We start from the raw sequence: 57,671 nt of genomic DNA, 5'->3' as shown, positions 1-57,671 counted from the left end.
AGAAAATTAGTGGTTTTTTTACTTATTTTAAGGGTTTTAAATACTTTCTTTCGAAACGATGTCGTTGAGTATTCCGCTACCATCAATAAAGCGTTTAAGAAACCCCAAGCAACAAAGGTCCAACTGGCACCATGCCAAAGTCCAACAATGATAAACAGGATAAAGAGATTTCGTATGGTTTTAGCTTTGGTGCCCTTGGATGCCCCGAGCGGCTTGTAGAGATAGTCTCGAAGCCATTGCATAAGGGATATATGCCAACGTCTCCAAAATTCAGAAATATTTACGGAAAATATAGGTCGATTAAAATTTTGCATCAGTTTGACACCTATAGTTTGGGCTGTGCCAATGGCTATAGATGTGTAAGCTGAGAAGTCGAAATAAATTTGAAAAACAAAAAAAAAGGCTCCGAGAATTAAAGCAAGGCTATGTGGTGAATCTGGGTTGGCAAAGGCTTTATCAACATAAACGCCCAATCGATCGGCAACAACTACTTTTAAAAGTAAGCCCCAAGCTATTAAAATCAATCCTTTTTGAATATTTAACAAATTTACTTTTACGTTTTCTTTTAATTGCGGAATTAACCTTGAGGCCCGTTCAATGGGACCGGCTACCAATTGGGGGAAAAACGCAACATACAAAGCAAAGATGCCGAAATGTTTTTCAGGCTTTATATTGCCTCTGTAAATATCTATCGTGTAGCTAAGTGTTTGAAATGTGTAAAAACTAATACCGACAGGAAGCATGATATTGCTGAAGGTGTAAGATCCTAAATTTTCCGAGGGAGTTATTTCTACCCCAAAAAAGGCGAGCAGCTCATAAACCGAATTGCTGAAAAAAGCAAGGTATTTAAATATGAACAACATGCCTATATTGATAACAAGGCTAATTGCTAAACATATTTTTTTGAGTTTTTGGCTTGCGCCTACCATTTTTAACCCACATAAATAATCCGTTACTGTTGATATCAATAGCAGAATAAGTAATTCTGGTTCGTGAAAAGAGTAGAAAAAGTAACTGCCGGCAAGAAGCCACATCCAACGGAATTTATGGTTTATAAGATAGAATCCTATAACGATAATGGGTAAAAATACAAGGAACCCAAAAGAGTTAAACAGCATAGTAGGGCGCTTTTAGTTTGCTTCAGTCAATTTTAGGGATAACCACCGTGTAAATATAGTGTGCTTACATGCTATAAAAATATTTTATCGATAAAAAGCGTAAGTTTTTGTGTTCAAATGTGTTTTTTGTCGACTAAACACTCTTTTTAACGGTGATTTTTGTGTTTGAAAGAATTGAAAGGCCTTTTGTTATTGATGTGAAATATGGCTTTTGGGATGGAGTTTGTTTTTTCTAACTTCGCTTCAGTAACTCATCTAAAACAGTTTCAACGCCTTCTTCCGCATTGCTTTTGGTTTTAAATCGAGCCGTTTTTTTTACGTCGTCGTGGGCATTTTCCATGGCGTAGCTAAAATAGGCCAAATCCATCATTTGCAAATCGTTGTTGTAGTCGCCAAAAACCATGGTTTCTTCCTTGGTAACGCCCAGTTGTTTTTGTAGAAGCGATAGTGCGTAGCTTTTATTGGCTTCGGCATGCGAAATATCCAGCCAGTTTTCACCAGACACGATAACTTGCAGGTCTTTTTTTAGGGCTTCGGCCGTAGGGAGAATGTATGATTCGGAAGATATATGGTGGAATACTGCGATTTTTAAGAAATCGTCGTTTTCAACTTGGGTTAAATCCTCAACAATAGTGTATTCTTTGTAATAATCTCTAAATTTTGAAATAAATGCTTCATCGGTAGTTTCAATATACGCACGCTGCCTCCCGCACAAAACAATGTAGGTACCTTCAATATTTCTGAGTAGTGTAACGGCATTTTTAACGTTTTCACTGGTAAGTTGTAACAAGATTTGCTCTTGGTTGTTGTGCTTCATGATGCCTCCGTTTTCAGCAATAATGGAAATCTCATCTTTTATGGGATGGAGTTTGTCTAAAATGCTTTGATATTGGCGGCCGCTTGCAGCGGTAAAGTGAATGTTTTGTTGCTTAAGTGCTTTAAACTGATTAAAAAATCGGGGACTAACCTCGCTTTTTGGGTTTAGCAAGGTGCCGTCCATATCTGAAACTACAAGTTTTACTTTCGAAAAATCCATAAATTAAATTAAAGGACAAAAATAACATTATTGGGTTAAAGTTCTTTTAGTTAAAGGTTAATATAATTTGGGGTATGCTTTTTTTTTGTAAGTTTTTCGAGGGTGTGGAGAGCTGTAATAAATAGTGCGAAATGACTAAAACTAATTTTGTACATTGCAAATGCAAATTTATCAGGTGGCACATGGTTACTTTAAAACAGCTGGCAAAAGAATTGGGAGTTTCAATTTCAACGGTTTCCAAAGCACTTAATAATAGTGAGGAAATTGGGGAAGAAACTGTAAAGCGTGTTAAGCAACTCGCTGAACAATATAATTATACCCCAAACAAAGTGGCTTTGAGTTTAAAACAGAGTAAAACCAAGACTATTGGGGTGATTATTCCGAATATACTCAACCGGTTTTTGGCCAAGGTGCTTTTTGGTATTGAGCGCGAGGCCAATAAGCATGGTTATAATATTATAACCTGTATATCCAACGAGTCGTTGGAAAAGGAAAAGGAAGCACTTAAGCTTTTGGCTAACGGTAGTGTGGATGGGTTTGTATTATCGGTTGCTGAAGAAACCCAAGTAAATAATGAAATAGCTCATTTTAAAAATACCATCAACCAAGGTTTGCCTATTGTGATGTTCGATAGGGTGGCGCATGATGTAATGTGCGATAAAGTGATAGTTGATGATTTTGATGCTACTTATAATGCCACTAAAAGTTTATTGAATGAAAATAGAATACGAATCGCTTTTATCAGTGATATAAATGGATTAAGTGTTGGAAAACTAAGGGAGCGTGGTTACAACAAGGCTATGCTTGAAAGCAGATGTGAGCCTTTGGTGTTGGCTGTTAAAAAGAAAGACGATCATCAAAAGAAAATAAAGGCATTTTTTAAAAAAAATAGAAATATTGATGGTGTTATTGCCGCCGATAGTTCTTCTGGAATTATTGCGTTAAACACCGCAATCAATATGGGGTTAAAAGTGCCTAAGGATGTTTCTGTTATTGCTTTTGCCAGTAAATCTGATTCCTATCATACACTTCCAAAATTGACCACCATCCGTCAACATGCCAAAATTATTGGAGCGCAGGCTGCGCAAATGTTAATCCGTAGATTACAGAACCCTTCCGTTATTGAAGATGTTAAAACTAAAATCGTTAAAACTTCCTTAGTGAAAAACAAGTCTACTTTGTAGGTTATTACCTTAAAAAATAAGTGTTTTTGCATTTCATCGATGAAATATGTTGTATTTCGTCGAATATATCGCTGTCTCTTGCAAAAAATAAAAGTTATTAAAATTTATTAACATACATTAGCAATGTAAAACTGTGCGCCAAATTTTCCCTAAGTTCAGTTATTACAAGTTAGTCCATTTATAGGCTTGTTTAAGCCAAAAATCCCTCTAAGTAAAGGCTGGGTGTACTGTTGTGTATCGGTTTTTAAAATTATCCGTTGTTCACTAGCAACCCTTTGGGTGTTGTAATCATGTTGTGTTTTTAAGTACGATATAAAATTGTATTAACCTTAAAACCTAATTAATATGAAATCCCTAAAAATTACTTTAGTAGCAGTAGCAATTTTTGCATCATTAGTATCTTGTACAAAGCAAGACTTAACCGAAGACGACGTTTTAGAAAGACCAGATGTAGAAGCTCCAATAACTGGAGGTCAATTTGATGACTAATAATAGAAATTATAATATTTTTAAAAGTCCTTTATGCTTTCATAAAGGGCTTTTTTGATGTAAAAAAGTGAAAAATTATAAATACATTTGAAGAAATAGAGAACAAACCTTTAAGCATTGAAATATTTCTTGATATACTTGGCTAGCATTTTTTGTGTTAGCTTTTCGTTTTCACAAGGGGAAGATATTAAGAAGAAAGTGGACTCCTTAAAGCGTACCGTTATTAGTTCTATAACGGTTGATACTCTAAATCTTGCAGCAGCACACTATTACGTTGGCGAATGGTATAGAAAGGCCACGACAAAAACCGATAGCGCAAACTACCATTATTACAAAGCGGGCAAACTTTACAGTCTTATTGGTGACAAGTTTGGTCACGCATCGGCCCTATACGGTATAGCCAACATCCAAAGGAACGAAAAGGATTTTATGGCAAGTGAGGTTAACTCTATAGAGGCTATTTCAATGTTGGAGCAACTGGATCAAACCTACCCTGTTAAGGAGTTAAAATCGTTTTTGTACAATAATTTGGGTATTCTTTTTAATGAGCTCGAACAATATGAACAATCTATAAAATACCATAAAAATGCACTATCGATTAAACAGGATTTAAAAGGTATTGATAAATTCAAAATCTATAATTCCTTAAACAATATTGGTTATGTATATAAAAATATAGGCAAGTACAAATTAGCCCTCGAGTATTTTAATGAAATTTTGAAAGATGAGCAGATTATTGAAGAAAATCCAGAGTACTATGCCACAACGCTTGCAAATTATGCGCATACGCTTTATCTCTCAGAACAAAATGACGAATTACCAAGATTGTATTTTAGGGCCCTTGAACTTGCTGAGCGAGAAGCTCCCAATGGCTATGTGTCTATTATTATAAACCATTATATTGCAGAGTATTATAACGACAGCAATCAAAAAACTTTAGCAAAAAAATACGCCTATAGGGCAAAAAATATTTCAGAACAATACCATAATGATGATTTGTTGAAATCGTTGTTGTTGCTCTCGGAAATTGAGGAAGGCGAGAATGCAACGAGTCATTTAAAAGCGTATATAAAACTAAGCGACAGTTTGAAGAAAAACGAAAGGGCTATTCGCAACAAGTCGGCACGAATCCGTTTTGAAACCGATCAAATTGAAAAAGAAAACATCCAAATAGCCAAAGAGCGTGCTTGGTTGTTGGTTATTTCAATAGTAATAATCATTGCCTCATTCCTTCTTTATGTAGTGGTTGCCCAAAGAAATAAAAATAAAGAGCTTCAGTTCATTCAAAAACAACAGGAAACCAACGAGGAAATCTACAATTTAATGTTGTCGCAAAATGAAAGTATCGAAGAGGCAAGAACATTGGAAAAAAAGCGGATTTCTGAAGAATTGCACGATGGGGTGCTAGGGAGATTATTTGGGGCACGATTGAGCTTAGACAGCTTAAATATGAACAACACTGTCGAGGCCATAAAAACAAGAGGGCAGTACATTAGCGAACTAAAAAATATTGAGGACGATATTAGAAAAGTATCGCACGAATTGAACACCGATTTCGTTTCGGGCTCTGGGTTTATTGATATCATAAAAACTTTGGTGGAAACCCAAACAGCTGTGTACGGACTAAACTATAATCTTGAACACGACGATGATATTAATTGGGATTCGGCGGGTAATAAGATGAAAATTCACATTTACAGGATAATCCAAGAAACGCTTCATAACATCTACAAACACGCCAATGCCACACATGTAAATATTAGTTTTAGACAAAAAAATAATGTAATTTGCCTGAGCATAATTGATGATGGCGACGGGTTTGACGTGAACAAAGCCAAATCAGGAATTGGCCTAAAAAACATCAATTCAAGGATAAAAGAAATTAATGGAACAATAAATATAACTTCTGAAAAAAATACAGGAACAACAGTAATAATAGAGGCACCCATACCCTAACGCCAAAATCATGACTGAAAAAATAAAAATATTAATGATTGATGACCACCCAATAATAATTGAGGGGTATCAAAACACCTTGCTTTTTACTAAAAAAGACAATCAAGAATTAGAAATAGACATTGCCAATAATTGCGATGAGGCCATTAAATTGATGAACCGCTCGGTGCAGAATGAACGCCCGTATAATGTCCTTTTTGTTGATATAAGTTTACCACCTTCGGCCGATGGCACAATGAATTCGGGTGAAGATTTGGCTGAGTACGCACGAAAAGCCCTTCCCAATGCCAAAATCATCATTTTAACCATGTTTAATGAATCCTTCAGAATCCATAATATTATAAAAACGATTGGTCCCGAAGGGTTTTTAATAAAAAGTGATTTAACTTCCAGTGAGCTGGCCAGTGCTTTCCAAGCGGTACTCAATAATCCGCCATTTTATAGCGGAACGGTAAACAGTTACATACGAAAAACTATAACCAGCGATGTGGTTATTGATGACAAAAACCGAAAGATACTCTACCTATTATCGCAAGGCGTAAAGACCAAAAATTTGGCTTCGCATTTAGATATTTCGTTAAGTGCCATTGAAAAACGAAAAAAACAATTACGCGATATTTTTGAGGTGTACGATGGCCAAGATGAAACCCTACTTAATGAAGCTCGAAAAAAGGGATTTGTTTAGTTTTACTACAAAAAAATGTTAATTTTAGAGATTTAACATATTTTTTATGCTCTGAAAATTAGCGGAATATCTGGGTTTTGCTGAATACCTGTAGGTTAACTACGGGTTTTCCGCAGTTCAATAACATTTGTTATCACTATATTTGTGCTATCAACACTTCAAAATTAATTAATCCCTCAATTTTTTTGTTGATAATAGCAATTTACAAAGCCCTGTGGAGGTGAGAGACCCACAGGGCTATTCTTTTATATACTGAAAAGAGAATTTCTGTGTTCCCAAATCAAACTAATGTAAAGACCCAGGTACACAATCGCAACCACAAATTTTATAAAGGTTGAAGCCAAAAAGCCAATAAACGAACCAAATGCTGCCCTAATGGCCGTTTTGGAGTCCGCTTTATTAAGTAGCTCGCCGATTAATGCACCAACAAAAGGGCCAATAATTATTCCACCGGGAATTGGGGCCAAAATACCAACTATTAGCCCAATGGTAGTGCCGATCATACCGTATCGAGTACCGCCAAAGCGTTTGGTGCCCACTGCCGGAATAATATAATCCGACACCCAAATAAATCCCGCTACCAAAAGCGTGATGATTATAAATGGTTTGTCCATGGGGATGGCTTTAGTAAAGTGGACCACCAAAAGCCCAAGCCAACTGGTAAGTGGCCCGGGCAGTACGGGCAAAAAACTCCCTAAAATGCCCAAAAGCATTATAAATGCTGAAATGATTATTAGAATAATGTCCATTAAATAAATTTATATTACTTGGTTTTTAGACGGAAAATAGCGCTGTTTGTTACAAATACTGCAGGTTGTATGTTTTGTTTTAATTTAAAATTGTACTTTTCGGTTTCAGTTGTAAACTATGAAGTTTTTTATTGTTTCCATATTGGTTTTGATGCTCTCGTCGTGCGAGAATTTCAAAGTAAAAAAAACATCTTCCGAAGCTATTTTAAAAGAAGAACTGCAAACTTTCAATTGGAACGATGTGGACGAATACCCCAGTTTTGAAAACTGCGAGTCGTCCATTTCAAAAGCCGAAAAAAAAGTGTGCTTCCAGCATACGCTAACCAATCACATTACCGGTTTTTTAATGAACGAAAGAATTGTAGTAAGCCAAGATATTTACGATACAGTGCTGTTGCAAATGCAGGTGTCCAAACGAGGAATGCTTAAACTAATAGGTGCGAAAATAGATAGTTTAACAATACAGGAAATCCCAGAATTGGATAGTATTATAAAAAACAGCTTGGATTCCCTGCCTAAAATATTCCCTGCCATAAAACGCGGGCAACAGGTAACGACCGAGTTCAGTTTGCCTTTAGTAATTAGTGTGGAGTAAATTATTTTTTAAACGTCCGCCCTTTCCATTGGTAGCCAGAAACCAAGGAAGTCAATGCCACAAAAACACTAAAAAACGGATACACTAAAAACGCAAATACAAAGCTTTTAAGTGCTGATTTCTGATTGAAAAATATTGCCGATTTGTAAATTAAACCGAAATCAATACAAAATTTTGCTGCGAAAATATAAATCCAAAATTTAGGGTTTAACACAGCAAAAAAGGAAAGGCATAAACCTAAAAGAACCAGGGCGTTCATGAGTAAAACCACAAGTCCTGTAAATTTTCCGAAACCGTTATTGTAATTGCTCGTTTTCGCTGCCCAACGTTTGCGTTGTTCAAATAAAAGGTTCCAATTTGGCTGCGCAGGGGTTTCAACAATGGCCTGTTTACACTTTAAATAGTGAAGTTGTTCGGGGTGTGTTTTAACTACTTTTTCCAAAAAGAAAATATCGTCGCCGCTGGCTATATTGCTATTTCCTTCAAAACCGTTGAGTTTTAAAAAAAGTTCTTTTTTGTAAGCTAAATTGGCCCCGTTGCACAAAAACGGTTTTTTAAGTCCGAAACCACCAATTGTAGCGCCTTGCAAACTGAGTAAATCCAGTATTTGGAAGCGGTTTAAAAACGAGTGTTTTTCGTTGTATGCGACAGGACCGGCAATAAAACAGGCATCATTTTTTTGAATAAATTTATCAAAACTATTCAGCCAATATTCAGGTAAAATACAATCGGCATCGGTGGTGATAATCCAATCGTGTTTTGCCTGTTTTATGGCCGTTTCAATGGCGTCCTTTTTTGGAGAAGCCGTGCTTCTTTCGTTCTTAACGATCTTGAAATTAATATTGCTTTTTGAAAGCGATTGTTTTATGATTTCGGCTGAATTGTCTTCTGAGGCATCATCAATAAAAAGAGTTTCAAATTGGTTTTTTGGGTAGTTCAGTCGTTCAATCGATGCCAACAAACCCGGCAGGTTTTCAGCTTCATTCCGAAAAGGAATCACGATTGAAAAATTAGTTTTTGATGCGAGATTTTCTAAATTAAATAAAGCAATACGCTCAAGCCCGAAAATGAAAGCGCCAATTAAAAGCAAATAAGCAATGGTTATAAAGGCGGAAACGATAATCATGCCGAAACCGTATTTCTTTTTGGTTGAAAAGTAAGCACAAAATAACAACCCAAAAGGCTAGGGAGCATAAAATTGAATACCCACATTATGGTTACAACGCTTAATACAATCACTTCGTTTACGCCTGCCAATAAAAACAAAAATACAGCCACGCTGCCTTTTATAAGCACATCAAAAACAAAAATTGATGGGATTACAGAAGCCAATAGATACATGGATAAAATGATGGTCATGGCTTCAAAATAATTCAAATTGACACCGAAAAGTTGCAATAAAACGAAAAATTGAAATGAAAAAATGAAGTATCGAATCACCGATAATAAAGCGCAAAATCCGAGTTGCTTTTTTGAGATTTTAAATTTTTTTAAAGTTAGTTTCTTGCGGAAGAAAAATAGAAAACCAAGTAAAACTATAACCAAAAAACCAAAAAAGGGATAACCTTCAGGTTTTAAAAAGAACATTTTCAGTTGGTAGCTGTTAATGAAAAAATAGAGTCCAATCACCCCAAAAACGGTGGTTGCCATCATTTGAAGTACATTGCCCGTTAGGTTGGCAATCATCACTTGTTTTCGTTTTCCAAAAGGGAAATACAGCGCTTTCGCCCCGTATTCACCGATACGGTTTGGAGTAAAAAGTGAAGCCGTTAGCGACCCTAAAGTTTGTTCGGCGGCTTGTTTTAAGGTTATCTTTTCAACCGAACTCCCCAAAACCTTCCATTTTAAAATTTCGAAAAACCAGTTGAATCCACTTAAAAACGTCAACAAAATGATGGTTTTGGTAGAAAAAACACCATTTTTTAAAATATAATTCCAAAAATCAGAAAATTTTAATGCGCCGTTGTTCGTTAACTTGTCATAAATAAAGTAAAAGGCAGCCATCACAATGCTTAATTTAATAAGCACAAAAAAGAATTGTTTAGTTTTGTGTGGTAGCCTTCGCATCATAGAGGTTACAAATTAAACCAATATTATGTTATGATTTCAAATTTTAATTTGAAACCCCAAGTTTTGCTTACTGTAATGGCGTTGTTTTGTGCTGTTTTCGGATGGGCGCAAAGCGATACCAGCACTGTAAAAGCGCAGTTTGCTTTGGGTGTTAATAGCCCATCGCAAGCTGGTTTTGTGAGTGATTTTGAATCGGAAGCCATTAACTTTCCAAGCATCAATTTAGGGTTGCAGTATATGTTCAAACCAAAATTTGGGGCAAAGCTCGATTTTGGTTACAACCGTTTTTCCAATGTGGAGAACACACCCGAATTTAAAGTAAACTATTCACGCATTAATGCCCAATTGGTTTTTGATGCTTCCGAAATGTTGAGTTTTTCAAAACACACGGGCTTGTTTTTACATGTTGGGCCGGGCTATTCCATGGTCAAACCTTTGGGCAATTACGGCGAAAACAAAACCTCGTTTTTAAACGCTTTGGGCGGATTGGAATTACATTATGGTGTTTCGGATGCACTCTCGGTGTATTTGGACGGTTCGTATATTTTTGGATTTACTGATGATTTCAATCCCGTTTCCAACGGTTTTGGCTCGTTTAACGGCAATGTATTAACCATAACCTTTGGCGCATCGATTTCGTTGAGTGGTTGTTATTATTGTGGAGGCCGATGAAAGAGCGCATTATTTTAGGGATTGACCCCGGAACGACCATTATGGGCTTCGGTCTCATAAAAGTAGTGGGGAAAACCATGCAGTTTATGCAATTGAACGAACTCGATTTAAAAAAATACGACGACCATTATTTAAAACTGAAACTCATTTTTGAACGCACCATCGAATTAATCGATACTCACAACCCAGACGAAATAGCCATTGAAGCGCCTTTCTACGGGAAAAATGTACAGAGTATGTTGAAGTTGGGTAGGGCGCAAGGAGTGGCTATGGCAGCAGGATTAAGTCGCGAAATACCCATAACCGAATATCTGCCGAAAAAAATAAAAATGGCCATAACCGGAAACGGAAATGCGAGCAAAGAACAGGTCGCAAAAATGCTGCAAGGCTTGTTGGGGCTAAAAACACTACCCAAAAACCTCGATGCGACCGATGGTTTGGCAGCGGCCGTTTGCCATTTTTATAACTCGGGCCGGGTTGAGCTTGGTAAAAGTTATTCTGGGTGGGCCGCTTTTGTAAAACATAACGAAGACAGGGTTAAAAAATAATGGCCGGCATCTACATCCATATTCCATTTTGCAAACAGGCCTGCCATTACTGTGATTTTCATTTTTCAACATCGATAAAGAAAAAGGATGAACTGCTTGCTTGTTTGACAAAAGAACTGGAACTTCGGAAAAACGAATTGAACAGTGTAACCGTTGAAACCATTTACTTTGGAGGTGGCACACCTTCATTGTTGTCGGTAGATGAATTACAATTTTTAATTGAAACGGTTTATAAAAACTACCCGGTAACCGAGCATCCAGAAATTACTTTAGAGGCCAATCCCGACGATTTGATACTGCCAAAATCGGAACCGAGTGGCCAAACCAACGAAACGATTTTCGAGGTCTATCGCAACATTGGCATTAACCGTTTGAGTATTGGTATTCAGTCGTTTTTTGAACGTGACTTAAAACTTATGAATCGGGCACACAATGCTGAAGAGGCTAAACAGTGTTTGGCAGAAGTTACCAAATATTTCGATAACATTTCCATCGATTTGATTTATGGTATCCCAGGGCTTACAAATGAACAATGGCAGGAAAATATTGAAACAGCGTTAGCGTTTAACGTGCCACATATTTCGTGCTATGCCCTAACCGTGGAGCCTAAAACCGCTTTGGAAACACTAATAAAAAAAGGCAAAATAGAAAATGTGGATGACGAAATGGCTCAACAGCATTTCAATATATTGTTGGAAAAATTAGAGGCTTCGGGGTTTGTGCATTATGAGCTTTCAAACTTTGGAAAGCGGAATTATTTCAGTAAAAACAATTCGGCCTATTGGCAGGGCAAACCTTATTTGGGCATTGGGCCTTCTGCGCATTCCTTCAACGGCACCAACAGAAGTTGGAATGTGGGCAACAATTCCAAATACATCAAAAGCATCCAGCAAAACCAATTGCCTAATGAAACGGAAACCCTTTCGGTTGCCGATAAATACAATGAATATGTAATGACGGGGCTGCGTACCATTTGGGGCGTTTCATTAAAGCATGTTGAAAATCAATTTGGTGAAAACTTTAAAAATTATCTTTTAAAACAATCTGGAATTTATATAAACCAATATTTGTTGTATATTGAAGATGATAGAGTTTTAACTACAAAAAAAGGCAAGTTTTTATGCGACGGCATAGCCTCCCATCTTTTTAAAATTAATTGATTTTGATTGCAACCATACAGTACAATTCCAGAAAACTTAAAATAGATTTAACCCAGCCTTTAGATATCTCCATGCCGATAAGGGCCTCGAATGACAACGTTACCGCTTGGTACGTTGACGCCCCGAAAATTGAACCGGTAAAAGACGGTGAGTGGGTGGCCAGCGTTAAAGATGGTGCCTGCATTAATTTTAACAATATTGAGTTTAATCCGCATGGACACGGCACGCACACCGAATGTGTGGGGCACATTACCGAAAAGCGACATTCCATAAACGAGAATTTAAAACAGTTTTTCTTTTTGGCCGAAGTGGTTACCGTAGCGCCCGAACAGTTAAATGGCGATGCGGTGATTTCGAAAAAGCAGATCCAGTTTGCTTTGGGTAATAAAAAACGCGATGCGGTAGTGATACGTACCATTCCCAATACAGCATCAAAATTATCAATGCAATATTCTAATACCAACCCCACATATTTATTGGAAGATGCCGCCGTTTATTTGCGAGAAAAAGGCATAAATCATTTGTTGATAGATTTGCCCAGCGTTGATAAAGAAAAAGACGATTGCCAATTGTTAAGCCATAATGCTTTTTGGAATACCAAAGGAAAAATACGCAAAGATGCTACCATTACCGAACTTATTTATGTGCCAAACCGTGTGCAGGATGGCGAATATTTTTTAAATTTACAAATAGCGCCCTTTGAGAATGATGCCACACCAAGCAAACCCATTTTGTATAAAATATTAGAGCCTGTTTAAATTTTTATGATTGACTTTTTGAACAGCTCATTTTTGTGCAGAATGAGGCAAAATTGAAGATAATAGCTGGGCTACTTGATGAAATTTCAACAAAATTATGTGCAAAAAGGGGCATAGAAAAACAATTGATAAAAACTTAAACAGGCTCTTAGAATAAATGGAAATATTTTTAGGTATAATTATCGGTGCTTTGGTATGTTTGGGCGTGGTTACGTTTTTAAAATCTGTCAAGAAAAAGCAGTTGGCGCATGCGCAATCCACCATTCTTTTAGATAAAATAAAACGGGTTTGTAAATTCATTACCGTTGAGGGCGACTTTGCTGAAATTTACCATTACGAAGATGTAAAACAACGTTTTTTAAAACTGGTGTCGAGCCGAAAAAAAGCTTTGGTGGTCATCAATGCCAAGGCTCATGTGGGTTACGATTTATCTAAAATTGAATTGAAAGCCGATACCGAAAAGAAGAAAATTTTATTGGAGCATTTTCCACAGCCCGAAGTGCTTTCCATTGAAACCAATTTGAATTATTACGATAAATCGGAAGGGTATTTCAATAGGTTTGAAGCTACCGATTTAACTGGGCTGCACAACGATGCCAAAATCCACATCGAAGAAAAAATTCCAGAAAGCGGATTGCTTCAAGTGGCACAACAAGAAGTGTTGGAAACCATTTCGCTTATTGAAACCATTGTGGAGACCATTGGTTGGAAATTGGATTATTCGGCTTTGGAAATTCCTGAAATGCAACAAAAACAACTGCCATGAATATCGAGCAAATACGAACTTATTGTTTAAATAAAAAAGGCACTACCGAAGACTTTCCTTTTGATGAAGATACGTTGGTGTTTAAAGTGGCCGGCAAAATGTTTGCGCTGGCCTCCCTAAAATGGTGGGAAAGAGGAGAAGCGGCAATCAACCTAAAAGGCGACCCCGAGTACTCCGAAACACTTCGTGCCGATTACAATAGCATCCGCCCCGGTTACCACATGAGCAAAAAACATTGGAACACACTCTATTTGCATGAGGGCGAACTGCCTGCACAATTTGTGAAAGATTTAATAGACCATTCTTACGAGATGGTGGTAAAAGGACTTCCAAAAAAGATAAGAGAGACACTAGTTTGAATAATAATTGGCTAAACCTTTCATTTCAAATGGTTTTTGTTGTATATTTAACATCTCTCAATCCTTAATTTTTTATAGCATAATCAAGTCCTTAAATCTTAAAGTAGAATTTAAATTCATTATTAACTTTAATATTTAACAGATTATGAAAACAACCAACCCATTATTTTCAGCATTAACCGCTGTGCTATTGCTATTCAATTTCTCAATTATTTCAGCTCAGGAAGATGCGCCAAAAAGACCAGAGTACGTCGCTATTACCACCATGCATTGGAACATGGACAAGGAGGATTTTAAAATGGACGAATGGAAAGCCATTGAAAAAGAGTACTTGGAAAAAGTCACCAAAAAAAATGAATTCATTATGGGGGCTTCCACTTATCTCCACGAATTTACACCCGATAATACCGAGTTGGTGTACGTGCAAACCTTTGCCACTTGGGACGATATGGGGAAATTTGCCGAAAGGAATTCAGAATTGGCAAAAGAAGCCTGGCCCGATGAAGAAGCCAGAAAAACTTTTTTTGATAAGCGGTTCTCGTATTATTCCGATGAGCATTCCGATGAGATTTACGCGCCGTTGCCCGGTGCCAAACTCATGAAGGAAGCACCCACCAAAGATTTGTTGTGCTACGTTAGAAAAACACACTTTGCCTTTCCAGAAGATGGTACGCAAGAAGAATTTATGGAAATGAGAAAAGAGTTTATCGAAAAAATAATCAATAAAAATGAATATATAAAGGGATATTACCCTAATGTACACGCTTGGGGGTCGGACAGGACAGAGCACATGGAAGCCTTTTTTATTGAATCTTGGGCCGATTTGGATAAAATGTACGACCGAACAGATGAATTAATGAAGGAAGCTTGGCCAGATGAAGAGCAGCGAAAAAAAGACGGTAAGGCATGGGGAAAGTATTTTACTGGAGTGCATGGCGATTATATGTACAAGCATGTACACGAACTTTCAAAATAACATCATAGCATAAATATTTTAAAGCGGCTGGCCAAAAGAAACATTTTTGCCAGCCGCTTTTGTTATTTAGGGTGATTAAATGAGTTCTAGTTTGCTAAAACGTTAATTAAACGTATAATTGTACCATCAAAAAATAAATCATGAGTATTTTACAAACCTTAAAAGATAGAAGCAACAATACTTGCGAGCTTTGTGGTTCAGCAGAACATTTAAGTCAATATACCATTCCGCCATCATTAAATGAAAATGTGGACAATGATGTTTTGGTTTGTAAAACCTGCTTAGATCAAATAAATGGAGGTTCAGAAATGGATCCCAACCATTGGCGCTGCCTTAACGACAGCATGTGGAGCGAGCACGTGGCGGTACAAATTATGGCTTGGCGCATGCTGCAGCGGTTACGTAACGAAGGTTGGCCAAAAGATTTGTTGGACATGATGTATCTTAGCGATGACGCTCTGGCACTGGCACGGGCAACAGGCGAAGATCAAGATGAAAGTGAAAAAATAGTGCATCGCGATGTTAACGGCACCATTTTAGAAAACGGCGACAATGTCGTTTTGATAAAGGACCTAAAGGTAAAAGGTTCCAGTATGGTGGCCAAACAAGGTTCGGCTGTAAGGAATATTCGTTTGGATTATGAAAACGCTACTTATATTGAAGGCAAAGTTGATGGGCAGCAAATAGTAATCCTTACCCAATACGTAAAGAAAACCTAGTTTTTGTCTTTTTTATTGAACCACCCCAAGCCCAACGGGAACATGAAAACCAAAAAAAGGTACCTGCCGGTTATAAGTCCGAAAATGGTTATGGCAGCCAAAACAGTCATAAGGGCGATTTTGTAATGGTATTTCATTTATAAAATGATGAGCGGGTAAGTCTTGAATTTAAGTAGTGGTGTGCGCAATAATTTTCCAATCGCCATTGATGCTTTTAACTACCAGCATAAAAATACCATCGGCATTGCCCATGTCGCGCTTAATGTGGTATTCTCCTAAAATATAATAAGAATTATTGGTAATGGGAGTAATGGCGTTGATTTTATAGCTGAGTTTGCCAGTGTGTTTTTCTGTGGGGTAGGCTTTTTCGTAACGATCGAACGTGTCGTACCAGCCCTCAATCACACCATGGCTACTGTAAAATTTTAACGAATCGCTTTTCCAATAGGCATCCATGTATTCCTCTAAATTGTAGTTGGACCAAGCGATGCGTTGTTTCTTTAAAACTTTATTGATAGCCTTAATATCGTCTTCAATATTGGCCTGAGAAAAACCAAAAAAGCCACAAAACAAGAAGGTTAATAAGAATAGTTTTTTCATTCCGGTCTATTTTAAAGTCTTCAAAAGTAGCAAAATCTGTTTATTAAAACAGGTCGCTCATCGATCAAATTGACAGACGTTTTGTTTTTATCTGAAGTTAAAATCGATTTGTCGAAAAAATAGTGCAAATACCTTGCCTCTTTTCTATTTTTATCTCACAATCAAACGATTGGTTTCCCTCAAGTTTAAAATGTTTAACCGTTAACACTCGTGTATTATGGATTTAAAAATCACCAATTGCAACAACTTCTTTAAAATTAAAGGCACCCTTAACAAAACCAACATTGGTTTGTTTCACCAAGAATTCAACAATATTTTTGACAAGGCAAAAGATGTTACCATCAGTGTTCAAGACATTGAAAGTATGGATAAATTTGGTGTTGAAGCTATTGCCAAATTGCACAACGAAGCTTTAGTGAAAAATAAACGGTTCTCTATTGTTGGGTTTGGTTGCAAGGAGCTTTACGACCATTTTCAAACCAATACTGCGGCTTAAAATTACAACACATTTTTTTGCTTATTGAAAAAGGCATCGGCCTGCAATTGCATCAATTGCCTAGCTTTTTTGCGCTTGTATTGGTAGAGTTCGTCCTCTTGTTCAATATCGGTATAAATCCTATTGTTTATGGCGATATCGGTTTTGAGCATTGTTTCTCGTTGGTTTTTGTTTTGAAGTGCGTGGGCTTTTATGGCTTCTTCTTGGTCTTCCAATTTAAAGTCGTAAGCCCCTTGCGGAGCAAGTAACTTTACGAATATGGGTGCCGTTTCAATGGCTAAAAACAGCAAGAAAATAAACAATGAAGGCAATAAAGGCAATTTGCCCAAGGCATTGACGCGCGCCATCAAACCATCAAAATTATTGATAATGGGTTGGGTGTTGGTTAACTCGTTATTGTAATTGCTTTGAAGCTGAACTATTTGTTTTTCAATCGAAACCATTTTGGCTTTGTTTTCGGTTTTTAGTTGTTGGAGTTCGGCCAAAGCGGCATCGTGCTTTTCTCGTTTTTCATTGTAAACCGGGCCTTTTCCCAAAAGTTTTGTGCCGGCTGTGCCCTCAGCTTCCAAAATGTATGTGTCGTAAAGCGCATTCACTTTGGTTTCTTTGGTAACGATCTGATTTTGTAATTGGGTTATTTCATTTTGAAGATTTTTAATTTCAGGTGTAAATTGTTCGGCTATTTGACTCTTATTCGCTAAGGTCAATTCATTTTTTTGTTCCAAAAGCACTTGGTTAATTTCCTTTTCAAAAACTTTCAGCTCCAAAGGTTGCGAAATCACCACTGCAATTATAATTGCCAAAATAATTCGTGGTATAGCCTGAGTAAATTCATTTAATGGTTGTCCTGTTTTTTTTATTGTAGAAACAATGTAGCGGTCCAAATTGAATATGAGCAAACCCCAAATGAGCCCGAAAAATATTGCCGAGTATAAGTTTTCAAAAATAACGAACAGCGCGTAGCTAGAAGCGATAAAAGCCATGATGGCTGTAAAGAATACAGTGGCTCCGATGCCGACATATTTATTCTGTTCGCCTACAGAACAATCATTTAAAATATGGGTGTCTGCGCCCGAGCAGATGATGAAAAATTGCTTTAACATGATGAGTGATTTTTTTGATTGATGTTCAGACTGTGCAGAACACAGTCTGACTATTAGAACGTTAAAGCGGTTGGTTTGTTACATAAATCGGCTTAAAATACTCTATTTTTTTCGAGACCGAACGCTTTCAATCAAAACTGTAGCTAAAATTAGCGAACCACCAAGCATCGTATTTTTAGTCGGTATTTCGTTTAAAAAAATAAAAGCAATGATAATTCCGAAGATTGGTTGAATACTATTGATAATACTGGCCGTACTTACCGAAAAGTGTTTCAAACTATATATTAACAAGGTGTGCCCAATAGCGGTAACCACAACAGCTAACAGTATAATGTAGGGATACTGCGTAATAATATTTGAAGTGTCCATAAAAAACAAAGCGGGCAAAAACACAGCCGTTAAAATACTAGTTTGATAAAACATAATACTCGTGGGGTTGTAACTGCTGGTAAGTTTTTTTGAAATAATATTACGCAAGGCATAGCACAAAGCCGAAAGTAAGCCAAATAGAATGCCTTTAAAGTACGTGTTTTCTAGATTAAATTCTGGCGCCATAATGTACATGCCCACTAAAACCATAATCCCTAAAAGGATATAAATAGGGTCGAACTTTATTTTTATAAAAAATGGTTCTAAAAACGCGGTAAAAATAGGGAACACGAATAGGGAAAGCATCCCAATGGCTACGTTCGATAATTTTAATGCAAAGAAATAGAACAACCAATGTCCGCCCATTAAAAGGGCACTAATGCCAATGGAAACCGCATCTTGTTGGGATTGTATTTTTAAATTGAATTTTTTATACACACAGAACCCCAGTAAAAATAGAGCACCTAAAATACTGCGCCACCAAACTACTACGGGCGTGGGCATATCGATATAACGGCCTAAAGCACCCGAAGCACTAATAAAAAGTGTAGCTAATGCGAGCTGAAGGAGATAATTACTGTGTTGGTTTTTCAAAGGTTTAATAACTTTAAAAGTTTGGTTTGCGTTGAGTTTTGCGCTAGGGATAGAAGAGGAAAGCCCACAGCGACGAAGGAGCGAGGACTTGTAACGTATAGCCCGACCCTTGAGGTAGCGCCCAAATTATTTTGATAATTCTGTAAAGTATTTGTAAAAATAGGGGATGGTTTCTATGCCTTTTAGGTAGTTCCAGATACCGAAATGCTCGTTGGGGGAATGTATGGCATCGCTATCCAGCCCAAACCCCATAAGTATAATTTTACTTTCCAGTTCCTGTTCGAAAAGCGATACAATGGGAATGCTGCCACCACTGCGCTGCGGAATGGGCTTTTTGCCAAAGGTTTGCTCGTAGGCTTTACTTGCGGCTTGGTAACCAATACTGCTAATAGGGGTAACGTAACCTTGTCCGCCGTGATGCGGAGTCACTTTAACCTTAACGCCTTTTGGGGCAAGACTTTCAAAATGTGCGGTAAAAAGCTTCGTGATTTCCTGCCAATCTTGGTTAGGTACTAAGCGCATGGATATTTTTGCATAGGCTTTGCTCGGAATAACGGTTTTAGCACCTTCACCAATGTAGCCGCCCCAAATACCATTAACGTCGAGTGTTGGGCGGATGGAATTCCGCTCGTTGGTGGTGAATCCGTCTTCTCCATAAACCGCATCGATGTCCAAAGCTTTTTTATAGTTTTCCAAACTGAAAGGCGCTTTGGCCATTTCGGTACGTTCTTCGGTTGAAAGTTCTTCAACTTTATCGTAAAACTCGGGGATGGTTATATGGTTGTTTTCGTTATGCAATGAGGCAATCATTTTGGTTAAAATATTGATGGGGTTGGCCACAGCGCCACCGTACAAACCGGAATGCAAATCGCGGTTGGGGCCTGTAACTTCCACTTCTACGTAGCTTAAGCCCCTGAGCCCAGTAGTTATTGACGGGGTGTCGTTAGCTATCATCCCTGTATCGGAAATAAGGATCACATCATTTTTTAGTTTATCGCGATTGCTTTTAACAAAATCACCAAGATTGGCGCTGCCAACTTCCTCTTCGCCTTCAATCATAAATTTTACATTGCAGGGCAGTTGGTTAGTTTTTACCATAATCTCAAAAGCTTTTACGTGCATGTACATTTGGCCTTTGTCGTCGCAAGCACCACGTGCAAAAATGGCACCGTCGGGATGTTTTTCCGTAGTTTTAATTACCGGTTCAAAAGGCGGTGAATTCCATAAATTTAATGGGTCTGGTGGTTGTACGTCGTAATGCCCGTAAACTAAAACAGTAGGAAGGTTTTTATCTATTGTTTTTTTGCCATACACAATGGGGTAGCCTGCAGTTGGGCATATTTCAACCGTATCGCATCCTGCTTTTTCTAAACAGGATTTAATGGCTTCGGCTGTTTTTAAAACATCGGATTTGTATGCGGAGTCGGCACTTATTGATGGAATTTTTAGAAGTTCAATAAGTTCGTTTAAAAATCGCTCTTTGTGCTCTTTTATATATGATGGAATGTTTTTCATAAAATAGGGAATGTTTCTTTTCAAAAGTATAAAAAAAGAATGTTTTTAGGGCTTTGGTGTTTGCAATTTAAAAATCTTGTTTATATTTGCATCCCGATTCCCGATAGTAATTGGGATAGGACATATTGCGGGCGTGGTGGAATTGGTAGACACGCTAGACTTAGGATCTAGTGCCGCGAGGTGTGAGAGTTCGAGTCTCTCCGCCCGCACCTCGAAAAAGCTTCTCAGATTTGAGAGGCTTTTTTTGTTTTAATGCAATATCTTCGTTAGTTGCCCACTTTAGTTACTACATATTTATTAAACAGTTTGTTTTTGAGGAATGTTTTAAGTTATGAAGCAAAGCTTGAAATTTTGTTTTAAGCTGGGACTGCCTTTTAAAAATAATATTAATTTAATTTTTTTATAACAGTCAGCCATTGTAGAAGCAATAGTTTTATCGGCAAAAATCTTAGCTATTTTAGTTCGATGAAGGAAGACAGAATACTTTTTGAATGTGTTAAAAAGGATAACCAGCGTGCTTTGGAACAGCTATTTCAAAAGTATTATTTTAACTTGTGTCTGTATGCTAAAAAATATGTGGTGAGTGCAGATTTGGCCGAAGAAGTAGTGGCCGATGTGTTCTTTAAAATTTGGCAAAACAGAAAGACGCTCCAAATCAATACGTCGCTAAAATCATATTTGTTTGTGGCGACTAAAAACCTGTCCATCAATGTTGTCAATAAAGCAAAAAGCGATTATTTAAAGCAGGAAATTCCAGAAATTAGTATCAGTTTTTCTCATCTTAATTCTGATGAATCTTTACACTATAATGAGGTTAAAATACAAATAGACCAGATTATAGAAGAACTACCGCCGCAGCGAAAAATCATTTTTAAGCTCAATAGAATAGACGGACTTAAATACAAAGAAATAGCCGAAAAGTTGGGTATTTCGGTTAGTACTGTGCAAAAGCAAATGGTTGAAGCCATAAAACATGTTTCCCAATACGAATCGCAATTTATAACGTTTGTTATTTCTTTTTGTTTGAGTTTTATTGACGTTTAGATAACGATTTGTTAATAAGTTTCAATGGTAGATTAAACGCCTCATACTGGTCTTAATAGTAAAAGATCAGATAATATGAACGATGAAGTTTTTTACGAAATCGCTATAAAGAATTTAACAAACGAATCTTCTGAAGAAGAGAGGGCGCAGTTAAAACGATACCTTTTACTTCCCGAATATCAAGCCAAGTATGATGAACTTGCCGACGTGCTTAAAAACCACCCTGACGAAGTTTTTCAAGAATTCAACCTTAATCGCGGGCTTAAAAAACTACGCTATAAAATAAAGCAGGCCGAGAGTGATAATTTCTTTTCAAATAGAAAAATAATGGCCATTGCTGCGTCTTTGGTAGTGCTGTTAGGATTGGGGATGCTTTTTAACAATGATTCTTTTGTGCCAAAACCTATTAACTATGTTTCTGTCGCCAGTATGGCGGGCCAACGTACAGAAATCTTTCTGCCCGATAGCTCGATAGTGTATTTAAATTCTGGAGCTACCATCCGTTATCCTGAAAAATTTGTAAACAACCATAGAGATGTAGAATTGAGGGGCGAAGCCTTTTTTAAAGTAAAACGAAACGTTGATAAACCTTTTACGGTTATTTCGGGGAATTTTAAAACTACCGTTTTGGGAACTTCATTCAGTGTGAGCAATAATGACGAGAACGACTTTCAAGTGGCCGTAAAAACCGGAAAGGTTAAGGTTGAAAACAATATCACCAAAAAACAATTCATACTTATAAAAAACACCCAAGTCGCTTTTAATGCTGAGGATGGGGAACTGGAAAAATCTACTGTAAATGCCGAATACGTAACCGATTGGCATAAAAATCTGCTACGTTTCGATGCGATTACCGCCAAAGTAGCTTTTAGCAAAATTGAAAAGTGGTACAATGTTAAAATTCATTGTGAAGCTGATTCCATTTTAAATAGAAAAATACGGGCAGCCTACAGTGATGAACCTCTTGAAAAAGTATTTAAAAGTTTGGAATTCATGATAGGCTTAAAGTACGAAATTGAAAACGATACGATACTAATAAAATAAGTTATAAGAATAAAAACGCAATCGAAAACAATAAAAAAAACTGGAACTGTGTCACCAGCTCCAGCTTCTCAGAATTTTTTAAAATCCTATTTACTAAAAAAGTAACACTAAATTATGAAATTAAATTTATACCAAAAAAGGAAATTTTTTTCCGACAAGGTTTTGATGGTATTTATCGCGACCATCACTCTTTTTGGGCTATCTACCCAATGTGTTTCAGCACAAAACAATCTTGAAAAAACTACAACACTTAAAGTAAAAAATGTAACTCTAAATCAGTTATTCAATCAATTAGAGAAAAACACACCGTACCGGTTTAGTTATTCAGACGATATACTAAATAATAAAAAGGTATTCACCTATAATTTCACCAACGAGAAATTACAAACCATTTTAGACCAAATTAGTAAAGACGCTGAATTAAACTACTTGGTAAGCGGTTCTACCATTACGCTAAGCGGTTTAAAAAAAGTAAAGGTTTACGGCCAAGTTAAAGACGAGCAAGGCATGCCTTTAGTTGGGGTAAATGTTATTTTGAAAGGCACAAAAGTTGGAGTGCTTACCGATTTTGACGGGAATTATGACCTGCAGGCACCTGAAAATAGTACTCTTCTGTTTTCTTTTATGGGAATGAATAGTGTTGAAACTTCAATCAGAAATGGGGGGCTGTTCAATATCACCATGCAAGAGGATGTGGTCGCCATGGATGAAGTTGTGGTAACGGCATTGAATATTACCCGTGAGGAAAAATCTTTGGGATATTCTGTGGCCAAAATTGAAAGCGACGAAATCACCAAAACCGTTTCGGGAAACTGGCTGAACAGTTTAGGCGGTAAAGTTGCGGGGTTGACGTTTACTTCGGCAAATTCAGGGCCCAGTAGCTCTATTCGGGTTACCTTAAGAGGAGACCAATCGTTAAATTATGGTAATAACGAAGCGCTATTTGTTATTGATGGTGTGCCTGTAAATTCTGGGACAACGGCTACCCGAAGTGTTAGTAATTATGCACAGGCCGATGCACCTGTAGATTATGGCGATGGCATGAGTGATATTAATCCAGATGATATCGAATCGGTTTCAGTTTTAAAAGGGCCAGCGGCTGCGGCATTGTACGGTTCGCGTGCGGCCAATGGCGCCATTATGATTACCACCAAATCGGGCAAAAAAAATAAAGGTTTGGGTATTACGGTAAACTCTTCGGTAACTTTCGAGCAGGCTGGTTTTTTTCCGGATTTTCAAACGCAATTTGGTAATGGTTCCGACATGGGTGCTAGTGAATATTCACTTTGGAACCTTACGTCAGAAATGGCTCCAGATGGCGTAGAGCAACCAAGGCACTATTCGCGCTATACATTTGGGGAGGCATTCGATGCCAACAAAATGCGTTATTTGTACGCCTCTAAAAATTGGGATGATGATACCTACACCAAATTACCATGGGTATATCAAGACGATTGGTACACGGGCTTATTCCAAACCGGTGTAACAACAAACAATACGGTTAGCATCAACGGAAATAACGGCAAAGGAACATCAACACGTTTTTCGGTAACCGATTTTAAAAACGAATGGATTTTACCTAACACGGGTTTTAATAGAAACACCGTTTCACTTGCTATAAATACGCCTGTTTCAGATAAGATAAAGTTGAACGCAAAGGTTAATTATTACAAAAAGAAAAGTGATAACATGCCGGTTAGTGGTTACGATGAAACCAACCCAATGTATAATTTAGTTTGGGGCTTTAATGTAAACAGTATTCAAGATTGGAAAGATGAGTATTTTGAAGGACGTTACAACTATGCGAACTGGAATTCCGGTGGCGAAAATGGTATGGGACTTGTGTTTCCTTCGGCGAATTCTTTTAATCCATACCGTACTTTATACGAAGCCTTAAACTCACAAGATAAAGATCGGGTTTTTGGTAGTATAGGTTTGAATTTCGATTTGTTAAAAGGCCTTACTTTAGATTTGCGTTCTGGTGTAGATTGGTCTGATGAATTTAGAACACAGCGTAAACCACATTATACGGGAGGGGTGCCAAACGGTTTTTATCGAGAGCAAACCGTTAGGGTTTTGGAAAACAACAACGATTTTATGCTGCGTTACAACAATACGTTTAGCGATGGCCGTTTTGGGCTTTCTGCTATGGTTGGTGGTAACAATCGTGTTAACGAATATTACAACAGTAAGATTACATTAAGCGAGTTAGGTGAAGAGGGCATTTACCACACGACAAACTTGCCTACAGGGGTCAACCCAGACCCGTATAACTACCGTAGCGAAAAAGTAGTAAATAGTTTGTATGGTTTGTTGTCTTTAAGTTGGGACGATGCCTATTTTTTAGATGTTACGGCCCGTAACGATTGGTCCAGTACGTTATCCAGGGGGAATTGGTCGTATTTTTACCCATCGGTTTCGGCAAGTGTTCTGTTGGACAAAACATTCAATTTTCAAGAGAATGCGCCATGGGTAGATATGTTAAAGGCTCGTGTATCTTGGGCAAACGTAGGTAACGATACTTCGGCATATTCTCTTGATCAAGTTTATGGCACAACTTCATATCCGGGAGGTTACAAGCTACCAGGAAATATTCCAGATCCGTTAATTCAACCAGAAAATGTAGAAAGCTGGGAGGCTGGAATTGAAGCCAAGCTGTTTAAAAACAGACTGTCTTTTGATGTTACGGCTTATCATTCTTCAACCACAAATCAAATTGTTTCTGTTGATGTGGACCAGATTACCGGTGCAACGGGAATGACTATTAATGCCGGTGAAATTTCCAATAAGGGATTAGAGGTTTCTGCGAATTTTGTACCTGTAAGAACCAAAGATTTTAAATGGGATTTTGATGTCACATGGTCTAAAAACATTAATAAGTTAGTGAGCTTACAGGATGGTTGGGATCCTACGGTACCACTACAAACCGATATGGGAACTACCATTGGAAGCAGAACTTATGTGTATTCTTATGTAGGTGAAGAGATGCACGTTATTTACGGTCGTGGGTTTCAAAGAGCACCGGAAGGCGCTACTTACATTGATGAAAATGGTGAAGAGCAAGATGCTTCGGGCATGCATATTGTAAATTCTGAAGGCTATCCGGTTTTGGATAATTCTCCCGAAACAAGAATTGGTAGTGTAAACCCAGACTGGCGAGCAGGTATGGTACAGCGTTTTAAGTATAAAAACTTAATGCTTTCGGCAACTTTTGCAGGGCAATTGGGCGGAAATGCTTTTTCGGTAACAAACTTTGCTTTGTCTTACCAAGGTAAACTTAATAACTCAGTTGAAGGGCGTTACGATGGCATAGTGCACCCTGGTGTTAATGCCGTTGAAAATACAGATGGTTCTATCAACTACACCAAAAATAATACGGTAACAAACAGTATTCAAACCTATTACAATACTTACGTTTGGAATCGTAACAATACCGAAATGAACACCTTCGATACTTCTTATTTAAAACTAAGGGAATTGCGTTTAGATTATCAATTGCCTGCAAAATTAATAAGCAAAATCGGGGCATTTAAAGATGTAAGTTTTGGGGCCTACGCTACCAATGTATTCAGTATTACAGATTTTCCGCAGTACGATCCGGATACGGGTATGTTAAATGGCTCTAACATTTATAAAGGTATTGAATCGATGACTTTCCCGATGACAAGAACTTACGGATTAAACGTTAAACTTTCATTCTAAAAACACTGTTATGACTTATTTAAGAAAACTATTAACCATCGGGTTGGTAAGCTTATTGTTTGCTTGTACTTCCGATTTTGAAGATATAAATACAAACCCAAACCGAACCAATGTTGGCGATATTAAGGCCAGCGGTTTGTTCGAACCATTGTTGTACAACGGTATTAACGCCTGGCAAAACTATACTTGGTTTTGGAACAACGAATTAATTCAGTTTACAGCATTTACAGGTGGGGGCACACGTCAAGAGCACCGCTATTTTATTGGTGACCAAAACTGGCAAAGCGTATGGAATACCTATGCTCGCTACACAAACAATGCGCTGCACATGTACGATTTAAGTGTAGCACAAAACGACCAATCATTGCAAGCGGTAGCCTTAACTTTAAAGGTGCTTTACATGTCTAACTTAACCGATATGTTTGGTGATGTACCATATTCTGAGGCCTTTCAAGCACGCGAAGGTGGTACAACAGAGCCAAAGTTCGATTCTCAAAAGGAAGTTTACGAGCAAATGTTTGCCGATTTAGAAACGGCAAACAGTCTATATGCGGAAAACCCCGTGTTCATAAAACCTGCTTTAGATGGTATGTATGGCGGCAACATCCAGCAGTGGAGAAAATTCAATAATGCTTTGTACCTACGTTTGTTGTGCCGTGTTAGTGGTCGTGACGAAATGGGCTCAGCCACAAAAATGACAGAGATTTTAAACAACCCAAGTAAATATCCATTATTCGAATCGAATGAAGATAATGCAACGGTTCGTTTTTCTGGTGCGGATCCATATCGTAGTCAGTTTGCAAATACTAACGAAAACGGCTTTACAAGTTCTGGTCGTAAACTCACCGAGCAGCTAATTAAAATGACGGTCATTGCCGATGATTTTGGAAATCAAACCTATGAAGACCCTCGTTTGGCTATCTACGGAAAGAAAAATCCAAACTATTTGGTAAATGGTGTAAACGCTTGGAAAGGAACCATTGCAGGTTGCACCGAAACTGAGCAAAGCGCTGCAGATGCTGGAACATCGTGGTTAAACGCCGCTGTTTTTTGTAGAGCCGAAATGCCAGCAAGTTATATGGATTATGCCGAGGTTCAATTCATTTTAGCCGAAGCTGCTTTAAAAGGTAGTATTGCTGGTGGCGAATTAGCAGCAAAACAATACTACGAAAATGCTGTAACCGCTTCCATTGAAAAATGGGCAGAATTGGGGCAGTTTAGTGAAACCCCAGTGGAAATTTCAGTAGAAAATATTGAAGCATTTTTAGCTTCAGATTTGGCATCTTGGGATAACGCTACAAATAAGGCCGAACTTATTGCAAATCAAAAATTCTTAAGTCTATTCTGGATTGGTATGGAAGCTTATCACGAATACCGCCGTACGGGATATCCAGAGTTAACCATTGGTCGTGGTACGGTATTCAACGATTATGTATTGCCAACGCGTTTTGCTTACCCCAATACAACAATGGCAACAAACAACGCCAATGCACAAGAGGCATTAACGCGTATGGGGGGTGAAAATAATATGAAAACTCCTGTTTGGTGGAGTAAACAAGCTATTGAAAGCGGAAACTAAAAATCAAAAAAAAACATTTAAAATAATGAATACACTAAATAAAATTCATACAAACAAAATATCGAGGTTGTTTGCATTAATAGCGCTGTTATTGGTGTCGGTTTCATGTAATGATGATGAGGAAACTATGGGTGATCCATATTTTACAATTGAAGAAAACCCAACCGGATTGTCGGTGGATATCAACGGAATTACCCAAAGCTATGTGGTACGTTCCAATCAGTCATGGGAAGTGGTAGCACAAAGCGAAGGTGAGTGGGTAAAGGCATTTCCAAATAAAGGTGATGATGATGGCATCTTTAAATTTATTGTTGAAGAAAACAACACTTTTGATGCTCGAGTTATGAACTTTGCATTCTTGGTAAATGGTCAAGAGCAGCCCGCTTTATTTCGCATTGAGCAAGAAGCCAACGTACCATTTATAACGGTTCAAAATGCTGAAGAAGGTATAAGTGTTGCTTCTGCTGGTGGTAACTTTCAAATTAATTTAAGTACCAATGTTGAGTGGACGTACCAAATTATAAATGGAGATTGGATTCAGGAATTAGAAACCACCGAAACATCAATAAAACTTTCCGCAGAAAAAAATAAAGGTACAGAGCGTTCAGCGACTTTAACCGTGAGTTCCGCAAATTATCCTGCTTTAAGCAAAAGTGTTAACATCACGCAATTGGATGGAAGCATTGTTTTAGAAGAGCATTTCGATTGGTTAACCTACGGAAGCACCATTTTTTATACTACATCTGGCGAAAAACGTATGGATTCTTGGACGCAAGACGAAATGGATAGAGGCTGGACAAGCACCCCAAATACAAGTTCTAGCAATCAGCAAGTGGTGTATGCCAGAACAGGTTTTGTAAAACTTGGAAAAACAGGTTACGGTGGCGATTTAATTTCTCCAAAATTTTTAATTCTAGACGAAGAAACCAATGTTAAGGTTACGTTTAAGGCGGTGCCTTACCAAACCAAAAGAGGTACACAAGACGATAATATTTTAAATGTCGGTGTTATTGGCCCAGGAACTACAAGTGTAGATGCATTTACCATCAGTAATTGGCCAGATTATGATGCCGATCCTAATTGTACAGCAGTTTGGGAAGATGCTTCGGCAACTTACAGCTTTACAATTACTGGTGCTACTGCCGAAACCCAATTGCAATTACTTGGTGGCGATTTTGCACTTAAAGGTGTGGGTAAAGGTAAAAACCGCATTTTTTTAGATGATATTAAAGTTGAAATTATAGAATAATGAGTCAATCACGAAGAAAATTTATTAAGCTAAGTGGTTTAACAACACTTGCAAGTGTTAGTGGTTTAGGCTTTACCTTGCTTAATTGTGAAAGTAATGATGAGGTTGAAATTGATGAAAATAACGACTTAAATATTTCTAGTGTTTCAATTCCTTCGTCGTTAGATGTTAGCAGAGATGGACAAACCACATTAACAGGAAAAGGATTTAAAGTTGGAGATACCATTGAGTTTGTATCTTCAACTACTTCACAGAGCTTTTCAGGAACAGTTGTTGAAGTTTCAGATAGCACATTCACCTTTGCGATTCCGGCTAATTTTGAATCAGGAAATTACGCTGTAAGTGTTTTGCGTAATACCAATAAACTATTGTTGGGTAATATTTTGTGTAATGTAATTGCGAATACCAATATTCCTGATGTTGCAGGCAAAAACATAAAAGGTGTGGTGTATTGCAATGGCGAAGGTATAGCTAATGTAACGGTTTCCGATGGTTACGAAGTAACTGTTACCGATGCTCAAGGGCGTTATTATTTAGCGTCACTTAAAAAAACAGGATTTGTTTTTATTTCCGTTCCTGGAAATTACGAAGTTACCAATGTTGGTAGCGCACCTCAGTTTTTTAAGCGTGTTAGTAACAGCACAGAAACGGTAGAACAAAAAGATTTTTCGCTTATTCAAGTGAATAACGATAATCATGTGGTGTTGTCTTTGGCCGATTGGCATTTGGCAAATAGAAATAACGATTTAGAGCAATTTACATCTAAAGTGTTGCCGGACATTAACAATACCATAGATAAATATTCCGCAAACGGAACAAAAGTTTATGCGTTAACCTTGGGCGATTTAACTTGGGATGCGTATTGGTACAACAATAATTTCGGACTTAACGATTACGTGCCTTACATGAATAAAATAAATGCTCCGGTATTCAACTTAATCGGGAATCACGATAACGATCCTTATTATGCTAACGACTGGGAAGCCGAAAATAAATACCGCGATATTATTGGGCCAACGTACTATTCCTTCAACTTAGGAAAAGTGCATTATGTGGTATTGGATAGCGTGGAGTATATCAATTCTGGAGGTTCCCAAGGAACCGTAGGCAGCAGAAATTACAACGAGCGTTTAACCAACGATCAAATAGAATGGTTAAAAAAGGATTTGGCAACCATTACAGATAAAAGTACGCCAATTGTACTGGCAATGCATACACCATTGCACAAACATCCGTCCTTAGATGCTAACGGAAGTCAGGTGAATACAACCGATTTGTTAAACGCAAGCACCTTAAAAAATGCATTGAGCGAATTTGCAACCGTTCATGTTTTATCTGGGCATACACATGTTAATTTTTCGGTTGAAGAGCATAACATTATGGAGCATAACACAGCTGCATTGTGTGCAACGTGGTGGTGGACCGGTAGAAACGGTTATGCCGGTAATCATATTTGTAAAGATGGAAGCCCAGGCGGATATGGTATTTGGGAGATGAATAACCGCGATATAAAATGGCGTTTTAAAGGGATTGGTTATGATGAAGATTACCAGTTTAGAACTTACGATCTAAATAGTATTCATATTACAGCGGCCAATTACGCCCCAAATTCAAATGATACCGATTTAGCCGATTATGCCGATGTCTACGCCAGTCCAAGTGCAAACAACGATGTTTTAATAAACGTTTGGGGTTACGATTCGCAATGGCAAATTGAAGTTTTAGAAGGCAATACGCCCTTAGAAATTTCACGAGTAAGTGCTAAAGATCCGTTACATATTATTTCTTATGATGCTTTGCGTTTAAATGCAGGAGCAACCCCGACCAGTGCGTTTGTAACGAATAAAACGGCTCACTTTTTTAAAGTAACGGCAGCTATGCCAGATGCCACTTTAAGTATAAAAGTAACTGATAGATTTGGCAATGTTTACACCGAAAATATGGTGCGCCCCAAAGCGCTAACCTTAGATATGAAATAAAAAATATTAATAAAAATGAAATCATTATACATAAAACAATCGTTAACGCTAGTACTTTTTGCAACTATAAGTTTTCAAGCTTTAGCACAAGAAAAAGTAGCTGGTTATGTGTTTAGCGATGCCAATAAAAATGGCAAAAAAGAGTCGAGAGAAAAAGGAATTGCTAATGTTGCCGTAACAAACGGCGTTGATGTTGTGCTTACAGATAAAAAAGGAAAATACGAATTGCCTTTGGGAGATGATAACATCATTTCTGTGATAAAACCAAGTGACTATGCAATTGCAACAAACGCCGATAATTTACCACAGTTTTTTTATAATCATAAACCAAAAGGATCACCAAAATTAAAATTCAAAGGTGTTGAAGCAACGGGTAAATTACCGCGATTGCTTAATTTTCCTTTAATACCTTCCGAAGAAAAAGACGTTTTTACGGCTTTGATTTTTGGAGATCCGCAACCGTATACACAAAAGGAAGTGGATTATTTTGCAAAAGGCGTTGTGGAAGAAGTGGCCAATATTGAAAATGTGCCGTTTGGTTTAAGCCTTGGCGATTTGGTTGGGAATGATTTGGACTTATTTAATCCGTACATTCAAGCGACAAAAAAAGCGGGAATACCTTGGTATAACGTGTTGGGCAACCACGATATTAATTTTGATGCTGAAACCGATAAGCTTTCCGATGAAACATACGAAGCCCATTTCGGGCCTGCAAATTATGCTTTCAATTACGGTAAAGTACATTTTATTGTTTTGGATGATGTACTGTATCCCGATCCACGAAACCAAACAAAATATTGGGGTGGTCTTAGGGAAGTTCAACTTCGGTTTATTGAAAACGATTTAAAACACGTTGCCAAAGATTATTTAATTGTGTTGGCCATGCACATTCCATTGAGCGAACCCGTAAACGAAGATACGTTTAGAGATGAAGACCGCAAACGATTGTTCGATTTACTGAAACCGTTCCCTAATACGTTGTCGTTATCGGCGCACACACATATACAACGTCAAGATTTTTTCACAAAAAGCGACGGTTGGCACCAAGAAAAACCCCATCATCATTACAATGTAGGCACAACAAGTGGCGATTGGTATTCGGGCAGATTGGATGAAAATAAAATCCCCGTTTCAACTATGCGAGACGGCACGCCAAAAGGTTATGCCTTTATTAACTTTAACGGTAATTCGTATAGTATAGATTATAAAGTGGCGGGGAAACCAAAAACCTATCAAATGGAAATTTTCGCTCCAAAAGTAGTCGCAAAAGCCAAACGAACCAAGTCGGGTATTTATGTGAATTTTTTCATGGGAAGCCAAAACGATGAGGTGCTATACCGTATTGATAATGGCGATTGGAAACCCATGGAATACGTTAATGAAGTTGATCCATCGTATGTTTCCCAAATAATTAATTGGGATGAATCTGAAACTTTAATACCAGGCAAACGTGGTTCAAACCCAATTGATAGTACACATTTATGGCGAGGGAAGGTGCTTTCTAATCTTGACGCGGGTGTGCATACCATAGAGGTAAAAGCAAAAGATATGTTTGGCAATGAACATTTTGCCAGTAAAACGTATCGGGTTGAAGAACCTAAATTTTAAAATAACAATTTAAATAAAATGAAGTATTTAAAGTTTTTGCTACTGTTGGTAGTGATTTTTGGGTGTAAAGAAAAGGCTAAAACCTCAATCCAAAAAGAAGAAAAGTTTGAAGCAAAACGAGTTCAGGTACAGGGCCACAGGGGCGAACGAGGGCACAGCCCCGAAAATACCATTGTTGGCTTTAAAAATGCCATTTTGAAAGGTGTGGATGTTATTGAGTTGGACGTGGTGGTTTCAAAAGATAATCAAGTGGTGGTTTCCCACGAACCTTACATGTCATCATTGTATGTGTTAACCCCAACGGGCGACAGCATTTCTAAGGCCGAAGAAAAGCAGTTTAATTTGTATAAAATGACTTATGATAGTATTAAAACCTTTGAAGTTGGGCTAAAAGGCAATGTTAAATTTCCTCAGCAAAAACGAATTTCAGCATACAAACCTTTGCTTTCGGAGGTTATTGACAGTGTGGAAGCCTTTTTGAAAAAACAGAAATTACCTGCTGTGGACTATAATATTGAAATTAAATCGGTGCCATCGCAATATGGAGAATATCAGCCTCAACCCGATAAAATGGTCGAGTTTGTTATGCAGGTTATAAACAGCAAAGCCATAGCGGGACAATGGAATATTCAATCTTTCGACCCAGCAATTCTCAACGAAATGCACAAATCTTATCCAGAGGTTGAATTGGCCTATTTGGTAAGTAAAGGTGGTGTTGAAGATAACTTAAAACTATTGAATTTTACACCCCAAATTTATAGTCCCAACTATAAATTAGTAAAAAATAAAGCATTTATAGATTCTGTAAAAGCAAAACAGATGAAATTGATACCATGGACCGTAAATGATTCTTTAGCGATAAAGGAGCAAATTGATTTGGGTGTGGATGGCATCATAACAGACTATCCTGAAAAAGTAATATTGGAAAATAAAAAAAATAAAGAGTTGATTGAGAATTGAGTTTTTAGTTAGTTTTTGTTTTAATAGCGTAGTTGTTTAACTGCGCTTTTTTTTTATTATAATCAAAAATCAAGAGTTTCAACTTTGAATTTTTCAGGTATTAGGGATTGCATTATTTGCGGATTACCGTTGGTGAAAAACTTTATATTGGGTGTGGTGGTTGATGCATTTAACAATGCATGCTGTTCTAATACGGATTTGGTCTGTTTGGCTACGGCTTGCCCCGAATCAATTATTTTTAAATGCTTAGGCAACAAATCGATAAGAATGGGGATTAAATAGGGGTAGTGCGTACAACCCAACACCAAGTAATCGATGTTAGCATCAATCATTGGTTGTAAATAGAGTTTTAAAAGTGTTTTCATTTCTTCCGAATGTAATTGCCCGGTTTCAATTAATTCCACAATACCATCGCCGGTTTGTTCTAAAACGGTAATGTTTTTGGCAAATAATAATGAAGTTTTATGGAAAAGTTCGCTGCTTAAAGTGCCTTCGGTAGCTAAGATACCCACGGCATGCGTTTGGGTTTGCAGGGCGGCCGGTTTAATGGCTGGCTCGATGCCTATAAACGGAACGGGATAGTTTGCGCGTAAATAATCAATGGCGTTGGTGGTGGCAGTATTGCAGGCCACGACAATTATTTTACAACCTTGCTCGATTAAATATTCGGTGTTTTTAATACTGAGTTCTGTAATGGCCTTTTTGCCTTTGGGGCCGTAGGGCGCATTTTTGCTATCGGCTAAATAAATGGAGTGTTCATACGGCATTAGCGCGTGTATTTCTTTCCAGATGGAAGTGCCACCAACACCCGAATCAAAAATACCAATAGGTTGTTTGCTCATAGTTGCACAAAAATAAAAAAGCTGCCTTTTAAAAGACAGCTTTTCAAATGTTTTATTTTGTTAGGGTTTAGATGCCCAATTTCTTTTTTACGTCGGCAAGAATATCTTTCCCTTCGGCAACGATTAAAGTCGCTCTGTCCAAAACATATTCGTAACCTTGTTCTTTGGCCACTTCGTTAATGGCGTTCATGGCTTTTTCTTGAATAGGCTTGAATAATTCTGCTTCTTTTTGAGCTAAATCCTTTTGAGCATCGGCTCTAAATTGTTGGATACGTTGTTGCTTTTCTTGAAGCTCTAAACCTCTTTTTTGGTTTTCTTCGTCGGTTTTGGTACCTGCTTCAGCTTCGTATTGCTTTACCGTATTTTGGTACTCGGTAATAGAAGCTTGAATATCGGTTTGGTAAGTTTTGCCTAAGGCCTCGATTTCGGCTTGGGCTGCCTTAGCTTCAGGCATGGCCGCAATCAATTCTTGGGTGTTTATATGGGCAACCTTTTGGGCTTGTGCAAAACTAACAGTTACGAGACATAATGCGGTTGCTAATAATAGAGTTCTAAATTGTTTCATTTTTAATTAATGTTAAGTGTGTTATAAATTTATTTTTGTTTAATTTTTTCTAGCATTTATAATGCTATCTCTTCGTCTTTGGCGTTCTTCTAATATTTTTCGTTTTCTTTCTTCGAGTTCTTTTTGTCGGGCAGCTCTTTCGGCTAGTTTGCGTTGTCTGTTTTCTTCAATCAGTTCAGCTTGTGTTTTTGGTGCCTCTTCCGTTTTTTCTGAAGCGGTTTCTGTTGACTTCGCACTGTTTTCTACTTCTTCAGATGGTTCAGCAGTTTCGGTATTTGTACCGTTTCTCGCATCTAATTTCGCTTGTTTAGCTTTTTCCCTTTCTTCCAATATTTTTTGGCGCTTTTCTTCGGCGGCTTTTTTCTTGGCTTCGCGTGCAGCAAGAATTTCTTGTCGGCGTTTTTCAACCGCATCGGCTCTGGCTTGCTTTTTTTCTTCCAAAGCTTTTTCGCGCGCTTCCAATTCTTCGTTAATTTCAGGAATTAATTCTTCCTGTTCGGCAGCTTTTCGCTCGGCTCGGTTTTGGGCTTGCGTACGTTTGGCGGTTCGGGTAATGCTTCGTAATACCTGCTCGCTTAAATCGTATTGCTTTGCCGAAAAGAGCATGGTGGCATCTGAAGATTTATCGAAAATAAAATCGTACTTTCTGCCTTCTGCCAAATCTTGCACGGCCGCGAATATTTGATCCTGCACCGGTTGCATCAATTGCTTTTTCTGAATGAATAGATCGCCATTGGGACCAAATCGTTTTTGTTGATAATCTAATATTTCGGCTTCTTCAAAATCGATATCCTCTTGGCGTTCTTCAATCAGTTCGGTCGTCAATAAGGCTTTTTCGTTGTTTAAAGCTTCTCGTTTTTGTTCAACCGCAGCTAATTTTTGCTGAATTTCATTTTTCCACTTTTGTGCTTTGGCATTAAGCTGCTGCGTGGCTTCTTGATATTCCGGAACATTCTCTAAAATGTATTCAGTATCTATGTAAGCAATCCTTACCCCGCGTTGCGCATTGAGGGAAGAGAGGCTTAGCATAGCGACTAATGTCAGTAAAAAAAGAACGTTGTTTTGCATCGGTTTAATTGTTTTAATTTATGGGTTGCAAATTCTAAATAGGCAGATGTTTTGGCTGCCTTGTTGAATTCGGTCTTCAAAATTAACGAATTTTAATCTTAAAAATTTTATTCTCGTGCAAATCATCATGGTGTAAATAGAAAATATCGTGCCAAAATAAATTAAGCGCTTAAAATTGTTGTCCAATAATGAAGTGGGTTTCCCATCCGTGCTTGGTGGTTTTGCCAGGCACAGGGTCGAAACCGTGACCAAAATCGATACCCAATAAACCAAAGGCCGGCATGAAAATACGAATACCTAAACCTGCGGAACGATTAACGTTAAATGGACTAAAATCTCTAAAACTATCATAAGAACCTCCAGCCTCCAAAAAGGCTAGTGCATAAATTTTAGCTGATGCTTTTAAGGTTATGGGGTAACGCAATTCCAGTGAATATTTATTGTAAATAGTCCCTCCATCATTAGAAGCACGACCGGTAGTTTCATCAAGAGGTGTTAGCGATTGGTTGGGATAACCACGTAATTGTATCGCTTCACGGCCATCTAAACTGTAATTGCCCAGTCCATCACCGCCTACAAAGAATCTCTCAAAAGGAATCACGCCACGGTCTTGGTTGTAGGCGCCTAAAAAGCCAAACTCCACAAGCGGTCTCAACACCAAATTTTTGGTAATCTCGGTATACCACTCACCTTTAAAGTTAATTTTATAAAACTCTAACCAATTAAAACGTTTTTGGTCTATTTCTGTGATTTTTTCGTTTGCAGCAATATATTCAGGAGATAAAGTACTTTCTGCATTAGCAGCCTGTTGCTGTGCGGCGTCGTATTCATCAGAAAGTTGTTCGTAATCCACGCCGTTAAAAAGGGAGTACGGCAATGAGAATTTACCGGTAATCGAAAACTTCGAGCCTCCTGTTGGGAAAATAGGATCTACATTGGTGTTGTTTCGGCTTAAACCTACGGTGTAGGATAAGTTATTGGAATGCCCATCACCAAAGCTAAATAACCCGGTGTTGTAGTTGTTTAAATCGTAACGTTGGTAACTGATGGCCTGTGAAAGCGTAAAGAAATCGTCAGGAACCGTTAATCGTTTGGCCAAACCAAAAGTGATTCCAGTGATGTTAAAACTTCTACTTCTGTCTGGTTGGAAATTTGCTCCATACGTAAATTGCTTGGTGTGCGATATTGATGTTGAAAACTGTACGGGGCGTTTGCCACCCATCCAAGGTTCTGAAAACGAAAAACTATAGGTTTGGAAAAAACGGCTGGCCTGTAAACGAAGCGCTAATTTTTGTCCGTCGCCCATGGGAATAGGTTTATAGGCTTCCTTTTTAAAGATGTCTTTAATGGAAAAGTTATTAAAGGATAACCCTAAAGTACCAATAAAACCGCCACCACCGTAGCCCCCTTGTAACTCGATTTGGCTGGAACCGGTTTCTTTTACAGAGTATTCCATATCGATGGTACCTTCCATGGGGTTGGCATTTTTAAAGTCGGGCGAGATTTCCTGGGCATCAAAGAAGCCTAGCTGCCCCAATTCCCTAACGGTACGCACTACATTGGCTTTGCTGTACAATTGGCCAGGGCGCGTACGCAATTCGCGGTAAATTACGTGGTCGTTGGTTTTATCGTTGCCCACTACCGAAACAGTGTTGAAGTAGGCCGGTTTACCTTCGGAAATTCGAATTTCCATATCAATAACGTTGTTGTCGGCACTCACCTCAACAGGGTTGATGCTGGAAAACAAATAACCGTTGTTTTGGTATTCGTTGGTAATATCGAAAGCATCGGGTTTTGAAGGGTCTGCAATGCGCTTTTGAAGTAAAACGCCGTTGTAGGTGTCGCCCTTTCTTATGCGCAACAAACGGCTTAAATATTCGTTTGAATACACTGTGTTACCAATAAATTTAATATCGCCAAAGGTATATTGGTCGCCCTCGGTAACATCGATATAAAGCGAAATGGTTTTATCGTTGTTAACCACCAAACTGTCTGATAAAATTCGGGCATCACGATAACCGTTTTCTTTGTACGTGTCAACAATGTGACCTAAATCGGCTTGGTAGGCCGAATCGATATATTTTGAACGTTTTAAAATACGAAGGCGATTGATTTTCTTAGTGCTTTTCATGGCTTTTCTAAGCCTTTTGTCACTTAAAACATCATTGCCAGAAAACACAATGTCTTTAATTTTTACTTTTTCACCTTTGTCGATATTAACCACCATGTTTACCCTAGCGGTTTGAATGGAATCCTTTATATCGATAGTGTTGATGTGAACTTTGGTGTTGTAATAACCGTCTTTTTTATACTTTTTCACCAAATGGTTTTTGGTGGTGGTAATGAGGTTCTCGGTAACTTTTGTTCCTTTTTTTAGTTTGTTGTCGTTAACGATACCTTCAACTTTTCCTTTTTTAACACCGTTTATTTTTATGTCGTTAAGCTGGGGTAAATCGGAAAGTTGAATTTGAAGAAAGGCTTTGTCGTCTTCAATTTTAGTCACGTAAACTTCAATATCGCTGAAGAGTTTGGAGTTCCAAAGTTTTTTAATGGCGTTGGCGATATCTTCACCGGGAATGGTTATTTCATTGCCTTTTCTTAGTCCAGAATACGATACAATGGTTTGGTCGCCAAACGAGGTGTTTCCCAAAACCGAAATATCTTCCAAAATGTATTTTTTGCCTTTTATGTAATTAACATCTTGTGCTTGAACGGCCATGCACCCTGCAAAAAAGGCTATAGTAAAAAAGTACTTTAAATATGTTATTGCAGGTAACTTAACTAAGTTGTTCACTTGTTTTCCCAAATCTTCGTTCTCTTTTTTGATATTCAATAATAGCTTCGTACAAATGTTGTCTTTTAAAGTCTGGCCACAGTACACTTGCAAAAAATAATTCAGCATAAGCTATTTGCCATAGTAAAAAGTTGCTTATGCGCTGCTCTCCGCTAGTTCTAATAAGCAAATCTACATCTGGTAAATTATGCGTGTAAAGATGCTCATTTATAATTGATTCATCAATTTTATCGGGCGAAATTATATTATTTTTAACTTTAATGCTAATTTCTTTTACGGAGTTTATCAATTCTTCCCTGGATCCGTAGCTTAAAGCCAGCGTTAAAGTCATTCTGTTGTTGTTTTCGGTACTTTTTATAACTTCAAAAAGCTCTTTGTGCACTTTTTTGGGTAATGTACTTAAAGCTCCAATGGCGTTTAACCTAATGTTGTTGTCCTGAAGGGTTTTGATTTCTTTTTTCAATGAAGACACCAAAAGCTTCATAAGGGTTTGCACTTCTAATTTGGGGCGTTTCCAGTTTTCGGTGGAGAAGGCGTAAAGCGTTAAGTTTTCAATGCCTATTTCGGTACAGGCTTCAACGGTTTCCCTAACCGATTTGGTGCCGTTTTCGTGGCCAAAAGCACGTGCCATACCTTGTTGTTTGGCCCAACGCCCGTTGCCATCCATAATGACGGCAATATGTTTGGGTAATCTTTTTTCGTTTATGTTGCTTTTTAAATCCATTTTATTCTACACAATAGCAAGGGTTTTCACCAAAGGTGTAAGTTAGGGTAATTCCCGAGAACACGTACCAATCGTTGTTATTTATATTTCCAAAGCGGTATTGGTTTCTCCATTGGTCGTCTGGCATGCTGCCGTCAATTTCATCTGAAAATGTATAACGTGCACCCACTTCAAGCCCCAGAATAAAGTTGCCCAACACGTTGGTTTTAAAACCTAAGGCCATAGGGATGCCGTAGGCCCAACTGGAGGTGTTTTCAGAGGTTTGCAAACCGTTAAAATAATAATAATTGTCGTGGTGCGCCACACTAATGCCTGAATATAAGTAGGGGATCGCCACGGTTTCGCCAGAGTGCAGGTTGAAATCCATAAATGTAAACTCCATTCCGGCCGATATTTCCAATAAGTTGGAATCGAAATCATAATCCCGTTGGATTCTTCTTGGGTCGTCCGATTTGCTGTCGAAGGCTTTTAAATCGGAATAGGTTAACGAAGCCCGCCATGAATGCCTTTTGCTTCGGTTCCATTTAAATAACAAGCCCAACGCCGGAGCATTAGGATTTATATAGTCTGTGGCACCAACATCACCAATTAGGTTGCTGCCGCCAGCAAACCCTCCAATTTCAAAAATTTGGGAATGGCTTAATTGAATGCTTAAAATGCTAATAATCAAAAGGGTTAAATGCCTCATAAATGTTCGAAAGTTTGCAAATATAATAAATAAGATGTGTTCAAAATAATATGAACAAAATTGTCTGGTTTTAAAACAGAAAATCTCTTAAATTATTGTTTTAATTGCGTTTGTCTTCGCCCCAAAGGAGTTTTTTTCGAAGGGTGTCCAGGAAGCTTTCGTCCAGGAGGTCAATCATTTTAATTTTGAAATCGGCCTTTTTGATTTTTATAAGCGTGCCATTGTCCAAAGTAGCAATTCTGGAATCTAAAGACACCAAATGCTGTTCTTCGCGACCATCTACCCGAAGCTCAATTACGGTAGAATCAGGGATGATTAACGGACGCGCACTCAGGTTATGAGGAGCAATGGGCGTAAGGGCAAAACTGTTGGTACTTGGTGTAATTACCGGGCCGCCACAACTCAGCGAATAGCCGGTAGAACCCGTGGGCGTTGATACGATTAACCCATCACTCCAATACGAGGTGAGGTATTCGCCATCTAAGTACGTTTCAACGGTTATCATCGAAGTGGTGTTTTTCCGGCTTACTGCAATTTCGTTGAGTGCAAAATTGAGCGATTTTATATCTTGGTTTTCAGGCGATGTTTCCACCGAAAGCAAACTGCGTTCCGAAATGTTGTATTTGCCATCAATGATACTTTGCATGGCACGCTCGATATCGTCCACCTGAATGGTGGCCAGGAAACCGAGCCTTCCGGTGTTGATGCCAATAATGGGTATGTCGATATCCTTTACAAAAGTAATGGCGCGTAAAATGGTACCATCGCCACCCACACTTACCAGCAAATCGAAAGAGGTGTCGAGTGTGTCGAAGGTTTTAAACGTATTAAAATCCTTTATGTTGGGTGAATTGTCGCTTATGATTTCGAAAAAATGACTTTCAATATAAGCGTCAATATCCTTTTTTAGTAAATATTGAAACAGGGTTTCGACGGAAGCTGATGTGGTTTTGTTGTAAAATCGTCCGAAAATGGCAACCTTCATCATATGTTTAAGTATCTTTTTAAGTAATTGGAACGTTCTTTCAGGGTTTCTAAATAGCCATCTTCTTCATGGCCAGAAATGATGTTGTAGCTGTACCTTCTAAACGTTTGAATAATTTCGTTTAAGCCAGTGTTGCCAATTTTTAAGGTGATTTGAATCAGGTCGCTGTTCATTTTAGAAACGAATGCCCCCAAAAGTTTACCGTCGTTCGATTCTACAATTTGGCTAATTTCGCTAAATGAATAATCATTAATACCTTTTTCAATCACCAAAATGCCACCCGCTTCAGAAAAGAATGGCGACTCACTAAAAAGGCTAATAACGTCATTAAGTTCATAATAACCCAAATAACGGTTTTTAGCGTCCAGAACGGGCATGATGTTATTGGAATGCACAGCAAATTCTTCTAAAATATCCAACCAAACAGTACTGTCGCGAACATAAAAATCTTCAACTGCATATAGGTATTCCTTTAGTGGTTTTTCGCCATCAAAACAATGGGCGTCGGTTTCAGAAAAACATCCCACGTAAGTGCCATTGTCGTCCTTTACGGGAATGTGCGAAAACGTAAGCTGGTTAAAAAGGTGTTGTAGCTCACTGGCCTTACTGTTAATGTTTAAGGGTTTTACATCGTTAATTATGTATTCCGAAAGTCGCATAATCTCTGTTTATTGGTACTGCAAATTAATCAAAAAAATACTATGTAGACGTGTTCTACTTTGTATTTTTGCTGAATAAAACTGATTTATGACCAAGTTAAGCGTTAATATTAATAAGATTGCCACGTTGCGGAATTCAAGGGGTGGCAATGTGCCCAATGTGGTGCAATTTGCCAAAGATGTACAGCGTTTTGGTTCCGAAGGAGTTACCATTCATCCAAGGCCAGACGAACGGCACATCCGCTATCAAGATGCGCGCGATTTAAAACCGGTAGTTTACACCGAATATAATATTGAGGGCAACCCTATAAAGTCGTTTATGGATTTGGTTTTGGAGGTGAAACCTACACAGGTGACTTTGGTGCCTGATGCCGAAGACGCCATTACCAGCAACGCTGGATGGGACACCTTAAAACATAAAGATTTTTTGGTTGATGTAATTAAGGAATTTCAGCAAAACGGCATACGAACCTCTATTTTTGTCGACCCGATTTTAAAGCAGGTTGAAGGCGCTAAGGCTACTGGGACCGATCGAGTAGAATTGTATACCGAAGCCTTTGCGCATGAGTACGCGTTGGGTAACGAAGAAGGGGTAAGGCCCTACATCGAAAGTGCCAAACTGGCTAACGAACTTGAGTTGGGATTGAATGCAGGACACGATTTATCGTTGGATAATATTGAATTTTTCAAAAAGAATATTCCGGGTTTATTGGAGGTGTCTATTGGACATGCATTGGTGGCCGAAAGCTTGTACTTGGGCGTAGAAAACGTCATTCAGATGTATTTAAGGAAATTAAAAGCCCATCCTTAAATCCTTCCCGAAAGGAAGGAAGCACTCAGACGTCGGTGGGAAAAAAAATAATAAAAAAGGAAAAACACAACAGTTTCCCTCCTTTGGAGGGATTAAGGGAGGCAGTATGACATTACATTCAAACATCATAGGCGAAGGAAAACCATTTGTAATTCTGCATGGTTTTTTGGGTATGAGCGACAATTGGAAAACTTTGGGCAATCAATTCAGTGAATTGGGGTTCGAGGTGCATCTGGTGGATCAGCGTAACCATGGGCGGAGTTTCCATAGTGACGAATTTAGTTACGAGCTTTTAGCAGAAGATTTAAAGAATTACTGCGAGGCCAATAATCTGGAAGATATTGTATTGCTCGGGCATTCCATGGGCGGAAAAACCGCGATGTTGTTTTCTGCATTATACCCCGAATTGGTGTCTAAATTATTGGTGGCCGATATCTCACCAAGATTCTATCCCGTGCACCACGACGCTATTTTAAACGGATTGAGCCAGTTGGATTTTAGTGAAATAAAAAGTCGTGGCCAAGCCGATAAAGTGTTGAGTGAGTACGTGTCCGATTTTGGCACCCGTCAATTTCTTTTAAAAAACCTGTATTGGGTTGAAAAAGGTCAATTGGGACTGCGCATTAACTTAGAGGTTTTGAAAAACGAAGTGGCCGAAGTTGGAGAGTCACTTCCCGCACATGCTACTTTCGATAAAGATACCTTATTCCTTCGAGGCGATCGTTCGGAATATATAGGCCTTGATGACGAGAATATTATAAAACGCCATTTCCCAAATTCAGAAATTGTTACCATTGCCAACGCAGGGCATTGGCTGCATGCCGAAAACCCCAAAGACTTTTTTGAGGCTGTAGAGCGGTTTGTGAAATAATAAATTTCGTATATTTCCTTAAAACAAAATATATGAATCTCATTTTAAGACTCCTATTAAACGCTGCAGCCGTATTTATTTTAGCCTATGCGCTATCGGGCGTTAATGTTGATAATTACTTAACGGCTATCGTGGTGGCGCTAGTTTTGGCGATACTCAATTTACTGGTAAAACCCATTTTGGTTATTTTTACGTTACCAGCAACCATCTTAACTTTAGGCTTGTTTCTTTTGGTAATCAATGCCATAATTATTCTGCTGGCTGATCAATTAATAAGTGGGTTTTCGGTCAATAATTTTTGGTGGGCATTGTTTTTTAGTGTTCTACTTTCTATACTGCAATCCATTCTTCATTCTTTGTTTAAAGAAGATAAAAAATAGCCAAGAGCCTGTTTAAATTTTTGTTATTAACTTTTGTATTGTTCATTTTTGATGCAGAATGAGTTAAAATTGAAGATAATAGCTATGCTACTTGATGAAATTTTAACAAAATTATGCGCAAAAAGGGGCGTAGAAAAATAATTGATAAAAACTTAAACAAGCTCTAAAAATCAAGGGTTTAAAAACTTTGTTGGGTGGTAAAAATATTGTACTTTTGCCACCCAATTTTAGTTACATAATTTTTAGGTTTCACAAAAACCTATTAGTGTTAATTGCCTAAAAGGCTTTATATCATTTAAAAATGAATATTACAAGAGAAAACGTTGATGCATTAAATGCTGTTGTGAAAGTAGATATCGCTAAAGAAGATTACAGCGATAAGGTAGAAAAAATCCTATCAGATTACCGTAAAACAGCAAACATTCCTGGGTTTAGAAAAGGGCACGTGCCAATGGGCATGGTGAAAAAACAATACGGTAAAGCCGTTTTGGTTGATGAGGTGAATAAATTGTTGCAAGATGCCTTGAACAAATATTTAACCGAGGAAAAATTGGATGTTTTAGGGCAACCGCTTCCAAAAACTCAAGAAGAAATTGATTGGGATGCAGAGAAATTTTCTTTTGAATTCGAATTAGGATTGGCTCCGGAATTCGAAGTGGAATTAAAAGGTAAAGACGCTATCACGCAATACAATATTGTTGCCGACGATAAAATGATTGATGAGCAAGTAGAGCGTATCCAAAAACAATATGGGAAATTAGTGTCTCAAGATGCCGTTGAAAAAGACAGCGAAATTACCGGGACCTTCAAAAACGAAGAAAAGGAGATTGAAAATACAGTAACTTTAACTTTAGATAAGTTTAAAGGTAAAGCGACCGAAAAACAATTTATCGGGGCTAAGGTTGGTGATGTTATCACTTTACAAACCAAAGGACTTTATGATGACGAGCACGAATTGATGCATGCTTTAAAATTAGGTCATGAAGATGTGCACGAACTGGATATTGAAGTAACTTTTGAAATTACTGAAATCAATGAGCGCCAATTGGCCGATTTAGACCAAGAATTGTTCGATAAATTATTCGGCGAAGGTGAAGTAACTTCAGTAACCGAAATGAAAGCGAAAATAAAAGAAGACGCCGAGAAGCAATTCGTTCAGCAAGCCGATCAAAAATTATTGAACGACGTCACTGAATATTTGGTAGAAAACACCAAATTCGATTTGCCGGCCGAATTCTTAACCAAGTGGTTGCAAACTGCCGGAGAAAAGGAATTGGATTCCGATCAAGCCAGAGAAGAATACGAGAAGTCTGAAAAAAGTTTGCGTTACCAATTAATTGAAGGTAAGTTGATTGAGGAGAACGACATCAAAGTAACCATGGACGATATTAAAAACCATGCCCGTGAAATGATAAAGGCCCAAATGGCTCAGTTCGGACAAATGAACCCTTCTGATAAAGAATTGGATGATATCGCTGCCCGTGTATTGTCAAACCAAGATGAAGCCCGTCGTATTTCAGAGCAATTGGTAAGCCAAAAATTATTAGAGCTTTACAAAGAAAAAGCAAACCTTAAAGTTAAGGAATTAAGCTATGAAAACTTTGTTAAAGAGGTTTACGGTGATAAATAGGTAAATAATAAATGCTTATATTTAGGCGCTTAAATCTACAGGTTTAAGCGCCTTTTTGTTCAAAATAAATTACTAAAACTAAAAGTGGTAAATCCATGTTGGTGTCAATCAATGGATTATCAAAATAAATTTCAATTTTAACTATGGATTACGCAAAAGAGTTTGAAAAATTCGCGATAAAAGACCAAGGTATAAGCAGTACATATTACAATAAAATAATCAGCAGTATGTACCCCACCAACCTTACTCCAAACATTATAGAAGAACGCCAAATGAACATAGCGGTTTTTGATGTGTTTTCCCGATTGATGATGGATCGTATCATTTTCTTGGGAACAGGTATTAACGACCAAGTGGCCAACATCGTTCAGGCGCAATTGCTGTTTTTGGAAAGTACCGATGCTTCTAAAGACATTCAAATTTATATCAATTCGCCGGGCGGTAGCGTGTATGCCGGATTGGGCATTTACGATACCATGCAGTTCATCAAGCCCGATGTGGCTACCATTTGTACAGGTATGGCGGCCTCGATGGGAGCGGTACTTTTGTGTGCTGGTGAAAAAGGAAAGCGTAGTGGATTAACCCACTCGCGTGTTATGATTCACCAACCATTGGGCGGTGCGCAAGGTCAGGCTAGTGATATTGAAATTACAGCTAGAGAAATCTTAACCTTAAAAGAAGAACTTTACAAAATAATAAGTAAACACTCGGGGCAAGATTACGACAAAGTTTACGAAGATAGTGATCGTGATTACTGGATGAAAGCCGATAAGGCCAAAGAATACGGTATGATTGATGAAATATTGGCTCGCAATTAATAAAAAAATTGTAATTTTAAGAGTTATTAGTGAGAGGATTGCAATTTTTTTCTCCCCAAAAAACAAATTAGATTAATGGCAAAAGAAGAATTAGAATGTTCGTTTTGTGGTCGTAAAAAACCCGAAACCAATTTATTGATAGCAGGATTGGATGCTCATATATGCGACAGATGTATTGAGCAGGCGCACGGTATTGTTATAGAGGAATCTAAACAGAACGATACGAGCGACCTTTCTGCAGAATTAAAACTTCGCAAACCGCAACAAATCAAATCGTTTCTCGATGAATATATTATAGGACAAGACACTACTAAAAAAGTAATGTCAGTAGCCGTTTATAACCATTACAAGCGTTTGTTGCAAACACCGTCTAAAGACGATATCGATATCCAAAAAAGTAACATCGTTATGGTGGGGCAAACCGGAACCGGTAAAACCCTAATGGCAAAAACCATTGCTAAAATGCTGAACGTGCCTTTGGCTATTGTTGATGCAACAGTACTAACGGAAGCTGGATATGTTGGCGAAGACGTAGAAAGTATTTTAACCCGTTTATTGCAGGCTGCCGATTACAATTTGGAAAAGGCTGAAAAAGGGATTGTTTTTATTGATGAAATTGATAAAATTGCCCGTAAGAGTGATAATCCATCCATAACCAGGGACGTGTCTGGTGAGGGCGTTCAACAGGCTTTGCTAAAACTTCTGGAAGGTACTGTGGTTAATGTACCGCCAAAAGGAGGACGTAAACATCCCGATCAAAAATTCATCGAAGTGAATACCGAAAACATTTTGTTCATTGCTGGAGGTGCTTTTGATGGTATTGAGCGTATCATTTCAAAACGATTGAATATGCAAGCCGTTGGTTACAGCGCCTCCATGTCAGACGATGTGGTGGATCAGGAAAATTTATTGCAGTATATTATTCCGAAGGATTTAAAGGACTTTGGGTTAATTCCTGAAATCATTGGGCGTTTACCAGTGTTAACGCACATGAACCCTTTAGATGCCGAAACTTTAAGAGCTATTTTAACAGAGCCTAAAAACGCTATTATTAAACAGTATAAGAAACTGTTTGAAATGGACGATATTGATTTTTCTATCACCGATGGAGCACTTGGTTTTATCGTTGACAAAGCGATTGAGTATAAATTGGGAGCAAGGGGGTTACGATCGCTTTGCGAGGAAATTTTAACCGATGCCATGTTTGAAATGCCCAGTAGCAACGAGAAAAAATTGAATGTTACTAAAGTTTACGCTGAAGATAAATTGACAAAAACCACACTTAAGAAGCTAAAAGCCGTTTCTTAAACAAGTGACAAATAGATATAAAAAAACCACGCTAATCAGCGTGGTTTTTTATTTATGGAAAATTAATTAATAAATGGGTCTGCTATGTATAAATCTTAAGTTTTTCGATTAATCTGAATCAAATGTATCTTTAATTTAACAAGGCACAAAGCTTTTAAAATTGTTTTAGACTATAAGACGAAATACTCGTTTAAGGACTTTTTTACGAGCACTTAATCGGTTATTGCTAATTTTTGAAGAGAGCGTTTTTGTGGCTTATTCTAAAATCACAAATTCAACACGTCTGTTCGCTTGCAGGTCTTCTTCGCTACAATTATTTTTGCAATCTATCAACGGTTTGCTCTCTCCAAAACCTTTGGATTGTAATCTGCTCTTGCTAATACCATTTTTAATTAAATATTTAACTGCCGATGCCGCACGTTTGTTCGATAAGTTCATGTTGTAAGCATCACGGCCTTTGTTGTCGGTATGGGCATTTATAGCCAATTTCATGTCTGGATGTTCGTTAAGGACTTTAATAATTTTGTTCAATGAAATAAACGATTCTTCCTTCACGTTCCATTTGTTGAAATCGAAGTGAATATTTTCCAAAACAATGCGCATTTCGTTATCAACTTTCACAATAACGGGTTCGGTGGTGAGTAATTCAAGGTCTTTTCTGTAAGCGGTTTTATAACCTCGGTTGGTATAAAATTCCGATGCACTATCCTTAAATCCGTCTTTGTGGGTGTTCAGCGTATAAGATTCAAAAGGAGAAACGCTTAGCGAATAACTACCGTCTTCGCCCGTTAATGTTCGTCCTAACTCAGCTCCATCTTCATCCTTTAAAATGATTAAGGTATTAGGAAGTTTTATTTGAGTTTCTTGGTCAACAACCCTGCCCGCTATTGTTTGGATAACTTCGTTGTTAACGGCGGTGTAAATATCGAAACTGCCTTTTCCGTTGGGCCGGTTTGATGATACATAACCTTTGTTTTTGGCGGCCAAGAAATAAGCTACTTCATCGTAAACCGAATTAATGGTGTTCCCCATGTTTCTGGGCGATTTAAAGCCTTGTTTTGATTTCTTGCTGACAAAAAGGTCGAAGCCACCCATATTTTGATGCCCTTTTGAAGCAAAATAGAAGTATTTGTCATCTTGCGATAAAGCAGGGTATTTATCGTCGTATGCAGTATTTATCTTGTTTCCTAAATTCTTGGGAGAGCTTATGCTGCCATCTGCTGCGATATCGCATACATAAAGGTCGAAACCGCCATACGAATCTGGAAGGTTAGCCGAGAAATAGAGTTGGGTGCCCGCATGATTCATAAACGGATTTTCAATAGATATGCCGTTGGCATTCATGGACAGGAGTTCGTTATTAATCCATTTGCCGTGCGAACCCTCTTCAAGTACGGCTCGGTATAGTTTGAATTCCAATGAGTTTTCTTTACTGCTTCTCGTGTAAAACACCGTTTTTTCGTCTGGTGAGAATGTTAATTGGTCTTCACTGGAATTGGTATTCAAAATTCTACTGAAGAGATAAGGAGTGCTTAATGCGCCGTTTCTACTAATATCCAAACAATAGAGTTCTTTATAGGCTTCTTTGGTGTTAGGGTCGATTTTGGCTAATCCGCCCAGTTTTTTTGATGACACTAAAATGAGTTTGTTTCTGAAAAAACCGGAACCAATTTCTGAAAACGGTGTGTTTACTCCGGCGTCTAAAAGTTCAAAGTCAAATCCGCGATCTTCAAAAGCACTGTAGTCGGCTGTATTAACTTTAAAAGGTTCTGGGGTATTAGGGGTGTGGTGATTGAAGGCCACTAAATTTGATGGTCCTTGGCTGAATAACATGAACGATGCCAAGAAAACGAAAAGACATAGTGTTGTTTTCATTTTTGGGCGAGGGTTTGGATTAATTAGTAACTAAATATAATCCTGAACTCGGTGTAATGAAAAAAACTTAGGCTAAGCGCAATTAAACTCGTTAAGTGTTTGTTCTAAAGCGGATTATGAATTGAGGAGTTCAGCGATAATAGCTCTTCCATGTAGTCTCTGGTATTCGATAGCCTTGGTATTTTATGCTGTCCGCCTAGTTTATTGTTTTGTTTTAGCCAGTCGTAAAATAAGTTCTTCCTGGCCAAGTTTATCCGAGGTTTGTTAAGGGTAATATTGTTGTAGCGCTTGGCTTCGTAATCAGAATTTAAAGCTTTAAGAGCATTGTCGAAAAGTTCATTAAAATAATCAATATTCTGAGGAGGAGTTTTGAACTCTATTAGCCACTCGTGGGCGCCTTTCTCTTTGCCGTCCATAAAGATGGGGGCTGCAGTAAAGTCGACAATTTCGGCTTTGGTGCGTTTACACACTTTTTTCAAGGCGCTTTCAGCATTTTCAATAATTAGTTCTTCGCCAAATACGTTAATATGATGTTTGGTGCGTCCCGAAATTTTTATTCTGTACGGACTCAATGAGGTGAATTTTATGGTGTCGCCAATTTTATAGCGCCAAAGCCCGGCATTGGTGGTGATGATTACCGCATAGTTTTCTCCAAGTTTTACTTCGCTTAGCGGAATGGCCTTTTCGGCTGCAGTGCCATAAAGTTGCATCGGGATGAATTCATAAAAAATTCCATAATCCAACATCAGTAAAAGCTCATTGGAGTTGTTTTGGTCCTGAATAGCAAAAAAGCCTTCCGAAGCATTATAGATTTCGTAATATTTGAAGTTTTTGTTCGGTAATATTTTTTTGTACTGATCTTTATACGGAATAAAACTCACCCCGCCGTGAAAGTACACTTCCAAATTAGGCCACACATCGAGAATGCTGTTTTTACCTGTGGTTTCCAAAACGTTGTTCAGCAATACCAACATCCACGAGGGTACGCCAGCCAAACTGGTTACTTTTTCGTTTATGGTTTCGTCAACAATGGCCTGCATTTTATGTTCCCAGTCGCTCATCAGTGATACCTTGTTGCTGGGGGTGCTACTGAATTCTGCCCAAAACGGCATGTTGTCAATTAAAATGGCCGAAAGATCACCAAACACAGTGCCGTTTTCTTTATAAAGCTCTTTGCTGCCGCCTAAACGCAAGCTCTTACCCGTGAATAGTTGTGAGTTTTCGTTATTGTTTAGGTACATGCAAAGTAAATCTTTACTGGCTGCGTAGTGACAGTCTTCCAGCGATTCTTCGCTAACCGGGATAAACTTGCTTTTGGCTCGTGTAGTGCCGCTCGATTTGGCAAACCATTTTATGGGTGTGGGCCAAAAAATATTGTTCTCGCCCATTCGGCTGCGTTCAATGTCCTCTTGCCAACCGTCGTAGTTTTTTATCGGTACACGTTCAGCAAAAGTTTGGTAGTTTTTTATGGATGCAAAATCGTATTTCTTGCCAAATTCGGTGTTTTTGGCCGTGTTTAAAAGGCTTAATAGCAATTCGTTCTGTACTTCATTGGGGTATTTTAAAAACAGTTCAATTTGATGGAAACGTTTCTTCAAAAACCAAGAAGCAATGGAATTTACTATGGGTATTGGCATTTTTAAATTATCTTTAAGTTTTTAAAAATAATACTTTTTTTTATGACCTACCAAGGCGTTCTAACAAAAATGGAAACGGAGTTTGCAAGCCCCATTCAATACTATTTGGTGTTTGAAAACGACTTTATAAATATGAATCAATTGCTCGATAAAACCATCGGCCTGCAATTTGTTAAATATCAATGTTTAAACTGTAGTTTAAACAAACCCATTTACAGACAGGGGGTTTGTAAAAGTTGCTTTTTTGATGTGCCACAGGCTGCCGATTGGGTAATGCGCCCCGAACTGAGTACTGCCCATTTAGATAAAGAAGACCGCGATTTGGAGTATGAAAAGAAAGTACAACTACAACCGCATATTGTGTATTTGGCCAATTCCAGTAATGTGAAAGTGGGGGTGACCCGAAAAAGTCAAGTGCCCACCCGTTGGATAGATCAAGGGGCCCACGAAGCCATCGAAATTGTAGAAGTGCCCAACCGCTATTTGGCAGGAATCACCGAAGTCGCTCTAAAAGACCATGTAAGTGACAAAACCAATTGGCGTACCATGTTGAAAAACGAAATAAAAGATGAAAATTTAGTGGAGTGGCGCGAAAAACTAAAAAATTTTATCCCCAATGAGGCTTTAGATTATTTTATTGAAAGCAATAGTGAAACCAATTTAGAATTCCCTGTATTGAAATACCCAGAAAAACCAAAAAGTTTAAATTTAAAAAAGGAAAAGCAATACACCGGAAAACTAGTTGGGGTAAAAGGGCAATATCTCATTTTTGACGATAATACCGTATTTAATGTACGCGCCAATGAAGGTTTGGTGGTGCAAATTGCAGTCGGAGCTTAGTAGAACGAATTTTGTGTAAGTTGCATATTTTCAGTATCTTTTAAATAAAAATGAAAATATCTGCAATGTTTTATGTTGGCTTAATCAGCTTTCTGTTAGTGCTTTTGGCTGTAATGGTAAGTATGGATGTGCCGTTTGCACTGGTGTTTTACACCAAATGTGTGGGGCAGTTTTTTCTATTGGTTATGGTGTACAAAGTGCTAAAGGATAATTATAAAACCGATAAAACCTTTGATCATTTTTATGAAGATTATCCCATAGACTTCACTGAAGAATAGAGGCTGCCTAAAAAGTCGTCTTTCCGAAAAAACACGAAAATCTCCTTTTGAATCAAAATTTTGATTCTAAGGCAACTTTGATGGGAATGCCGAAATGGCGATCATCACTTTTTAGACAGCTCCTTTTATGTTTAAATTTCCTCTTGGTCTCTTAAACTTTGAATGTAGGCCGCTTTTTGAATTTCACGACGTCTTTTAACAGATGGTTTTGTAAAGAACTGATTCTCCCTTAAATTTTGCATCACTTTAATGTTACGGTGTTTCCGTTTGTAGCGTTTTAAGGCACGCTCTATGTTCTCGCCATCTTTTACAATAATTTTTAACATATTTCGATTTTAGATTTATTTGATGATTTAGGATTATCCTAAATACGTTTTTAATACTTTACTTTTAGAGGTGTGTCGCAGTCTGCGAATCCCCTTTTCTTTTATTTGCCTAACGCGCTCTCGGGTTAATCCAAAAGCGTCACCAATCTCTTGTAGGCTCATGGGGTGCTTTTTGCTAATGCCGTAATAGTGTCTTATCACTTCGGCCTCTTTTTCCGATAGCGTATCCAAAGCCCTGTTTACTTCCACGTTCAACGAATCTTGAATCAAATCAGAATCTGGGTTTGGCATTTCATCGGTTTTCACGACGTCGTATAAACTAAAATCTTCACCTTCCTTTAACGGGGCGTCCATTGAAACATGGCGTCCAGAAATTTTTAAAGATTGCTTAACGTTACTTTCCGTAAGGTCTAAATTTTTGGCAATCTCGTGTGCGCTGGGTGCCCGTTCGTGGGTTTGCTCCAAATGCGAGTAGGCTTTATTGATTTTGTTTATCGAGCCAATTTTGTTCAAAGGTAATCTAACTATTCGAGATTGTTCGGCTAAAGCTTGAAGAATTGCTTGCCTAATCCACCAAACGGCATACGAAATGAATTTAAAACCGCGGGTTTCGTCAAATCGTTTTGCCGCTTTTACTAGGCCAGCATTGCCTTCGTTGATTAAATCGGGCAATTTTAAACCTTGGTTTTGATATTGTTTAGAAACCGAAACCACAAAACGCAAATTGGCAGTCGTGAGTTTTTCTAAAGCTTTTTGGTCCCCCTGCTTTATGCGCTGCGCCAATTCTACCTCCTCTTCGGCGGTGATCATGGGTATTTTGCTAATGTCTTGAAGGTACTTGTCTAAAGATTTCGACTCGCGATTGGTAACTTGTTTTGTGATTTTTAACTGCCTCATCTATGGAATGTAAGTTTTATATATTATACATAGTATAACATAAACGATTTAACCGAAAATCCTAATAAATCGACGAATTTCTTTTGAAAAAGCCTTGGTTTTGGCAAAAATTAACTATTTTTTAAGGTTTTTTGCTCGAAATTTCAAAAACACCACTGGTAATTGTACGGTTTTTTGAGGCTATTTGCGTTAGGGATTGCAATGGAAATCCTTTTTGTGAAGCATGAGCAAAAAGATTGAAATGGAAAGCCCGACCCCGAACTTGTAGAGGGGTAACGCCAAAAACTATTCTTTAAACCAACTGGAGTATTTTACGTAATTATTGGCAATGCGGTCTATTTCGCCCGAAATGAGTTCTTTGCTGATATCCTTTAATTTTTTTGCGGGTACTCCGGCGTAAATGCTTCCGGCTTCAACAATGGTGTTTTGGGGAACCACCGCGCCTGCGGCAATAATGCTGTTGCTTTCTACCACGCAGCCATCCATAATAATACTGCCCATGCCCACCAAAACGTTGTCTTTAAGCGTGCACCCGTGTACTAAGGCATTGTGCCCAATAGAGACGTTGTTGCCAATGGTGGTGCCGAATTTTTGGTAGGTACAGTGTATTACGGCGCCATCTTGCACATTCACTTTATTGCCCATTTTTATAAAATTTACATCACCCCGAATAACGGTATTGAACCAAACGCTGCATTCGTTGCCCATTTTAACGTCTCCCACTATGGTAGCGTTTTCGGCAATATAGCAGTCGTCTGGAATTTGTGGCGAAGAGCCGTTTACTGGTTTTATAATAGGCATGGCGAAATTTAGGTTTATTGTGGATAAATTACAAAGCGTAAATATAAAGTAAACCATTTACTTTTTATTATTTTGTCGGATAATGATAAAACCAACCACATATTATATTGCGCTGGGCAGTAATAAGGGCGATAAGTTTAAAAACCTACAACTAGCCATTGATACCATTTACACAGAAATAGGGCATGTTGCCAAGATTTCTAGGGTTTACAAATCACCAGCGTTTGGGTTTACAGGCGAAGATTTTTTTAATTGCTGTTTGGAAATGCACAGTAGGCTGAAGCCTCAAGACGTGCTCGATAAACTTTTGAAGATTGAAACCCAATTGGGAAGAACCCGAACGGATGGTGCTGGTTACGAAGCACGGACTATCGATTTGGATATTGTTTTTGCCGAAGCTGGTATTGTCGATACCGAAACGCTGCAAGTTCCGCATCCTGAAATGCAAAAAAGGCGATTTGTGCTGCAGCCCTTAAACGACGTGGCAAGCAAAGTGAAACATCCGGTTTTAAAGAAATCCGTTTCGGTTTTGTTAGAGGAATGCGAAGATGACTCTGAGTTGGAACCCATTAATTTGTGGTTGAAAAACCCGAGTAAAACTTTTAGCTTTTCAAATTACAATTACATTGCCATAGAAGGTAATATTGGTGCTGGAAAAACCAGTTTAGCCAATAAGATAGCCAACGATTTTAATGCGAAATTGATTTTGGAGCGTTTTGCCGATAATCCGTTTTTGCCTAAATTTTACGAAGATGCCAATCGTTATGCCTTCGCTTTGGAAATGTCGTTTTTAGCCGATCGCTACCAGCAGATTAGTGACGATTTGGCGCAGCTCGATTTGTTTAAAGATTTTATTGTGAGCGATTACGATGTGTTCAAATCGCTTATATTTTCGAAAATTACGCTTCAGGAAGATGAGTTTAAGCTGTACCGAAAGTTGTTCAGTTTGATGTACAAAGATTTAAAAACACCCGATTTGTATGTGTATCTTTATCAAAATACCGAACGCTTGCAGAAAAACATAAAAAAACGCGGACGCGATTATGAACAAAACATAGCCAACGATTATTTGGAAAAAATAAACACGGGCTATTTGGAGTTTTTAAAATCGCAAACCGATTTCAACGTTAAAATTATCGATATTTCTGAAAGGGATTTTGTAGAAAACCGCGCCGATTATTTGTGGGTTTTGGGTGAGATTTGTGGCGACTAATACGGTTTGGTTAATCCTATCTTTTTATGGCGCCCGAAGTGTCACCTTCCATTAGGTTAATAACGTTTTCTATAGACACCACATTAACATCGCCTGGTACCGTGTGCTTTAGGGCGCATGCCGCGGTGGCGAAGTTTAGGGCTTGCATGTCGTTCTTATAATGAAGTAGCCCGTATATAAGGCCGGAGGCAAAGGCATCTCCGGTGCCCACACGATCTATAACATGCGTGATGTTTAAAAAATCGGTTTTTACGTATTTTTTGCCATTCCACATTTTCCCTTTTATGCGTTGGTGTGAGGCACTAACGGATTTTCGGGTTTTCTTTGCTACTTTTTTAATTTTCGGAAAGGTATCCATTAATCGTTTGGCGCAGGTCTTGAACTTGTCGTCCGGACTGCACAACCCAAACATTTCCCGAATACCACGACTGCTGGTGATTACGATATCGCAATTTTTAACCAAATCGGGCATGATTTCCTGCATACTCTTTCTGTAATGCCACATGTTTTTACGTGAGTTAATATCGCCCGAAACAGTGATGCCCATCCTATTGGCTGTCTTTATTGCGTCAAGGCAGCTCATTGCAGCGCCTTCTGAAATGGCAGGGGTAATTCCGGTCCAGTGGAACCAATCGGCGTCTTTTAGAACGTCTTCCCAATTTATCATGGAAGGCTCAATTAAAGAAAATGAAGAGCCCTCTCGCTCATAAATCACTTCGCTGGGTCGGTGTACTGCTCCTTTTTCTAAAAAGTATTTGCCCATCATTTTGTCACCGTAAAAAACATGTTCTGTGCTCAGCCAATGTTTTCGTAAAAATTGAGTTGCTGCTTTACCAAGTGCGTTATCGGGGAAACGGGTTACATGTGCAGCTTTCATCCCCAAGTAGGCGCATGAAATAGCCACGTTGGCTTCGCCTCCGCCATAAACCAGTTCAAATGAATTTGCTTGGGCAAATTTTGAATATCCGGGTGGGGATAAGCGCATCATAACTTCTCCGAAAGTGATTAGTTTTTTGCCATATTTCAGTTTAGTTTATGTCCAAAAAATGTTAAAGACACTCTAGCTAAGTTAGGTTTTTATACGCAACAATCAAAAAAAAAATGAGAAGTGACAGGCTGTTAACTCTTGGTGTAAGGTTGTTTTATGTGGTGATGATTTTGTTGCTTTGCGTTCGCAAAATGAAGAATTAAAACACTCGGTATAATTTAGTGACAATTCGGCCTTTGTTGTTATCAAAAACGTGTTCGCCGAAGTGTTGTTCACTCTTGATTTTAAGATTGAAAGGCGCTTTTAGTATATCAACACCGCTATTTTGTTTTATTCTGATGCCTTGTCCAGAAATGATGTCTTTGTTCGGAATGAAGTCGCCGGTGGGAAGGTGTTCGGTCAAAATGATATATTTGTAATTAGCCAATTTTTTGGTGATGGCTAAAACTTCCGCATTTGATAAATGCTGCAAAACTTGGCGAAGCATTACGCAATCGGCCTGCGGGAGTTTGTCTTTGGCAATATCCAAGCACCGAAAATCTAAATTGTTTTTGCGGAAGAGGGTTTTGTTGCGTTGAATTAAGCTCTCAACAATATCAATGCCGATATACTGTTTGGTGTACTGATAAAGGTGCTGCCCAATATTGAAATCGCCACAACCCAAATCGCAAACCGTTAACGGTTCTTTAAACGATTTTAAAAAAGCAGTAACCGCTTCGAGATATAGATTTACGATCTCTGGGTCGTGCGAGCCGCAGCCCGAATAAAAATCGAAATCGGTGCCGCCCCAAAGGTGCATGTCGTAAATTTGCTCCATTACGGCTTTGGTGGGCCAAGGGGTTTTTACTTTTTTAGGCATTAAACTTTTGCGTTTCGGGAAATTTAATTGGAATTTTTCAGCTTACTGAACAAGTCCCAAACCACCACTCCGCAACTCACCGATATGTTCAGTGAATGCTTGCTGCCAAACTGCGGAATTTCAATCACCGCA

56 protein-coding genes and 1 tRNA gene (2 of these 57 cut by a window edge) are annotated in these 57,671 nt (G+C 38.2%); 32 read left to right on the top strand and 25 right to left on the bottom strand.

Annotated features, from left to right (window positions below; translation table 11 throughout):
- A protein-coding gene (locus tag HC176_RS10270) for an MBOAT family O-acyltransferase (protein ID WP_167918113.1) crosses the window boundary here: on the bottom strand, positions 1-1,118 show its 5' portion. 331 nt of this gene lie to the left of the window's left edge; 1,118 of the gene's 1,449 nt are visible here — the first part of the coding sequence; its start codon is at positions 1,116-1,118; its stop codon lies beyond the left edge, outside the window.
- A gap of 232 nt (positions 1,119-1,350) precedes the next feature.
- The gene (locus HC176_RS10265; RefSeq protein WP_167918112.1) at positions 1,351-2,154 is read right to left on the bottom strand and encodes an HAD family hydrolase; all 804 of its coding nucleotides are present in this window, start codon (positions 2,152-2,154) and stop codon (positions 1,351-1,353) included.
- Positions 2,155-2,285: 131 nt separating this feature from the next.
- Here HC176_RS10265 and HC176_RS10260 point away from each other — a divergent pair, with 131 nt between their 5' ends.
- The 4 genes from HC176_RS10260 to HC176_RS10245 all read left to right on the top strand — a co-directional run bounded on the left by HC176_RS10260 (position 2,286) and on the right by HC176_RS10245 (position 6,468).
- Positions 2,286-3,338, top strand: coding sequence for a LacI family DNA-binding transcriptional regulator (locus HC176_RS10260; RefSeq protein WP_245234873.1), 1,053 nt, complete (start codon positions 2,286-2,288; stop codon positions 3,336-3,338).
- A 345-nt stretch (positions 3,339-3,683) separates the two neighbouring features.
- Positions 3,684-3,827, top strand: a complete 144-nt coding sequence (locus tag HC176_RS10255) for a hypothetical protein (protein WP_167918111.1) — start codon at positions 3,684-3,686, stop codon at positions 3,825-3,827.
- Positions 3,828-3,965: 138 nt separating this feature from the next.
- Complete coding sequence (locus HC176_RS10250) at positions 3,966-5,783, top strand: tetratricopeptide repeat-containing sensor histidine kinase (protein WP_167918110.1); 1,818 nt, start codon at positions 3,966-3,968, stop codon at positions 5,781-5,783.
- 10 nt (positions 5,784-5,793) lie between these two features.
- Positions 5,794-6,468, top strand: a complete 675-nt coding sequence (locus HC176_RS10245) for a response regulator (protein ID WP_167918109.1) — start codon at positions 5,794-5,796, stop codon at positions 6,466-6,468.
- A gap of 245 nt (positions 6,469-6,713) precedes the next feature.
- Here HC176_RS10245 and HC176_RS10240 read toward each other — a convergent pair whose 3' ends face one another.
- Entirely contained in the window at positions 6,714-7,217 is a 504-nt protein-coding gene (locus HC176_RS10240; protein WP_167918108.1) for a DUF456 domain-containing protein, read from the bottom strand.
- Between the two features lie 118 nt (positions 7,218-7,335).
- Here HC176_RS10240 and HC176_RS10235 point away from each other — a divergent pair, with 118 nt between their 5' ends.
- On the top strand, positions 7,336-7,812 hold the full coding sequence (locus tag HC176_RS10235; RefSeq protein WP_167918107.1) for a hypothetical protein: 477 nt from the start codon (positions 7,336-7,338) through the stop codon (positions 7,810-7,812).
- Position 7,813: 1 nt separating this feature from the next.
- On the opposite strand, the gene HC176_RS10230 is transcribed toward HC176_RS10235, so the two are convergent.
- Together HC176_RS10230 and HC176_RS10225 are read right to left on the bottom strand one after the other, a co-directional pair.
- Positions 7,814-8,938, bottom strand: a complete 1,125-nt coding sequence (locus HC176_RS10230) for a glycosyltransferase family 2 protein (RefSeq protein WP_167918106.1) — start codon at positions 8,936-8,938, stop codon at positions 7,814-7,816.
- Positions 8,935-9,840: a hypothetical protein gene (locus HC176_RS10225; RefSeq protein WP_342448680.1), complete on the bottom strand. Its 906-nt coding sequence runs from the start codon at positions 9,838-9,840 to the stop codon at positions 8,935-8,937. The genes HC176_RS10230 and HC176_RS10225 overlap by 4 nt, the downstream gene beginning before the upstream one ends.
- A gap of 72 nt (positions 9,841-9,912) precedes the next feature.
- Between HC176_RS10225 and HC176_RS10220 the strand changes: the two genes are divergently transcribed.
- The 8 genes from HC176_RS10220 to HC176_RS10185 all read left to right on the top strand — a co-directional run bounded on the left by HC176_RS10220 (position 9,913) and on the right by HC176_RS10185 (position 15,840).
- Positions 9,913-10,554 (top strand): outer membrane beta-barrel protein, encoded by a 642-nt coding sequence (locus HC176_RS10220; protein ID WP_167918104.1) that lies wholly within the window; start codon positions 9,913-9,915, stop codon positions 10,552-10,554.
- Positions 10,551-11,102: a crossover junction endodeoxyribonuclease RuvC gene (ruvC, locus tag HC176_RS10215; protein WP_167918103.1), complete on the top strand. Its 552-nt coding sequence runs from the start codon at positions 10,551-10,553 to the stop codon at positions 11,100-11,102. Before HC176_RS10220 ends, ruvC begins: the two co-directional genes overlap by 4 nt.
- Entirely contained in the window at positions 11,102-12,262 is a 1,161-nt protein-coding gene (hemW, locus tag HC176_RS10210; RefSeq protein ID WP_167918102.1) for a radical SAM family heme chaperone HemW, read from the top strand. The genes ruvC and hemW overlap by 1 nt, the downstream gene beginning before the upstream one ends.
- A gap of 2 nt (positions 12,263-12,264) precedes the next feature.
- Positions 12,265-13,020 carry a cyclase family protein gene (locus tag HC176_RS10205; RefSeq protein ID WP_167918101.1) on the top strand — a complete coding sequence of 252 codons (756 nt, stop codon included), beginning with the start codon at positions 12,265-12,267 and terminating at the stop codon, positions 13,018-13,020.
- Between the two features lie 157 nt (positions 13,021-13,177).
- Positions 13,178-13,786, top strand: coding sequence for a DUF4230 domain-containing protein (locus HC176_RS10200; protein ID WP_167918100.1), 609 nt, complete (start codon positions 13,178-13,180; stop codon positions 13,784-13,786).
- Positions 13,783-14,145, top strand: coding sequence for an MmcQ/YjbR family DNA-binding protein (locus tag HC176_RS10195; RefSeq protein ID WP_167918099.1), 363 nt, complete (start codon positions 13,783-13,785; stop codon positions 14,143-14,145). The genes HC176_RS10200 and HC176_RS10195 overlap by 4 nt, the downstream gene beginning before the upstream one ends.
- Before the next feature lie 145 nt (positions 14,146-14,290).
- Positions 14,291-15,121 carry a hypothetical protein gene (locus tag HC176_RS10190; protein WP_167918098.1) on the top strand — a complete coding sequence of 277 codons (831 nt, stop codon included), beginning with the start codon at positions 14,291-14,293 and terminating at the stop codon, positions 15,119-15,121.
- A gap of 140 nt (positions 15,122-15,261) precedes the next feature.
- The gene (locus tag HC176_RS10185; protein ID WP_167918097.1) at positions 15,262-15,840 is read left to right on the top strand and encodes a PhnA domain-containing protein; all 579 of its coding nucleotides are present in this window, start codon (positions 15,262-15,264) and stop codon (positions 15,838-15,840) included.
- Between the two features lie 168 nt (positions 15,841-16,008).
- Here the strand turns inward: HC176_RS10185 and HC176_RS10180 are convergent, their stop codons facing one another.
- Positions 16,009-16,440: a DUF4440 domain-containing protein gene (locus tag HC176_RS10180; RefSeq protein WP_167918096.1), complete on the bottom strand. Its 432-nt coding sequence runs from the start codon at positions 16,438-16,440 to the stop codon at positions 16,009-16,011.
- Between the two features lie 217 nt (positions 16,441-16,657).
- Between HC176_RS10180 and HC176_RS10175 the strand changes: the two genes are divergently transcribed.
- A complete protein-coding gene (locus HC176_RS10175; protein WP_167918095.1) occupies positions 16,658-16,936 on the top strand; it encodes an STAS domain-containing protein in 279 nt (92 codons plus the stop codon).
- Positions 16,937-16,938: 2 nt separating this feature from the next.
- On the opposite strand, the gene HC176_RS10170 is transcribed toward HC176_RS10175, so the two are convergent.
- The 3 genes from HC176_RS10170 to HC176_RS10160 form a co-directional block, all read right to left on the bottom strand.
- Positions 16,939-18,039, bottom strand: a complete 1,101-nt coding sequence (locus HC176_RS10170) for a DUF4407 domain-containing protein (RefSeq protein ID WP_167918094.1) — start codon at positions 18,037-18,039, stop codon at positions 16,939-16,941.
- Between the two features lie 102 nt (positions 18,040-18,141).
- Entirely contained in the window at positions 18,142-19,002 is an 861-nt protein-coding gene (locus HC176_RS10165; RefSeq protein WP_167918093.1) for a DMT family transporter, read from the bottom strand.
- Between the two features lie 126 nt (positions 19,003-19,128).
- Positions 19,129-20,517 (bottom strand): dipeptidase, encoded by a 1,389-nt coding sequence (locus tag HC176_RS10160; protein WP_167918092.1) that lies wholly within the window; start codon positions 20,515-20,517, stop codon positions 19,129-19,131.
- A gap of 127 nt (positions 20,518-20,644) precedes the next feature.
- Here HC176_RS10160 and HC176_RS10155 point away from each other — a divergent pair.
- From HC176_RS10155 to HC176_RS10115, 9 genes are all read left to right on the top strand, one after another.
- Positions 20,645-20,726: transfer RNA gene (locus HC176_RS10155), tRNA-Leu, on the top strand.
- A 256-nt stretch (positions 20,727-20,982) separates the two neighbouring features.
- Positions 20,983-21,561 (top strand): RNA polymerase sigma-70 factor, encoded by a 579-nt coding sequence (locus tag HC176_RS10150; RefSeq protein WP_167918091.1) that lies wholly within the window; start codon positions 20,983-20,985, stop codon positions 21,559-21,561.
- 75 nt (positions 21,562-21,636) lie between these two features.
- Positions 21,637-22,605: a FecR family protein gene (locus HC176_RS10145; protein ID WP_167918090.1), complete on the top strand. Its 969-nt coding sequence runs from the start codon at positions 21,637-21,639 to the stop codon at positions 22,603-22,605.
- A 114-nt stretch (positions 22,606-22,719) separates the two neighbouring features.
- Positions 22,720-26,307 (top strand): SusC/RagA family TonB-linked outer membrane protein, encoded by a 3,588-nt coding sequence (locus HC176_RS10140; RefSeq protein ID WP_167918089.1) that lies wholly within the window; start codon positions 22,720-22,722, stop codon positions 26,305-26,307.
- A gap of 10 nt (positions 26,308-26,317) precedes the next feature.
- The gene (locus HC176_RS10135) at positions 26,318-27,886 is read left to right on the top strand and encodes a SusD/RagB family nutrient-binding outer membrane lipoprotein (protein ID WP_167918088.1); all 1,569 of its coding nucleotides are present in this window, start codon (positions 26,318-26,320) and stop codon (positions 27,884-27,886) included.
- A gap of 25 nt (positions 27,887-27,911) precedes the next feature.
- Positions 27,912-29,135: a BACON domain-containing protein gene (locus HC176_RS10130; protein WP_167918087.1), complete on the top strand. Its 1,224-nt coding sequence runs from the start codon at positions 27,912-27,914 to the stop codon at positions 29,133-29,135.
- Positions 29,135-31,114: a calcineurin-like phosphoesterase C-terminal domain-containing protein gene (locus HC176_RS10125; RefSeq protein ID WP_167918086.1), complete on the top strand. Its 1,980-nt coding sequence runs from the start codon at positions 29,135-29,137 to the stop codon at positions 31,112-31,114. The genes HC176_RS10130 and HC176_RS10125 overlap by 1 nt, the downstream gene beginning before the upstream one ends.
- A gap of 15 nt (positions 31,115-31,129) precedes the next feature.
- On the top strand, positions 31,130-32,722 hold the full coding sequence (locus tag HC176_RS10120) for a calcineurin-like phosphoesterase C-terminal domain-containing protein (protein ID WP_167918085.1): 1,593 nt from the start codon (positions 31,130-31,132) through the stop codon (positions 32,720-32,722).
- An 18-nt stretch (positions 32,723-32,740) separates the two neighbouring features.
- Positions 32,741-33,682 (top strand): glycerophosphodiester phosphodiesterase family protein, encoded by a 942-nt coding sequence (locus HC176_RS10115; protein WP_167918084.1) that lies wholly within the window; start codon positions 32,741-32,743, stop codon positions 33,680-33,682.
- Between the two features lie 62 nt (positions 33,683-33,744).
- Here HC176_RS10115 and murI read toward each other — a convergent pair whose 3' ends face one another.
- The 8 genes from murI to HC176_RS10075 all read right to left on the bottom strand — a co-directional run bounded on the left by murI (position 33,745) and on the right by HC176_RS10075 (position 42,007).
- Positions 33,745-34,524 carry a glutamate racemase gene (gene murI, locus HC176_RS10110; RefSeq protein WP_167918083.1) on the bottom strand — a complete coding sequence of 260 codons (780 nt, stop codon included), beginning with the start codon at positions 34,522-34,524 and terminating at the stop codon, positions 33,745-33,747.
- A 67-nt stretch (positions 34,525-34,591) separates the two neighbouring features.
- Complete coding sequence (locus HC176_RS10105; RefSeq protein WP_167918082.1) at positions 34,592-35,089, bottom strand: OmpH/Skp family outer membrane protein; 498 nt, start codon at positions 35,087-35,089, stop codon at positions 34,592-34,594.
- A 39-nt stretch (positions 35,090-35,128) separates the two neighbouring features.
- A complete protein-coding gene (locus HC176_RS10100; RefSeq protein ID WP_167918081.1) occupies positions 35,129-36,157 on the bottom strand; it encodes an OmpH family outer membrane protein in 1,029 nt (342 codons plus the stop codon).
- Between the two features lie 169 nt (positions 36,158-36,326).
- Positions 36,327-38,963 carry a BamA/OMP85 family outer membrane protein gene (locus HC176_RS10095; protein ID WP_209309699.1) on the bottom strand — a complete coding sequence of 879 codons (2,637 nt, stop codon included), beginning with the start codon at positions 38,961-38,963 and terminating at the stop codon, positions 36,327-36,329.
- Positions 38,935-39,675 carry an undecaprenyl pyrophosphate synthase gene (locus tag HC176_RS10090; RefSeq protein ID WP_167918079.1) on the bottom strand — a complete coding sequence of 247 codons (741 nt, stop codon included), beginning with the start codon at positions 39,673-39,675 and terminating at the stop codon, positions 38,935-38,937. Before HC176_RS10090 ends, HC176_RS10095 begins: the two co-directional genes overlap by 29 nt.
- A gap of 1 nt (position 39,676) precedes the next feature.
- A complete protein-coding gene (gene porG, locus HC176_RS10085; RefSeq protein WP_167918078.1) occupies positions 39,677-40,363 on the bottom strand; it encodes a type IX secretion system protein PorG in 687 nt (228 codons plus the stop codon).
- 100 nt (positions 40,364-40,463) lie between these two features.
- The gene (locus tag HC176_RS10080) at positions 40,464-41,348 is read right to left on the bottom strand and encodes an NAD kinase (protein WP_167918118.1); all 885 of its coding nucleotides are present in this window, start codon (positions 41,346-41,348) and stop codon (positions 40,464-40,466) included.
- Positions 41,348-42,007 (bottom strand): CBS domain-containing protein, encoded by a 660-nt coding sequence (locus tag HC176_RS10075; protein WP_167918077.1) that lies wholly within the window; start codon positions 42,005-42,007, stop codon positions 41,348-41,350. The genes HC176_RS10080 and HC176_RS10075 overlap by 1 nt, the downstream gene beginning before the upstream one ends.
- Before the next feature lie 88 nt (positions 42,008-42,095).
- Between HC176_RS10075 and HC176_RS10070 the strand changes: the two genes are divergently transcribed.
- The 6 genes from HC176_RS10070 to clpX all read left to right on the top strand — a co-directional run bounded on the left by HC176_RS10070 (position 42,096) and on the right by clpX (position 47,825).
- Positions 42,096-42,818, top strand: a complete 723-nt coding sequence (locus HC176_RS10070) for a pyridoxine 5'-phosphate synthase (RefSeq protein ID WP_167918076.1) — start codon at positions 42,096-42,098, stop codon at positions 42,816-42,818.
- A 106-nt stretch (positions 42,819-42,924) separates the two neighbouring features.
- Positions 42,925-43,689: an alpha/beta fold hydrolase gene (locus HC176_RS10065; RefSeq protein ID WP_167918075.1), complete on the top strand. Its 765-nt coding sequence runs from the start codon at positions 42,925-42,927 to the stop codon at positions 43,687-43,689.
- 32 nt (positions 43,690-43,721) lie between these two features.
- Entirely contained in the window at positions 43,722-44,069 is a 348-nt protein-coding gene (locus HC176_RS10060; protein WP_167918074.1) for a phage holin family protein, read from the top strand.
- A 301-nt stretch (positions 44,070-44,370) separates the two neighbouring features.
- The gene (tig, locus tag HC176_RS10055; RefSeq protein ID WP_167918073.1) at positions 44,371-45,699 is read left to right on the top strand and encodes a trigger factor; all 1,329 of its coding nucleotides are present in this window, start codon (positions 44,371-44,373) and stop codon (positions 45,697-45,699) included.
- A 143-nt stretch (positions 45,700-45,842) separates the two neighbouring features.
- The gene (clpP, locus tag HC176_RS10050; RefSeq protein ID WP_167918072.1) at positions 45,843-46,517 is read left to right on the top strand and encodes an ATP-dependent Clp endopeptidase proteolytic subunit ClpP; all 675 of its coding nucleotides are present in this window, start codon (positions 45,843-45,845) and stop codon (positions 46,515-46,517) included.
- A gap of 75 nt (positions 46,518-46,592) precedes the next feature.
- Positions 46,593-47,825, top strand: coding sequence for an ATP-dependent Clp protease ATP-binding subunit ClpX (gene clpX / locus HC176_RS10045; protein ID WP_167918071.1), 1,233 nt, complete (start codon positions 46,593-46,595; stop codon positions 47,823-47,825).
- 255 nt (positions 47,826-48,080) lie between these two features.
- Here clpX and HC176_RS10040 read toward each other — a convergent pair whose 3' ends face one another.
- Both HC176_RS10040 and HC176_RS10035 read right to left on the bottom strand, forming a co-directional pair.
- Positions 48,081-49,700 (bottom strand): OmpA family protein, encoded by a 1,620-nt coding sequence (locus HC176_RS10040; protein WP_167918070.1) that lies wholly within the window; start codon positions 49,698-49,700, stop codon positions 48,081-48,083.
- Between the two features lie 104 nt (positions 49,701-49,804).
- Positions 49,805-51,337 carry a GH3 auxin-responsive promoter family protein gene (locus tag HC176_RS10035; RefSeq protein ID WP_167918069.1) on the bottom strand — a complete coding sequence of 511 codons (1,533 nt, stop codon included), beginning with the start codon at positions 51,335-51,337 and terminating at the stop codon, positions 49,805-49,807.
- 42 nt (positions 51,338-51,379) lie between these two features.
- On the opposite strand from HC176_RS10035, the gene HC176_RS10030 reads away from it, so the two are divergent.
- Together HC176_RS10030 and HC176_RS10025 are read left to right on the top strand one after the other, a co-directional pair.
- Positions 51,380-52,177 carry a DUF2797 domain-containing protein gene (locus HC176_RS10030; protein ID WP_167918068.1) on the top strand — a complete coding sequence of 266 codons (798 nt, stop codon included), beginning with the start codon at positions 51,380-51,382 and terminating at the stop codon, positions 52,175-52,177.
- Positions 52,178-52,227: 50 nt separating this feature from the next.
- Entirely contained in the window at positions 52,228-52,455 is a 228-nt protein-coding gene (locus HC176_RS10025) for a hypothetical protein (RefSeq protein WP_167918067.1), read from the top strand.
- 131 nt (positions 52,456-52,586) lie between these two features.
- Here HC176_RS10025 and rpsU read toward each other — a convergent pair whose 3' ends face one another.
- The 3 genes from rpsU to HC176_RS10010 all read right to left on the bottom strand — a co-directional run bounded on the left by rpsU (position 52,587) and on the right by HC176_RS10010 (position 54,479).
- On the bottom strand, positions 52,587-52,781 hold the full coding sequence (rpsU, locus tag HC176_RS10020) for a 30S ribosomal protein S21 (RefSeq protein ID WP_167918066.1): 195 nt from the start codon (positions 52,779-52,781) through the stop codon (positions 52,587-52,589).
- A gap of 33 nt (positions 52,782-52,814) precedes the next feature.
- Positions 52,815-53,678 (bottom strand): sigma-70 family RNA polymerase sigma factor, encoded by an 864-nt coding sequence (locus tag HC176_RS10015; protein ID WP_167918065.1) that lies wholly within the window; start codon positions 53,676-53,678, stop codon positions 52,815-52,817.
- A 285-nt stretch (positions 53,679-53,963) separates the two neighbouring features.
- Positions 53,964-54,479: a gamma carbonic anhydrase family protein gene (locus tag HC176_RS10010; RefSeq protein WP_167918064.1), complete on the bottom strand. Its 516-nt coding sequence runs from the start codon at positions 54,477-54,479 to the stop codon at positions 53,964-53,966.
- 82 nt (positions 54,480-54,561) lie between these two features.
- On the opposite strand from HC176_RS10010, the gene folK reads away from it, so the two are divergent.
- Positions 54,562-55,692 (top strand): 2-amino-4-hydroxy-6-hydroxymethyldihydropteridine diphosphokinase, encoded by a 1,131-nt coding sequence (gene folK, locus HC176_RS10005; RefSeq protein WP_167918063.1) that lies wholly within the window; start codon positions 54,562-54,564, stop codon positions 55,690-55,692.
- Positions 55,693-55,708: 16 nt separating this feature from the next.
- Here folK and HC176_RS10000 read toward each other — a convergent pair whose 3' ends face one another.
- The 3 genes from HC176_RS10000 to HC176_RS09990 form a co-directional block, all read right to left on the bottom strand.
- Positions 55,709-56,698, bottom strand: a complete 990-nt coding sequence (locus HC176_RS10000) for a sugar kinase (protein WP_342448681.1) — start codon at positions 56,696-56,698, stop codon at positions 55,709-55,711.
- Between the two features lie 181 nt (positions 56,699-56,879).
- A complete protein-coding gene (locus tag HC176_RS09995; RefSeq protein WP_167918061.1) occupies positions 56,880-57,539 on the bottom strand; it encodes a class I SAM-dependent methyltransferase in 660 nt (219 codons plus the stop codon).
- Between the two features lie 23 nt (positions 57,540-57,562).
- Positions 57,563-57,671: the end of an RNA methyltransferase gene (locus HC176_RS09990; RefSeq protein ID WP_167918060.1), read on the bottom strand. The gene runs 428 nt beyond the window's last position; the window shows 109 of its 537 coding nt (coding positions 429-537); its start codon lies off the right edge, out of view — the gene reads right to left on this strand; its stop codon occupies positions 57,563-57,565.

Source organism: Tamlana crocina (assembly GCF_012037625.1).
The sequence above is the reverse complement of the archived record's forward strand: the minus strand, read 5'-3'. Positions and strand labels throughout refer to the sequence as shown.

Bases quoted from the DNA above. Each gene is read 5' to 3' on its own strand.
- HC176_RS10190 (WP_167918098.1), top strand. From the start codon at position 14,291: ATGAAAACAACCAACCCATTATTTTCAGCATTAACCGCTGTGCTATTG.
- HC176_RS10235 (WP_167918107.1), top strand. From the start codon at position 7,336: ATGAAGTTTTTTATTGTTTCCATATTGGTTTTGATGCTCTCGTCGTGC.
- HC176_RS10125 (WP_167918086.1), top strand. From the start codon at position 29,135: ATGAGTCAATCACGAAGAAAATTTATTAAGCTAAGTGGTTTAACAACA.
- HC176_RS10035 (WP_167918069.1), bottom strand. From the start codon at position 51,337: ATGCCAATACCCATAGTAAATTCCATTGCTTCTTGGTTTTTGAAGAAA.
- HC176_RS10080 (WP_167918118.1), bottom strand. From the start codon at position 41,348: ATGAAGGTTGCCATTTTCGGACGATTTTACAACAAAACCACATCAGCT.
- HC176_RS10175 (WP_167918095.1), top strand. From the start codon at position 16,658: ATGGATTTAAAAATCACCAATTGCAACAACTTCTTTAAAATTAAAGGC.
- clpP (WP_167918072.1), top strand. From the start codon at position 45,843: ATGGATTACGCAAAAGAGTTTGAAAAATTCGCGATAAAAGACCAAGGT.
- HC176_RS10135 (WP_167918088.1), top strand. From the start codon at position 26,318: ATGACTTATTTAAGAAAACTATTAACCATCGGGTTGGTAAGCTTATTG.
- HC176_RS10070 (WP_167918076.1), top strand. From the start codon at position 42,096: ATGACCAAGTTAAGCGTTAATATTAATAAGATTGCCACGTTGCGGAAT.
- rpsU (WP_167918066.1), bottom strand. From the start codon at position 52,781: ATGTTAAAAATTATTGTAAAAGATGGCGAGAACATAGAGCGTGCCTTA.
- HC176_RS10150 (WP_167918091.1), top strand. From the start codon at position 20,983: ATGAAGGAAGACAGAATACTTTTTGAATGTGTTAAAAAGGATAACCAG.
- HC176_RS10230 (WP_167918106.1), bottom strand. From the start codon at position 8,938: ATGATTATCGTTTCCGCCTTTATAACCATTGCTTATTTGCTTTTAATT.
- HC176_RS10145 (WP_167918090.1), top strand. From the start codon at position 21,637: ATGAACGATGAAGTTTTTTACGAAATCGCTATAAAGAATTTAACAAAC.
- HC176_RS10010 (WP_167918064.1), bottom strand. From the start codon at position 54,479: ATGCCTATTATAAAACCAGTAAACGGCTCTTCGCCACAAATTCCAGAC.
- HC176_RS10160 (WP_167918092.1), bottom strand. From the start codon at position 20,517: ATGAAAAACATTCCATCATATATAAAAGAGCACAAAGAGCGATTTTTA.
- HC176_RS10245 (WP_167918109.1), top strand. From the start codon at position 5,794: ATGACTGAAAAAATAAAAATATTAATGATTGATGACCACCCAATAATA.
- hemW (WP_167918102.1), top strand. From the start codon at position 11,102: ATGGCCGGCATCTACATCCATATTCCATTTTGCAAACAGGCCTGCCAT.
- porG (WP_167918078.1), bottom strand. From the start codon at position 40,363: ATGAGGCATTTAACCCTTTTGATTATTAGCATTTTAAGCATTCAATTA.
- HC176_RS10200 (WP_167918100.1), top strand. From the start codon at position 13,178: ATGGAAATATTTTTAGGTATAATTATCGGTGCTTTGGTATGTTTGGGC.
- HC176_RS10075 (WP_167918077.1), bottom strand. From the start codon at position 42,007: ATGCGACTTTCGGAATACATAATTAACGATGTAAAACCCTTAAACATT.
- HC176_RS10260 (WP_245234873.1), top strand. From the start codon at position 2,286: ATGACTAAAACTAATTTTGTACATTGCAAATGCAAATTTATCAGGTGG.
- HC176_RS10130 (WP_167918087.1), top strand. From the start codon at position 27,912: ATGAATACACTAAATAAAATTCATACAAACAAAATATCGAGGTTGTTT.
- HC176_RS10060 (WP_167918074.1), top strand. From the start codon at position 43,722: ATGAATCTCATTTTAAGACTCCTATTAAACGCTGCAGCCGTATTTATT.
- HC176_RS10065 (WP_167918075.1), top strand. From the start codon at position 42,925: ATGACATTACATTCAAACATCATAGGCGAAGGAAAACCATTTGTAATT.
- folK (WP_167918063.1), top strand. From the start codon at position 54,562: ATGATAAAACCAACCACATATTATATTGCGCTGGGCAGTAATAAGGGC.
- HC176_RS10025 (WP_167918067.1), top strand. From the start codon at position 52,228: ATGAAAATATCTGCAATGTTTTATGTTGGCTTAATCAGCTTTCTGTTA.
- HC176_RS10140 (WP_167918089.1), top strand. From the start codon at position 22,720: ATGAAATTAAATTTATACCAAAAAAGGAAATTTTTTTCCGACAAGGTT.
- HC176_RS10220 (WP_167918104.1), top strand. From the start codon at position 9,913: ATGATTTCAAATTTTAATTTGAAACCCCAAGTTTTGCTTACTGTAATG.
- tig (WP_167918073.1), top strand. From the start codon at position 44,371: ATGAATATTACAAGAGAAAACGTTGATGCATTAAATGCTGTTGTGAAA.
- HC176_RS10115 (WP_167918084.1), top strand. From the start codon at position 32,741: ATGAAGTATTTAAAGTTTTTGCTACTGTTGGTAGTGATTTTTGGGTGT.
- HC176_RS10090 (WP_167918079.1), bottom strand. From the start codon at position 39,675: ATGGATTTAAAAAGCAACATAAACGAAAAAAGATTACCCAAACATATT.
- HC176_RS10170 (WP_167918094.1), bottom strand. From the start codon at position 18,039: ATGTTAAAGCAATTTTTCATCATCTGCTCGGGCGCAGACACCCATATT.
- HC176_RS10100 (WP_167918081.1), bottom strand. From the start codon at position 36,157: ATGCAAAACAACGTTCTTTTTTTACTGACATTAGTCGCTATGCTAAGC.
- HC176_RS09995 (WP_167918061.1), bottom strand. From the start codon at position 57,539: ATGCCTAAAAAAGTAAAAACCCCTTGGCCCACCAAAGCCGTAATGGAG.
- HC176_RS10180 (WP_167918096.1), bottom strand. From the start codon at position 16,440: ATGAAAAAACTATTCTTATTAACCTTCTTGTTTTGTGGCTTTTTTGGT.
- HC176_RS10185 (WP_167918097.1), top strand. From the start codon at position 15,262: ATGAGTATTTTACAAACCTTAAAAGATAGAAGCAACAATACTTGCGAG.
- HC176_RS10040 (WP_167918070.1), bottom strand. From the start codon at position 49,700: ATGAAAACAACACTATGTCTTTTCGTTTTCTTGGCATCGTTCATGTTA.
- clpX (WP_167918071.1), top strand. From the start codon at position 46,593: ATGGCAAAAGAAGAATTAGAATGTTCGTTTTGTGGTCGTAAAAAACCC.
- ruvC (WP_167918103.1), top strand. From the start codon at position 10,551: ATGAAAGAGCGCATTATTTTAGGGATTGACCCCGGAACGACCATTATG.
- HC176_RS10265 (WP_167918112.1), bottom strand. From the start codon at position 2,154: ATGGATTTTTCGAAAGTAAAACTTGTAGTTTCAGATATGGACGGCACC.
- HC176_RS10255 (WP_167918111.1), top strand. From the start codon at position 3,684: ATGAAATCCCTAAAAATTACTTTAGTAGCAGTAGCAATTTTTGCATCA.
- murI (WP_167918083.1), bottom strand. From the start codon at position 34,524: ATGAGCAAACAACCTATTGGTATTTTTGATTCGGGTGTTGGTGGCACT.
- HC176_RS10240 (WP_167918108.1), bottom strand. From the start codon at position 7,217: ATGGACATTATTCTAATAATCATTTCAGCATTTATAATGCTTTTGGGC.
- HC176_RS10015 (WP_167918065.1), bottom strand. From the start codon at position 53,678: ATGAGGCAGTTAAAAATCACAAAACAAGTTACCAATCGCGAGTCGAAA.
- HC176_RS10105 (WP_167918082.1), bottom strand. From the start codon at position 35,089: ATGAAACAATTTAGAACTCTATTATTAGCAACCGCATTATGTCTCGTA.
- HC176_RS10120 (WP_167918085.1), top strand. From the start codon at position 31,130: ATGAAATCATTATACATAAAACAATCGTTAACGCTAGTACTTTTTGCA.
- HC176_RS10195 (WP_167918099.1), top strand. From the start codon at position 13,783: ATGAATATCGAGCAAATACGAACTTATTGTTTAAATAAAAAAGGCACT.
- HC176_RS10030 (WP_167918068.1), top strand. From the start codon at position 51,380: ATGACCTACCAAGGCGTTCTAACAAAAATGGAAACGGAGTTTGCAAGC.